Annotated in this window: 42 protein-coding genes and 1 pseudogene (2 of these 43 cut by a window edge); 14 read left to right on the forward strand and 29 right to left on the reverse strand. The window is 71.6% G+C overall.

Annotated elements, in window-relative coordinates:
* Window positions 1-374, reverse strand: the start of a protein-coding gene (locus ACP4IX_RS16995) for an alpha/beta fold hydrolase (RefSeq protein WP_426555990.1). The gene continues 442 nt to the left of window position 1, outside the view; 374 of the gene's 816 nt are visible here — the first part of the coding sequence; the start codon lies at window positions 372-374; the stop codon falls past the left edge of the window.
* Between the two features lie 57 nt (window positions 375-431).
* On the opposite strand from ACP4IX_RS16995, the gene ACP4IX_RS17000 reads away from it, so the two are divergent.
* Window positions 432-905, forward strand: coding sequence for a MarR family winged helix-turn-helix transcriptional regulator (locus tag ACP4IX_RS17000; RefSeq protein ID WP_426523308.1), 474 nt, complete (start codon window positions 432-434; stop codon window positions 903-905).
* 41 nt (window positions 906-946) lie between these two features.
* On the opposite strand, the gene ACP4IX_RS17005 is transcribed toward ACP4IX_RS17000, so the two are convergent.
* Window positions 947-2,101 carry a CapA family protein gene (locus ACP4IX_RS17005; protein ID WP_426523309.1) on the reverse strand — a complete coding sequence of 385 codons (1,155 nt, stop codon included), beginning with the start codon at window positions 2,099-2,101 and terminating at the stop codon, window positions 947-949.
* A gap of 298 nt (window positions 2,102-2,399) precedes the next feature.
* On the opposite strand from ACP4IX_RS17005, the gene ACP4IX_RS17010 reads away from it, so the two are divergent.
* The 3 genes from ACP4IX_RS17010 (at window position 2,400) to ACP4IX_RS17020 (ending at window position 4,453) form a co-directional block, all read left to right on the forward strand.
* Window positions 2,400-2,954, forward strand: a complete 555-nt coding sequence (locus ACP4IX_RS17010; RefSeq protein WP_426523310.1) for a sigma-70 family RNA polymerase sigma factor — start codon at window positions 2,400-2,402, stop codon at window positions 2,952-2,954.
* A 141-nt stretch (window positions 2,955-3,095) separates the two neighbouring features.
* Entirely contained in the window at window positions 3,096-3,611 is a 516-nt protein-coding gene (locus ACP4IX_RS17015; RefSeq protein ID WP_426523311.1) for a hypothetical protein, read from the forward strand.
* Window positions 3,612-3,802: 191 nt separating this feature from the next.
* Entirely contained in the window at window positions 3,803-4,453 is a 651-nt protein-coding gene (locus ACP4IX_RS17020; protein WP_426523312.1) for a zf-HC2 domain-containing protein, read from the forward strand.
* 25 nt (window positions 4,454-4,478) lie between these two features.
* Here the strand turns inward: ACP4IX_RS17020 and ACP4IX_RS17025 are convergent, their stop codons facing one another.
* Both ACP4IX_RS17025 and ACP4IX_RS17030 read right to left on the reverse strand, forming a co-directional pair.
* On the reverse strand, window positions 4,479-5,342 hold the full coding sequence (locus ACP4IX_RS17025; RefSeq protein WP_426523313.1) for an Fpg/Nei family DNA glycosylase: 864 nt from the start codon (window positions 5,340-5,342) through the stop codon (window positions 4,479-4,481).
* 41 nt (window positions 5,343-5,383) lie between these two features.
* A complete protein-coding gene (locus tag ACP4IX_RS17030; RefSeq protein ID WP_426523314.1) occupies window positions 5,384-7,474 on the reverse strand; it encodes a SpoIIE family protein phosphatase in 2,091 nt (696 codons plus the stop codon).
* A 123-nt stretch (window positions 7,475-7,597) separates the two neighbouring features.
* On the opposite strand from ACP4IX_RS17030, the gene ACP4IX_RS17035 reads away from it, so the two are divergent.
* Window positions 7,598-9,019 carry a lipase maturation factor family protein gene (locus ACP4IX_RS17035; protein ID WP_426523315.1) on the forward strand — a complete coding sequence of 474 codons (1,422 nt, stop codon included), beginning with the start codon at window positions 7,598-7,600 and terminating at the stop codon, window positions 9,017-9,019.
* A 48-nt stretch (window positions 9,020-9,067) separates the two neighbouring features.
* Here ACP4IX_RS17035 and ACP4IX_RS17040 read toward each other — a convergent pair whose 3' ends face one another.
* The 3 genes from ACP4IX_RS17040 to ACP4IX_RS17050 all read right to left on the reverse strand — a co-directional run bounded on the left by ACP4IX_RS17040 (window position 9,068) and on the right by ACP4IX_RS17050 (window position 13,192).
* Window positions 9,068-12,091 (reverse strand): alpha-mannosidase, encoded by a 3,024-nt coding sequence (locus ACP4IX_RS17040; RefSeq protein ID WP_426555991.1) that lies wholly within the window; start codon window positions 12,089-12,091, stop codon window positions 9,068-9,070.
* A 385-nt stretch (window positions 12,092-12,476) separates the two neighbouring features.
* A complete protein-coding gene (locus ACP4IX_RS17045) occupies window positions 12,477-12,959 on the reverse strand; it encodes an N-acetyltransferase family protein (RefSeq protein WP_426555992.1) in 483 nt (160 codons plus the stop codon).
* 56 nt (window positions 12,960-13,015) lie between these two features.
* Complete coding sequence (locus ACP4IX_RS17050) at window positions 13,016-13,192, reverse strand: hypothetical protein (RefSeq protein WP_426523318.1); 177 nt, start codon at window positions 13,190-13,192, stop codon at window positions 13,016-13,018.
* Window positions 13,193-13,666: 474 nt separating this feature from the next.
* On the opposite strand from ACP4IX_RS17050, the gene ACP4IX_RS17055 reads away from it, so the two are divergent.
* On the forward strand, window positions 13,667-14,122 hold the full coding sequence (locus ACP4IX_RS17055; RefSeq protein WP_426523319.1) for a hypothetical protein: 456 nt from the start codon (window positions 13,667-13,669) through the stop codon (window positions 14,120-14,122).
* Window positions 14,123-14,431: 309 nt separating this feature from the next.
* On the opposite strand, the gene ACP4IX_RS17060 is transcribed toward ACP4IX_RS17055, so the two are convergent.
* From ACP4IX_RS17060 to ACP4IX_RS17090, 7 genes are all read right to left on the reverse strand, one after another.
* Window positions 14,432-15,949: an SDR family NAD(P)-dependent oxidoreductase gene (locus ACP4IX_RS17060; protein ID WP_426523320.1), complete on the reverse strand. Its 1,518-nt coding sequence runs from the start codon at window positions 15,947-15,949 to the stop codon at window positions 14,432-14,434.
* A 104-nt stretch (window positions 15,950-16,053) separates the two neighbouring features.
* On the reverse strand, window positions 16,054-17,394 hold the full coding sequence (locus ACP4IX_RS17065; RefSeq protein ID WP_426555993.1) for a wax ester/triacylglycerol synthase family O-acyltransferase: 1,341 nt from the start codon (window positions 17,392-17,394) through the stop codon (window positions 16,054-16,056).
* Between the two features lie 148 nt (window positions 17,395-17,542).
* On the reverse strand, window positions 17,543-17,866 hold the full coding sequence (locus ACP4IX_RS17070) for a hypothetical protein (protein WP_426555994.1): 324 nt from the start codon (window positions 17,864-17,866) through the stop codon (window positions 17,543-17,545).
* Between the two features lie 95 nt (window positions 17,867-17,961).
* A complete protein-coding gene (locus tag ACP4IX_RS17075; protein ID WP_426523323.1) occupies window positions 17,962-20,580 on the reverse strand; it encodes a PA14 domain-containing protein in 2,619 nt (872 codons plus the stop codon).
* Window positions 20,581-20,788: 208 nt separating this feature from the next.
* Window positions 20,789-22,009 carry a glucose-1-phosphate adenylyltransferase gene (glgC, locus tag ACP4IX_RS17080; RefSeq protein ID WP_426523324.1) on the reverse strand — a complete coding sequence of 407 codons (1,221 nt, stop codon included), beginning with the start codon at window positions 22,007-22,009 and terminating at the stop codon, window positions 20,789-20,791.
* 51 nt (window positions 22,010-22,060) lie between these two features.
* Window positions 22,061-23,236, reverse strand: a complete 1,176-nt coding sequence (glgA, locus tag ACP4IX_RS17085; protein ID WP_426523325.1) for a glycogen synthase — start codon at window positions 23,234-23,236, stop codon at window positions 22,061-22,063.
* Between the two features lie 37 nt (window positions 23,237-23,273).
* Window positions 23,274-24,104 carry a (2Fe-2S)-binding protein gene (locus ACP4IX_RS17090; protein WP_426555995.1) on the reverse strand — a complete coding sequence of 277 codons (831 nt, stop codon included), beginning with the start codon at window positions 24,102-24,104 and terminating at the stop codon, window positions 23,274-23,276.
* 209 nt (window positions 24,105-24,313) lie between these two features.
* Between ACP4IX_RS17090 and ACP4IX_RS17095 the strand changes: the two genes are divergently transcribed.
* Window positions 24,314-25,477 carry a DMT family transporter gene (locus ACP4IX_RS17095; protein ID WP_426523326.1) on the forward strand — a complete coding sequence of 388 codons (1,164 nt, stop codon included), beginning with the start codon at window positions 24,314-24,316 and terminating at the stop codon, window positions 25,475-25,477.
* Here the strand turns inward: ACP4IX_RS17095 and ACP4IX_RS17100 are convergent.
* Window positions 25,467-26,780, reverse strand: a complete 1,314-nt coding sequence (locus ACP4IX_RS17100) for a transglycosylase family protein (protein ID WP_426523327.1) — start codon at window positions 26,778-26,780, stop codon at window positions 25,467-25,469. The genes ACP4IX_RS17095 and ACP4IX_RS17100 overlap by 11 nt on opposite strands.
* 490 nt (window positions 26,781-27,270) lie before the next feature.
* Between ACP4IX_RS17100 and gndA the strand changes: the two genes are divergently transcribed.
* Window positions 27,271-28,710 carry an NADP-dependent phosphogluconate dehydrogenase gene (gene gndA / locus ACP4IX_RS17105; RefSeq protein WP_426523328.1) on the forward strand — a complete coding sequence of 480 codons (1,440 nt, stop codon included), beginning with the start codon at window positions 27,271-27,273 and terminating at the stop codon, window positions 28,708-28,710.
* A 550-nt stretch (window positions 28,711-29,260) separates the two neighbouring features.
* On the opposite strand, the gene ACP4IX_RS17110 is transcribed toward gndA, so the two are convergent.
* The 12 genes and pseudogenes from ACP4IX_RS17110 to ACP4IX_RS17165 all read right to left on the reverse strand — a co-directional run bounded on the left by ACP4IX_RS17110 (window position 29,261) and on the right by ACP4IX_RS17165 (window position 48,985).
* Window positions 29,261-29,968: an aspartate/glutamate racemase family protein gene (locus ACP4IX_RS17110; protein ID WP_426522691.1), complete on the reverse strand. Its 708-nt coding sequence runs from the start codon at window positions 29,966-29,968 to the stop codon at window positions 29,261-29,263.
* A gap of 143 nt (window positions 29,969-30,111) precedes the next feature.
* A complete protein-coding gene (gene panD, locus ACP4IX_RS17115) occupies window positions 30,112-30,531 on the reverse strand; it encodes an aspartate 1-decarboxylase (protein ID WP_426522692.1) in 420 nt (139 codons plus the stop codon).
* A 430-nt stretch (window positions 30,532-30,961) separates the two neighbouring features.
* Window positions 30,962-31,171, reverse strand: a pseudogene (locus tag ACP4IX_RS17120) (hypothetical protein); the annotation flags it as partial.
* Between the two features lie 290 nt (window positions 31,172-31,461).
* Entirely contained in the window at window positions 31,462-31,791 is a 330-nt protein-coding gene (locus ACP4IX_RS17125) for an alpha-amylase (protein WP_426555996.1), read from the reverse strand.
* A 422-nt stretch (window positions 31,792-32,213) separates the two neighbouring features.
* Complete coding sequence (gene pulA / locus ACP4IX_RS17130) at window positions 32,214-37,547, reverse strand: pullulanase-type alpha-1,6-glucosidase (protein WP_426555997.1); 5,334 nt, start codon at window positions 37,545-37,547, stop codon at window positions 32,214-32,216.
* Window positions 37,548-37,618: 71 nt separating this feature from the next.
* On the reverse strand, window positions 37,619-40,759 hold the full coding sequence (locus ACP4IX_RS17135; protein ID WP_426555998.1) for an alpha-amylase family glycosyl hydrolase: 3,141 nt from the start codon (window positions 40,757-40,759) through the stop codon (window positions 37,619-37,621).
* 150 nt (window positions 40,760-40,909) lie between these two features.
* On the reverse strand, window positions 40,910-42,610 hold the full coding sequence (locus tag ACP4IX_RS17140) for a carbohydrate-binding module family 20 domain-containing protein (RefSeq protein WP_426555999.1): 1,701 nt from the start codon (window positions 42,608-42,610) through the stop codon (window positions 40,910-40,912).
* Window positions 42,611-43,021: 411 nt separating this feature from the next.
* Window positions 43,022-44,080 carry a LacI family DNA-binding transcriptional regulator gene (locus ACP4IX_RS17145; RefSeq protein ID WP_426556000.1) on the reverse strand — a complete coding sequence of 353 codons (1,059 nt, stop codon included), beginning with the start codon at window positions 44,078-44,080 and terminating at the stop codon, window positions 43,022-43,024.
* Window positions 44,068-45,753, reverse strand: a complete 1,686-nt coding sequence (locus ACP4IX_RS17150; protein WP_426556001.1) for a glycoside hydrolase family 13 protein — start codon at window positions 45,751-45,753, stop codon at window positions 44,068-44,070. Before ACP4IX_RS17150 ends, ACP4IX_RS17145 begins: the two co-directional genes overlap by 13 nt.
* 27 nt (window positions 45,754-45,780) lie before the next feature.
* On the reverse strand, window positions 45,781-46,665 hold the full coding sequence (locus ACP4IX_RS17155; protein ID WP_077796426.1) for a sugar ABC transporter permease: 885 nt from the start codon (window positions 46,663-46,665) through the stop codon (window positions 45,781-45,783).
* Window positions 46,662-47,684, reverse strand: a complete 1,023-nt coding sequence (locus ACP4IX_RS17160; protein ID WP_426522701.1) for a carbohydrate ABC transporter permease — start codon at window positions 47,682-47,684, stop codon at window positions 46,662-46,664. Before ACP4IX_RS17160 ends, ACP4IX_RS17155 begins: the two co-directional genes overlap by 4 nt.
* A 26-nt stretch (window positions 47,685-47,710) precedes the next feature.
* Complete coding sequence (locus ACP4IX_RS17165) at window positions 47,711-48,985, reverse strand: extracellular solute-binding protein (RefSeq protein WP_426522702.1); 1,275 nt, start codon at window positions 48,983-48,985, stop codon at window positions 47,711-47,713.
* 243 nt (window positions 48,986-49,228) lie between these two features.
* Between ACP4IX_RS17165 and ACP4IX_RS17170 the strand changes: the two genes are divergently transcribed.
* Entirely contained in the window at window positions 49,229-50,266 is a 1,038-nt protein-coding gene (locus ACP4IX_RS17170; RefSeq protein WP_426522703.1) for a LacI family DNA-binding transcriptional regulator, read from the forward strand.
* 70 nt (window positions 50,267-50,336) lie between these two features.
* Here the strand turns inward: ACP4IX_RS17170 and rfbB are convergent, their stop codons facing one another.
* Both rfbB and ACP4IX_RS17180 read right to left on the reverse strand, forming a co-directional pair.
* On the reverse strand, window positions 50,337-51,314 hold the full coding sequence (gene rfbB / locus ACP4IX_RS17175) for a dTDP-glucose 4,6-dehydratase (RefSeq protein WP_426556002.1): 978 nt from the start codon (window positions 51,312-51,314) through the stop codon (window positions 50,337-50,339).
* The gene (locus ACP4IX_RS17180) at window positions 51,311-52,378 is read right to left on the reverse strand and encodes a glucose-1-phosphate thymidylyltransferase (protein ID WP_426556003.1); all 1,068 of its coding nucleotides are present in this window, start codon (window positions 52,376-52,378) and stop codon (window positions 51,311-51,313) included. Before ACP4IX_RS17180 ends, rfbB begins: the two co-directional genes overlap by 4 nt.
* A gap of 259 nt (window positions 52,379-52,637) precedes the next feature.
* On the opposite strand from ACP4IX_RS17180, the gene ACP4IX_RS17185 reads away from it, so the two are divergent.
* The 5 genes in view from ACP4IX_RS17185 to ACP4IX_RS17205 are tightly spaced (at most 7 nt apart) and all read left to right on the forward strand, a layout consistent with a single transcriptional unit that may run on beyond the window.
* Window positions 52,638-53,930, forward strand: coding sequence for an aspartate aminotransferase family protein (locus tag ACP4IX_RS17185; protein ID WP_426556004.1), 1,293 nt, complete (start codon window positions 52,638-52,640; stop codon window positions 53,928-53,930).
* 2 nt (window positions 53,931-53,932) lie between these two features.
* Window positions 53,933-54,973, forward strand: coding sequence for an ABC transporter ATP-binding protein (locus ACP4IX_RS17190; RefSeq protein ID WP_426522707.1), 1,041 nt, complete (start codon window positions 53,933-53,935; stop codon window positions 54,971-54,973).
* Window positions 54,970-55,779: an ABC transporter permease gene (locus ACP4IX_RS17195; protein WP_426556005.1), complete on the forward strand. Its 810-nt coding sequence runs from the start codon at window positions 54,970-54,972 to the stop codon at window positions 55,777-55,779. Before ACP4IX_RS17190 ends, ACP4IX_RS17195 begins: the two co-directional genes overlap by 4 nt.
* Window positions 55,776-56,576: an ABC transporter permease gene (locus ACP4IX_RS17200; protein WP_426556006.1), complete on the forward strand. Its 801-nt coding sequence runs from the start codon at window positions 55,776-55,778 to the stop codon at window positions 56,574-56,576. The genes ACP4IX_RS17195 and ACP4IX_RS17200 overlap by 4 nt, the downstream gene beginning before the upstream one ends.
* Window positions 56,577-56,583: 7 nt before the next feature.
* Window positions 56,584-57,671, forward strand: the 5' portion of a protein-coding gene (locus tag ACP4IX_RS17205) for a phosphotransferase (protein WP_426556007.1). It continues 382 nt past the right edge of the window; only the first 1,088 of its 1,470 coding nucleotides appear in the window; its start codon is at window positions 56,584-56,586; the stop codon falls past the right edge of the window.

Genomic DNA, 57,671 nt, shown 5'->3' on the forward strand with positions numbered 1-57,671 from the left:
TCGCTGGTGGCCGCACCGCAGGCCACCACCGCGCGGACCAGCTCCGGATACTCCAGCACCGTGTCCGTGGCGATGGCGCCGCCCATCGACACACCGACGAGCACCGCGGGGCCGGCGTCGAGGTGGCGCAGCAGGCCAGCCAGGTCGTCGGCCCACCGGAACGGCCGGGTCGCGTTGGCCGAGGCGCCATGGCCGCGGACGTCCGGTGCGATCACCCGGTACTCGGCGGCGAGGGGCGGAATCTGGGCGTCGAAGACCCGGTGGTCCGCGAACCCGGAGTGCAGCAGGACGACCAGGTCCCCGGCACCGGTGTCGCGGTAGGCGAGGTCGCCGTCGGCGGAACGGAAGAAGCAGAGATCCGAAGCAGCAGTCATGACAACCAAGGTGTCATGACTGGGCGTATATGACAACCAGGGTGTCATGATGGCGGGATGAAGGACATCGACGCACCACTCCCCCCGGACGCGCTCGCCCGGCGCCTCACCGAGGTGTACGACCTGGTCGGCCCCCTCTACCGGCGCGCGCAGCGCAGCGTCGAGCAGGGCCTGACCACCGACGGCCTGTCCGTCGGCGTCCGGGCCGTGCTGACCCTGCTGCACCGCAACGGGCCGATGACCGTGCCGCAGATGGGCCGGGCACAGTCGATCAGCCGCCAGTTCGTGCAGCGGATGGTGAACGACGCCACCGACCGGCGCCTGGTGGAGGGCATCCCGAACCCGGCGCACCGGCGGTCGTCACTGATCCGGCTCACGGACGAGGGCCGGGCGGCGATCACCGGGATCCTCGACCGGGAGCACCTGCTGTTGCGCGAGGTCGGCGGGGACCTCACGGACACCGACGTCGCCACGTGCCTGCGGGTGCTCGGGGCCATGCTGACGGCCCTCGACCACGTGGACGACGCCTGACCCGCGCGGACACCACCCGGCCCACGCGGACGAAGCCCGGCCTACTCCCCCATCACCAGCCCGTCCTCGGCCGCGCCCCTGCTGAGTACGACGTCGCGGATGCGGTCGCGCACGGCCCGCACGTCGGCACCCTCCTTCAGCGCGCGGTTGAGGTTCACCACCCGGCCGGCGTCGACGTCGAACAGCTGCGGGACGAACTCGGCCCTGGTCACCCGCCAGCGTTCGCCGGGCCGGGCGGGCGGGGCGAAGGTGAAGCGGCCGATGGTCGACTGGTTGCCCCGCGGATCGCGGACGCCCTCGTCGTTGATCATCTCGCCCGCGATCTGATCGCCCATCCCGTAGATCACCCAGGTGCCGTTGACCTTCTCGTAGGCCTGCGGGACATGGGCGTGGGTGCCGAGGATCAGGTCGATGTCGGGGCGGTCGCCGCTGCGTGCGGCGGTCAGGCTCCGGGCCAGGTCCAACTGGTCCCGGTCGGGCTCGTCCTGCCATTCCGTACCCCAGTGCAAGGACACGACGACGATGTCCGCGCCGGACTCCCGGGCGGCCCGGGAGTCCGTGACGATCCGCTCCTCGTCGATCATGCCGACCGCCCAGGGCTGCCCCTCGGGAATCGGGTGACCGTTGGTGTGGAGGGTGTAGGCGAGGTGGGCGACCTCGGCCCGGCCCGCGCGCAGGACCGTCGCGGTGCGCGCCTCGGCCTCGGTGCGCGCCGTCCCGGCGTGCCGTACGCCGGCGCGGTCGAGGGCGTCCAGGGTGCGGCGGATGCCGTCGGCGCCGTCGTCGACGCTGTGGTTGGAGGCGGTGGAGCAGCCGTCGTAGCCGGTGGCGGCCAGCGCCTCGGCCACCTCGGGCGGGGACTTGAAGAGGGGGTAGCCGCTGTAGTCGCCGGGCGCGCCGTACACGGTCTCCATGTGGCACAGGGCGAGGTCGGCGGGCGAGACGACGGGTTCGGCACCGGCGAGCATCGGACGGAAGTCGTAGCCGGTGCCGCCCGCGTCGAAGCGCGCCCGCTCGATGATCGAGTCGTGCGGCAGTACGTCGCCCGAGGCGACCAGGGTGAAGACGCCGGTGTCCGCGGCGGACGGGGCCGGGGCCGGTCGTCTCGGTGGTTCGTGGTCGCGGGCCTGACAGGCGGCACCCGCGGTGAGGAGGGCGGTCAGGGCCAGGGCCACCAGCCGACTGCGTGTGATCATCCGTTCACTCCGCTGTGGTCACTCACACCAATGAAAAATCACATTTACACACAAATAGATAAGGAGGTTCCTCTGTCACGGGCGGCTCCGACACGCTCATTAGCCCGTCCGGCATGCGCGAAGGGGGGCGCGCCGACGGTTCGACCGGGTGCGCCGACCGTGCGCACGGGGGTGCGCCGGCGGTGCGCAAGGGACGCGCCGACCGTTCGTCGAACCGTTCGTCGACGCGATCGACCGTCCGTCGCACGCCTGTGCGTGCGCCCTGTCCCCGGGCGGCGCCCTGGGGTGCCATACGGCCATGACGGCCGGAATCACCCTCATGGACAGGACGAACGGGACGACCGCCGAGCACGAGCTCGCCGCACTGCAGCGCGAGCACGGCCGGCCGCTCTTCGCGCTGCTGCTGCGGCTCAGCGACGGTGACCGGCAACGCGCCGAGGACCTCGTACAGGAGACCCTGGTCCGCGCCTGGCAGCACCCCGAGGCCCTGCGCGCCGACGACTTCGACTCGGTGCGGCCCTGGCTGCTCACCGTGGCCCGGCGCCTCGCGATCGACGCGCGCCGGGCCCGGCAGGCACGGCCCGCCGAGGTCGGTGACGCCGTACTGGAGAACGCTCGGGTCTGCGCCGATCACGCCGAACGGGCCGCCGCGGCCCTGGACGTGCGCGAGGCTGTGAAGACTCTCACTCCGGAGCACCGTGAAGTCCTGGTGCTGGTGTACTTCCAGGGGGCGAGTGTGGCGGAAGCCGCGGCAGCCCTGGGCATCCCGCCCGGTACCGTGAAGTCCCGCGCGTACTACGCGCTGCGCGCCCTGCGCAGGGTGCTACCGGGATACGCCGCCGACCTGCGGTGAAACCGAAGGCAGAGTCAAGCCTTCGCAAAGCGCCTTGCCCTGGACCCCGGTTGGGTAATCGGCTGTCCTCATCCGTGTTTCGGACGGGGGCCCATGACCCGGATCGGGCGACGCGCACGCACCGGAGGAAGGCAGGAAGGGATGCTGCACACAGGTCCAGAGAGCACGGACGGCGCCGGAAGAGGCGAACTGGCCGTGCCCATGGCGTGGTTGTACGCCGAATACATCGCCGACGAGCTGCTGCGGACCGGTGACCTGATGCCGCCGACGTCCTTCGAGTTCCGCGCCGGACGCGACGCCCTGGCGCTGACCGTCTTCCTGTCCGACACCGACGACGAGCTCAGCGGCATCCGGGTCGTCACCCACCTGGAGACCTGGCTGTCACTGACCGCCTACGACCAGCCGTGGCACGAGTGGGTGCGGGAGCGCCTGACCGAGGCCACGGCCGACGCGGTCGCCGCCGGCCGGCACTCGCCGGACCTGGAACTGGCACGGACGGCCTGGCGCTGGCTGGAGGAGACCGAACTGCTCGCCCCGGACCTGAACGCGGTGCCCGGTGGTGCGCCGGTGACCGGGGAGGACGAGGGGCCGAAGGTGTGGACGCCGGCCTGGCAGCTGGGGCTGCCCCTCGGCCATCTCGCCATCCATCTCTTCTAGCCGCCCCGGCAGGCCTCCCCCGGAGCCCGGCCGATGTACGGACAGGTCCGAGACCGGACCGGTCCGCGGGCCCGGCGGCTCCGACCCCTCGGTCGCGATGTCGTCCGTGGCTTGAGTGATTCGGCTGTCCGGCCCGTACGGGTGGGAGCAAGGAGCAGCCCCACCCGCACACAACGGCACGAGGATGCGGCATGAGGTCCCTGGGAAGGCATCGTGACGCCGGCGCCTACGCGCTCGGCGTACTGGACGAGGCGGAAGCGTTCCGCTTCGAGGACCACCTCGTCGGGTGCCCCCGGTGCGCGGCGCGGGTGGCCGAGTTCGGCCCCGCCACCCGTCAGCTGATGTTGTACCGGCAGGCGACGCCCCGCCTCGTCCACCCCGTGACCGGGCCCGGCACCGGGCTCCTCGACCGGCTGCTGTCCGAGGTGGCGGCGCGTCACCGGGCCGGCCGCAGGCGGGTGCTGTACGCCGTGACCGCCGCGGTCGTGGGCGCCGTGGCCGGTCCCGGCGCCGTGATCTGCGCGAGCCGGGCCGACACCGCGGTGCGGGTCGACGCGACCGACGTGCGCACCGGGGTGTGGGCGCAGGTCACGGCGGAGGACGAGGCCTGGGGCACCGGCGTGGAACTCGAGGTCAGGGACGGGGCGGGCCCGCGCTCCTGCCGGCTGATCGCCGTCGGCCGCGACGGCACGGAGCAGACGGTCACCAGCTGGAGCGTCCCCGGCCACGTCACCCGGCCGAGCACCATGCACGGCGGGGCCGCCCTGCGTCCCGACCAGATCGCCCGCTACGAGGTGCGGACCACGGACGGGGAGCGCCTCGTGACCCTCCCCACCGCATGACCGCTCGACGACCGCCCGGCGCCCGCTACTTGAGCAGCCGGGACAGCCTCCGGTCCGCCAGCGGCTTGCCGCCGGTCTGGCAGGTCGGACAGTACTGGAGCGAGGAGTCGCTGAAGGACACCTCCCGCACGGTGTCGCCGCACACCGGGCAGGGCTCGCCGGTGCGGCCGTGGACGCGCAGGCCGCTCTTCTTCTCGGCCTTCAGCCGGCCGGCCGCGATGCCCCTCGAGCGCTCGACCGCCTCGGTGAGCGTCGTGCGCAGGGCCGCGTACAGCAGTGCCGTCTCCTCGTCGGTGAGCGACGCGGCCAGTTTGAACGGGGACATCTTCGCCGCGTGCAGAATCTCGTCACTGTACGCGTTCCCCACGCCCGCGATGAGGCTCTGGTCGCGCAGGGCTCCCTTGAGCTGCCGTCGCTCGCCGTCGAGGAGGGCGGCGAAGCGCTCCTCGTCGAAGTCGTCGGCGAGCGGGTCCGGCCCGAGCCGGGCCACGCCCGGCACCTCCTGCGGGTCGGCCACGACGTACACGGCGAGCCGCTTCTGGGTGCCGGCCTCCGTCAGGTCGAAGCCGGCGCCGGTCTCCAGGGCGACGCGCAGGGCCAGGGGCCCCTTGCCGGGGCGCGGAAGGCCGCCGGGGAGACCGTCCCTCCAGTGCAGCCAGCCGGCGCGGGCCAGGTGGGTCACCAGGTGCGGGCCGCCGGCGGTCTCGACGTCGAGGAACTTGCCGTGGCGGTGCACGGCGGCCACCCGGCGGCCCTCCAGGGCGGTGAGCGGAGGGTCGTACGTCTTCAGGACACTGATCGCCACGGGCAGCACACGGACGATCTCGCGGCCGGTGAGATGCTCGGCCAGGAAGTCCCTGAGCGCCTCGACCTCGGGCAGTTCGGGCATACGTCCAGGGTGCCACCGGGGCTCCGGAGCGCCAGTGGGGTTCAGCCCGCCCGATGGGACACCAGGAACTCGGACCACACGCACTTGCCGCCGCCGCGTGCCTCCACCCCCCACCCGTCGGCGAGCGCCTCGACCAGGAGCAGCCCCCGTCCGGAGACACCGGAGTCCCCGGCCTCGCGGCGGCGCGGCAGGGCGCTGGAGGTGTCCTCGACCTCGACCCGCAGCCGGCGGTCGGTGCCGGTGAGCAGCCGCAGGGTGACGATCGCGGAGCCCTCGGTGTGCATGAGGGCGTTGGTGACCAGTTCGTCGGCGACCAGTTCGATCTCGTCGCTCTGGTCCCCGGCACCCCAGGACCGGACCGCGGCGCGGATCATGTGCCGGGCTTCGGTGAGGGCCTCGGGATCGCCCGGGGAGACATGCTGCTGGAGCCGGCCGAAGGTACGGGGAGCGCCCGTCCCGTGGCGGTGCAGCAGGAGCAGCGCCACGTCGTCGTCGCCGCGGCGCTCCTCGGCCACGTCGATGAGCCGGTCGGCCAGGTCGCGTACGTCCTTCGGTCCGGAGGCGACCAGCCCCGCGAGGATCTCCATTCCCTCGTCGAGGTCGGCGCCGGGCTGCTCGACCAGGCCGTCGGTGCACAGCAGCAGGGTGTTGCCCGGATCCAGTTCGACGGTGGCGACCGGGTAGGCGAGGCGCCCGAACTCGGCGGACAGGCCGAGCGGCAGCCCGCCCTCGACGGGGACGCGGCGGCAGGAGCCCTCGCCGTACCGCAGCAGGGGGTCGATGTGGCCGGCGCGGACCACCTGGACCACGCCGGTGGCCAGGTCGGCCTCCGCGTACAGGCAGGTCGCGAAGCGGTCGGTGTCGAGTTCGTGGAGGAAGACGGAGGCCCGCGCCATCACCGTGGCCGGGGGATGGCCCTCGGCCGCGTAGGCGCGCAGCACGATGCGCAGCTGGCCCATGACGGCGGCGGCGTGCGTGTCGTGGCCCTGGACGTCGCCGATGACGGCGCCGACGCGTCCGCCGGGCAGTGGGATCACGTCGTACCAGTCGCCGCCGATGTCGCGGCCGAGGGCGCCGCCGATGGTGGCCGCGCGGTAGCGGACGGCGACGTCGCAGCCGGGCACGCTGGGAATGGTGCGCGGCAGCATGGCCTGCTGCAGGCCCTCGGCGAGGTCCATCTCCTGCTCGTAGAGCATGGCCCGCTGGAGGCTCTGCGCGATGCCGCTGCCGAGCGCGACGAGTACGTTGCGGTCCTCCGCGGAGAAGCCGTGCCGGTCGCTGTAGAGCAGCCCGATCGCGCCGATCGGGCGGGCCTGGGCGATCAGCGGCAGGTAGGCGGCCGCGGTGATGTTCAGGTGGGTGATGTCCTTCCACAGGAGGGGGTAGCGCTCCGCGAACTCCTCCGGCGACTCGATGAAGCGGGGACTGAGGGTCCGTACGGCCTCGCTCATCGGGTACGGCTCGTCGATCCGGGTGACGCGGGTGCCGGGGACGAAACTGTTGTCGGGGCCGTCGGCGACCAGCCGGATGCGGCCGGCCTCGACCAGGCCCATGACGAGGCTGGCCGCGCCGAGCCGGGTGAGGCCGTGGGTGTCCCGCAGGACGTCGATGACGTCGTCCACGGTGCGGGCGTGCGCGAGTGCGGCCGTGGCGAGCTGGACGACGTTGGTGAGCCGGCGGCGGGCCTCGTCCTGTGCGGCCTGCTCGCGGCGGGCCTCGATGTCCGCGACCTCCTGGGTGGCGTCGCGGACGATGCCGATGATGCGGCGCGGCCGGCCGGTCTCGTCGCGGCGGATGTAGCCCTGGGTGCGGGTCCAGCGCAGGGTGCCGTCGCGGCAGCGCAGGCGGAAGTAGGTGCCGTAGTTCTCGCTGCCGTCCTTCATGGCCTGGGCGACCAGGGCGTCCAGGCGGCTGCCCTCCGCCGCGGGAACGCGCGCCGACAGCGACTCGGGACGCCCGTCGTACTCCTCGGGGCGCAGGTCGAACACCTCGTAGGCCTGGGCGTCCATGTGGAAGAGTCCCGTGTCCAGGTCCCAGTCGAAGCTGCCCATGCGGTTGAGCGCCAGGACGGGGTCCGGGTGGGCGGGCCAGTCGTCCGGGAGTGACGGGGCACTCGCTCCCCGATCAGCCATGGGCCCCACCTTGCCAGGATTCGCCTGATTCTTCGACTGCTGGTCGGCCACCGGGCCCCGCCTCCGGGAAACCTCCGGCCGACCGGGGTACACCGAGCGTTATCGTACGAGAGGAGCGCGGCCGTGGAGTGGTTCACCGCACCCGACTACTGGCTGAGCCGGCTGGTCTTCCAGCGGGCCCTGGCCGTCGTGTACCTGGTCGCGTTCCTGACGGCGGCCCTCCAGTTCCGTGCGCTGATGGGCGAGCGCGGTCTGACGCCCGTGCCCCGGTTCGTCGAGCGGGTGCCGTTCGAACGGGCGCCGAGCCTGTTCCAGCTGCGCTACTCGGACCGTCTCTTCGCGGCCGTGGCGTGGGCGGGCTGCGCGGTGTCGGCGGCGCTGGTGGCGGGGCTGGACTCGCTGCTGCCGCTGTGGGGCGCCATGCTGCTGTGGCTGGTGCCGTGGGTCCTGTATCTGTCGATCGTCAACGTCGGGCAGACCTGGTACTCCTTCGGCTGGGAGTCGCTGCTGCTGGAGACCGGTTTCGTCGCGGTGTTCCTCGGCAACGACGAGGTGGCGCCGCCGATCGTCGTGCTGTTCCTGCTGCGCTGGCTGCTGTTCCGGGTCGAGTTCGGAGCGGGGCTGATCAAGATGCGGGGTGACGAGTGCTGGCGGAAGCTGACCTGCCTGGACCACCACCACGAGACCCAGCCGATGCCGGGCCCGCTGAGCTGGTTCTTCCACCACCTCCCGCGGCCTGCGCACCGGGTCGAGGTGGCCGCGAACCATGTCACCCAGCTCGTGGTGCCCTTCCTGCTGTTCACGCCGCAGCCCGTGGCGACGGCCGCCGCGGCGCTGATGATCGTGACCCAGCTGTGGCTGGTGCTGTCGGGCAACTTCTCCTGGCTGAACTGGATCACCATCGTGCTGGCTCTGTCGGCGGTGGAGTTCCCGGCCGAGCCGCCGTCCGTGCCCGCCGCGCCGCTCTGGTACGAGGTGGTGGTCCTCGCGGTGGCGGCACTGCTGGTGTTCCTGAGCCACCGGCCGGTCCGCAACATGCTCTCCCGCGGCCAGGTGATGAACCGCTCCTTCGACTCGCTCCACCTGGTCAACACCTACGGTGCCTTCGGAACCGTCAGCCGGGTCCGCTACGAGGTGGTGATCGAGGGGACCGCCGACGAGGTGGCCCGCGAGGACGGGGACTGGCGGGAGTACGAGTTCAAGGGCAAGCCCGGGGACCCGCGGCGCTGGCCGCGCCAGTTCGCGCCGTACCACCTGCGCCTCGACTGGCTGATGTGGTTCGCCGCGCTGTCGCCCTCGTACGCCGCGTCCTGGTTCGGCACCTTCGTGGAACGGTTGCTGGAGAACGACCGGGCGACGCTGAAGCTGCTGCGCCGCTCCCCGTTCCCGCCCGACGCGCCGCCGCGCTTCGTCCGCGCCCGGCTGTTCCGCTACCGGTACACGACGTGGCGGGAGCTGCGGGAGACGGGCGCGTGCTGGAAGCGGACGTACGTGCGGGAGTATCTGCCGCCGACGCGGCTGACGGGAACCGCTCGGCGACCATGACGAGGACCCGGTCCGGTCGACGGGGCGGGCCGGGTCCTCGTCGAGGCGCTACGCGCGCTTCAGCCGCAGGGTCATCAGCTGGAACGGACGCAGTCGTACGGCGATCCGGTCGCCGTCCGCTTCCGCCGCGGCCTCCTCTCCGGCGAGCGGGCGTTCCAGCAGGTCGGTGACGGCCACACCCGCGACCGGGAAGCCCGCCGTCAGGGTGGCCCTCGCCCGGCCGCCGTGTGCCTCGTGGAAGCGGACCACCACGTCGCCGCTGCCGTCGTCGGCCAGCTTGACGGCGGTGACCACGACCGCGTCCCGGTCGGCCGCGATCAGCGGCGCGACCTCGCCGGCGCCCGTCACGCGCCGCTCGGGCAGGTTGATCCGCCAGCCCTCGCGCACGGCGTCGCCGATGCCCGCGCCCGGCACCAGCGCGTGCCGGAACCGGTGCACGCCCTGGTCGGTCTCGGGGTCCGGAAAGCGCGGGGCGCGCAGCAGCGAGACCCGGACGGTGGTGGTCGTACCGGCGTCGCCGTCGGTGCGGACGGTGCGGGTCACGTCGTGGCCGTACGTCGAGTCGTTGACGACGGCGACTCCCCAGCCGGGCTCCTCGAGGTGGACGAAGCGGTGGTTGCAGGCTTCGAACTTGGCCGCCTCCCAGCTGGTGTTGGTGTGTGTGGGCCGGTGGACGTGCCCGAACTGGGTCTCCGACGCGTACCGTTCCGCGTGTACGTCGAGCGGGAAGGCGAGCTTGAGGAACTTCTCCGTCTCGTGCCAGTCGACCTCGGTGTCCACCTCCAGCCGCCGTTCCCCCGGCGCGAGCGTCAGCACCTGGGTGACGCGGGAGGAGCCGAAGGAGCGGACGGTCCGCACCGACGCGCCGTCGTCGCCGGGGACGGCCTCGTCCACGTCGGTGAGGTCGGTGGCGGTGTTGCGGTAGAACGCGTCGACGTCCCAGGCGTCCCACTTGTTCGGGACGTCGGGGTGGAGCTGGAGCAGGTTGCCCGCACCTGCGGGTGCGATCGTCTCGCGGTCGGCGCCGATGTCGTACACCGAGACGACCAGGCCCCGGTCGTCGATCCCGACGCGCAGCAGACCGTTGTCCAGGACGTACCCGCCGCCCGGGCGGGGGGTGAGGACGGTGCGGCCCCCGGTGGCGGGGGTCGCGGCGGCTCCCGCCGGCACACCGGCCCGGGTGTGCGGGGCGGCGTTGAAGACCAGCGGGGTGTCGCCCTCTCCGGCCAGGGCGCGCTGGGCGGCGTCGATGATCCGGTTCAGCTCGGCGGCGATCCGGTCGTAGGTCGCGCGGGCCTCGCGGTGCACCCAGGCGATGGAGGAGCCGGGCAGGATGTCGTGGAACTGGTGCAGCAGCACTGTCTTCCAGATCCGGTCCAGGTCCTCGTACGGGTAGGGGAACCCGGTGCGCACGGCGGCCGTGGCCGCCCACAGCTCGGCCTCGCGCAGCAGGTGTTCGCTGCGGCGGTTGCCCTGTTTGGTCTTGGCCTGGCTGGTGAGGGTGGCGCGGTGCAGTTCGAGGTACAGCTCGCCGACCCAGACCGGCGGCTCGGGGTTCTCGGCCTCGGCCTTCTCGAAGAAGGCGTGCGGGGTCTCCCATGCGACCGTCGCCGAGCCTTCGAGGTCGCGCAGCCGGGCCGCCTTGGCGATCATCTCGCGGGTGGTTCCGCCCCCTCCGTCACCCCAGCCGGTGGGGGCGAGGGAGTGCCGGGCGACGCCCTTGTCCTTGAAGTTGCGGGCGGCGTGCGCGATCTCGCCGCCCTTCATGGAGCAGTTGTAGGTGTCGACCGGTGGGAAGTGCGTGAAGACACGGGTGCCGTCGATGCCTTCCCAGCGGAAGGTGTGGTGCGGGAACGTGTTCGTCTGCGACCAGGAGATCTTCTGCGTCAGCAGGTACTTGGTGCCGGCCGCCTTGATGATCTGCGGCAGTCCGGCCGCGAAGCCGAAGGTGTCCGGGAGCCACGCCTCGTCGGTCTCGACGCCGAACTCGTCGAGGAAGAACCGCTTGCCGTGCACGAACTGCCGGGCCATCGCCTCCGAGCCGGGCATGTTGGTGTCCGACTCCACCCACATGCCGCCGGCCGGCACGAACCGGCCGTCCGCGACGGCCTTCTTCACCCCGGCCCACACCTCGGGCCGGTGGTCGCGGATCCACGCCCACTGCTGGGCCTGCGACATGGCGAAGACGAAGTCCGGCTCGTCCTCCAGGAGGGCGGTCATGTTGGAGGCGGTACGGGCCACCTTGCGCACGGTCTCGCGCAGTGGCCACAGCCACGCCGAGTCGATGTGCGCGTGGCCGACGGCGCTGAGGCGGTGCGCGGAGGGGACGGCGGGGGCGGACAGCACCTCCGTGAGGCGGGAACGGGCCTGCTCCGCCGTGCCGTTGACGTCCTGGAGGTCGATGGCGTCCAGCGCCTTGTCCACGGCCCGCAGGATCTCCCAGCGGCGCGGCGACTCCACGGGCAGTTCGGCCATCAGCTCACCGAGCACCTCCAGGTCGAGCACGAGGTGCCACACGGTCTCGTCGAGGACGGCGAGGTCCATGCGGGTGAGCGTGTACTGCGGATCGCTGCCCGCGGTGTCCTTGTCGCCGAGCGGTGTGGGCACGAAGGGGCGGTAGCCGAACACGACGGGGTTGGAGGCGGCTTCGATGTGCAGGCGCACCTCCTCGCCGCCCTCCGCGGGAGCGGCGATCCGCACCCACTGGTTGCGCGGGTTGAGGCCCTTCACCGGGGTGCCGTCGGGCCGGTAGACCAGGCCCTCGCACTGGAAGCCGGGCATGTTCTCGTCGAAGCCGAGGTCGAGGACGGCCTCCACCGTCCGGCCGGCCCATTCCTCGGGGACGGTTCCGGTGACGCGGAACCAGCTGGTGCCCCAGGGGGCGCCCCAGCGGGCTCCCACCTCGATGGGACCGGGTTCGGCCGCGAGTCCCTCGGCGACCGGCACGGGTTCGTCGGGCGCGTGCCACACCGCCACGTCCAGCGGCACGGACTCGGGGTACACGGCAGGGCGGACGCGCTCGTCGAGAACGCGCTCGAGGCGGGCTTCGACCAGGTCGCGGTCGTCATGCATGCGGGACGCTCCGTGGTTGAGGGGGCGGGTGCGGGTCACGGCGGCGGGTTCCGACGTGGTGTACAGCTCCCCCACCGCGCGCGGTTCGAACCGTGCGGCGCGCTCGCCCGGGGAAGGGCCGCCGGCGAACCACGCACGCCGGCGGTGCCGCCGGGGACGCGGCGGGTGACGGCCGGCGGGACACGGTGGAGGGTGCGGTGGCGTACGTCGGCGCGCGACGGTGGTCCCGTTCGGTCGTTCGGCACCCCGGGCCTCGGTCCCGCGCCGTCCGGTGGGCGGGGCTTCCGGGGGCGGAGGCCGCGCTGCCGGAGCGTGCGGAGCGGATCGGATCGGATCGAGGCGCCGTGCGTCCCTGGCGGCGACCGGCCCGCCGGCCCGCGGGCCCCTACAGCGCGCGGTGCATGACGTGCAGGCCGACCCGCCCGTGCCGCGGGTGGTCGAAGGCGTCCGGCACCGTGCCCAGGATGGTGAAACCGAGGGAGGTCCAGAGTTTCACGGCGGGGTTGGTCTCGACGACGGCGTTGAAGACCATGCCCCGGTACCCGTCGGCCCTGGCGGCGGCCAGGACGTGTTCGGCGAGGGCCCGGCCGGTACCCCGTCCGGCCCGGTCGGGGTCGACCATGAATCCGGCGTTCGCGATGCGGGCGGCGGGGCCGCCGTAGTTGGGCGTGACATAGGCGGAGGCGACGACGGTGCCGGTGTCGTGCTCCGTGACGTAGACGCGTTTGGCGGGGTTCATCCACAGGACCCGGGCGTCCTCCTCGGACGTGTCCGGGTCCCAGGCGTAGGTCTCGCCGGCCGCGACGATGCGGTGCCAGAACGGCCAGATGTGCGGCCAGTCGTCGGCCGTCGCTTCCCTGATCAGCATGGGCGCGAGTCTCGCACGCCCCTGCTTCCGGCACGTTCTGAGGGTGGTGCCGCGGGTCAGTCGACGCTGGGCAGGATGTGGGGCTCGGCGAGGTCCTCCTCGTAGCCCGCGAGGCGGATGGGGGCGGACCGGGCCCACACGTCGAGGCTGCCGATCTCGCCGGGCCGGCGGCCCGCGCGCTCGGTGCGTTCCTCGGGGCGTTGCTCTGGACTCGTCGTCGTGTCCGGTGTCACCGCGCACTCCTTATGTGTCGGGTCACCCTCGGGGCCTGTCGGCCAGTCTCCTGTCCGGCACCCGGCGCCCGCTCGGGTGTGGGTCGAATGCAGTTCGGACGCGGTGGCGCCGGCAACTCGTGCGAGAGCAGGCCGTTGTGAACCGGCTTGTCCCCTGCGGACCTTGGGTGGGGGTAGTGCCCTTGTACTGCCGTCCGTCCGCTCCAGATTAACCAAATGAGCGGGGATGCGCTCTATGGGGCTCAAAACATGGAAGAAGCATTGCCCTTCGTTCCGCGCACAGTTGGCCCCAGTCTGCCCCGGTTCATCCGCTTGTGCACCGCTCACAACTCACCCGTTCGGCCCACATCATCGACCTGGCCTTCGAATGTCGTCGGCGGCGGGTCGCGCAAGTTAAGTTGCCGTTGGCTGCGGCGCAAGCTCGCCATGGTCTGCTGCTGGTCGGCAACGGCTGTCTCGTGGGAGGACCGAGGCATGGAACTGCGCAGCGTCGAGGAGCTGATGGACCTGCTGTACGCCTGCCGGGGCGAACGGTCCTCGGCGGAGCACGGCGGCGAGCCCGTGGACCTGCATGGACACGCACTGCGGACCGCCGCGCTGCTGCGCCGGCGCCGCCCCGCCGACAAGGAACTCCAAGTGGCCGGCCTGGTGTCGCCCGTGGGCCGGCTGCTGTGGCCCGGCAACCCGGCCGGCCGGACGGCGGACGCGGTGCGGCCGCTGCTCGGCTCACGCGTCGCCCGCCTGGTGCGCCGGCACGACCACCCGGACGCCTGGGCCCACGACGACGACCTGGCCAGCCTGCGCCAGGCCGACGAGGAGGCCCGCACCACCGTCTTCGACGCCGGGGTGCTGGAGGACTGGCGCACGATACTCGAGCTGACGGCGGCGCGGCACTCGGGGCTCGGCGCCGTCGACTTCAGACGCCCCTGAGGGTTCGCCCCGCGAGCGCGCGAGGGGCGCCCCCGGGATCCAGGAGGCCGCGCGGTGGCCCGGACGGGCTGCGGGCACGCGGCGGGGCCTGTACGGGACGACGTCGCGCAGGACGCGTGACCGACGCACCGGGAACACCGGCGGTCGCCCCCACGGTGGCCGGGACCCGGCTGACGGGCCTCCGGATGGGACACCGCCGGCCCGTCACCACGATCACCCCATGCCGGGCGGGTGGCCCTTCGTGATCACCACGTGCCGGGTCGTGATCCCCGGCGGTCACCACGTGCCGGGTGCGTCAGTCCCTCGCGTTCACCACTTGCCGGGTGCGTAGTCCTTGAGGAAGACGCCGTACAGGTCCTCGCCCGCCTCGCCGCGCACGATCGGGTCGTAGACGCGGGCCGCGCCGTCGACCAGGTCGAGCGGGGCGTGGAAACCGGCGTCGGCCAGGCGCAGCTTGTCGTAGTGGGGGCGCTCGTCGGTGATCCAGCCGGTGTCGACCGAGGTCATCAGGATGCCGTCGGTGTCGAACATCTCCTGGGCACTGGTCCGGGTCACCATGTTCATCGCTGCCTTGGCCGCGTTGGTGTTCGGGTGGCCCGCGCCCTTGTAGCCGCGGGCGAAAACGCCCTCCATCGCGGAGACGTTGACGACGTAGGCGCGCCCCGCGGGCGCCTTGCGCGCCGCCTCGGCCATCGACGACCGCAGCGCGCTGATGAGGATGAACGGCGAGGTGTAGTTGCACAACTGCGTCTCGAGCAGTTCCACCGGGGAGATCTGCTCGATGGTCTGGACCCAGGTGTTGGTGTCGACGACGTCGGGGACCAGACCGCCCGCGTCGATGGCGGTGCCCTCGCGGTGCCGGACCACACTGGCGTTGCCGGCGACCAGGGCGAGGTCGGCCACCTGCTGGGCGTCGAGCCCCGTGACACCCGCGGGCAGCGCGGCCAGTCCGTCCACCGCCCCGGAGTTGAAGGCGCCGATGACGTGGTGGGCGGGGAGCTCACCGGCCGGCAGCGGGGCGCTCTCGCCCTCGACGAGCGCGGCGTACGCGGAGGGCAGGCGGCGCACGGTCTGGGTCGCGTTGTTGATCAGGATGTCGAGCGGTCCCTGCTCGGTGACCTGCTCGGCGAGGGCCACGGCCTGGGCCGGGTCGCGCAGGTCGATGCCGACGACCTCCAGGCGGTGCATCCAGTCCGCGGAGTCGTCCATCGCCTTGAAGCGGCGGATGGCGTCCTTGGGGAAGCGGGTCGTGATCGTGGTGTGCGCGCCGTCGCGCAGCAGTCGCAGCGCGATGTACATGCCGATCTTGGCCCGGCCGCCGGTGAGCAGCGCCCGCTTGCCGGTGAGGTCGGCGCGGGCGTCGCGGCGGGCCCGGTTCTCGGCGGCGCAGCTCTGGCAGAGCTGGTGGTAGAAGTAGTCGACCTCGGTGTACCGCTGCTTGCAGATGTAGCAGGAGCGGGGGCGCTGGAGTATCCCGGCGATGCTGCCCTCCTCGGTGCGGGAGGAGGGCAGGAGGCCTTCGGTCTCGTCGTCGATGCGTTCGGCGGAGCCGGTGGCGGTGGCCTCGGTCACCGCCTTGTCGTGGGCGGTCTTCGCGGCCCGGCGCTCCTGGCGTCGGCGCTGCTTGACCGTCCGGTAGATGTGCGAGGTGGCCCGGCGGACCCGGACGGCGTCCGGGTGGTCGACGTCGAGTCCGTCGAGTTCCTCCAGCACACTCAGGCAGACGGCGAGCCGCTCCGGGTCGATACCGGGGCCGTACCCCGCCTCGTTCCCGGGCTCGTGCGCCACCTCGTCCGTGGTCGCCGAACCGTCCTGTGTCACCGTCATCGCCGCTGCCGTTCCCTGGTCACCGTCGCGGCGCTCCGAGACGCGTCCGCTTTCGAACAGCGGATTTTATTCGGCGCCGGGGCACGGAGCCAAACCCGTCCGGCTCAGGGGGCGCAGGCGGTGAGCAATGTCTCCGCCTCCTCCGCCAGGGCAAGGGCGAACCGGTCGAGGTCCGGCACCGCCTTCGCGTCGGCGACCAGGCCGTAGTGGACCTGCCCACGGTAGGTCGAGACGGCCACCGCCATGGAGTGGCCCCGGGCCAGCGGCGCCAGCGGGTAGACCTCGGTGAGCGGGTGGCCGCCGAGCCGCAGGCCGAGGCTGGGCAGGGGGACACTGGTGACCAGGATGTCGAACCACAGCCGGGCCGCCTGCCCGACCAGCGGCCCGCCGAGCCGGTGGCCGAGCGCCGGGACGTGATCGGCGAGCAGGGCGACGGCGCCGGCCCCCCGGCCGGGTCCCGCGTCCTTGTTGCGGTCCATGGCCGCGCGGACCGTGCCGAGGCGGGACAGCGGATCGGGGTCGCCGACCGGCAGCCGTAACAGGTACCCCGAGAGCCGGTTGCCCTGTGGGTGGGCGGCACGCGGGCGGCGCTGGGACACGGGGATCAGGGCGCGGGGCGCGACGCCCTCGCTGCCGTCGCCGCGCTCGTCCAGCCAGCGGCGCAGGGCGCCGGCGACGACCGCGATCAGGACGTCGTTGACGGTGCCGCCGACGGCCTTGCGCACGCGGTGGACGTCGTCGAGGTCGATGGCGACGCCGGCGGTGCGGCGGGTGCCGGAGGGTCCGGCGGTGAGCGCGGCCGAAGAGCGCACGTCGAGGGTGGACACGGCCGCGGCGGCGCCGATGTCGAGGGCTCGGCCCGCGTCGGACAGGACGCCTCGCACCCTCCCCGGCAGTCCGCGCACGTCCGGCAGGAGACCGCGCGGGGGCTGCGCGGGGCGGGGCCTGGGCGGGGGAAGGTCCATCGGGTCGAGGATGCCAGCGGCGAGGGTCAGGGCCCGCAGGCCGTCGGCGAGGGCGTGGTGGAACTTGAACAGCACGGCGAAAGAGCCGCCGTCCGCACAGGGAAGCACGTGCGCTTCCCACGGTGGCCGGCCTCGCTCCAGCGGGCGCTCCATGAGGCGGCCCGCCCGGGCGTGGAAGTCCGTCGTCGGCGCGTGCAGCCGGACGTGGTCGAGCGGGTCGAAGCCGGGGTCGGGTTCACGGGTGGCGCCGCCGAACGCGAACGGCCGCCGCAGGGCGAGCGGCGGCTGCCAGGTGTCCCGGATCCGCATCCGCAGTCCGGACACGGAGGGTGCGCGGGCGGCGAGCAGGTCCGCCGCGTGGGCGCCCGCCGTGGACGAGTGGGCCGTGAACACGCCGAGCGCGCCGAGGTGCATGGGGTGCTCGGCGGACTCGATGTTCCAGAACGCGAGGTCGAGGGGAGCGAGCGGGTCGGGTGTCAAGGGCTTGCCTCGCAAGGACGACGCATGGACGACGGATGGACAAGCAGTCAATCGCCCTCCGCCGATTACGGTCAAGTACGATCAGGCTACGCACAGTTAACAACAGATTAAAGTCCCGCCCCTTGGCGAAGGGCGGGACTCCGGGGACTCATGGGGTGTCTGTGCTCAGTTCGGGGGGTGGCGGCGCCGCCGCCGCGGAAGTTCCCCACCCGGACGGCTGCGGGCCGACCGTGAACCGGGGCGACCGGAAGGAGCGCAGGGCGTCGGTCGTCAGGTGGGTCCGCTCGTAGGCCGCGCCGTCGGCGCGGGCCGACCCGACATGGCGGTCGGTGTCCGAGGTGCCGGGCGCGGTGACGGCCGGGGCACCCTCGTTCTCCGTCCCGCCGAACGGGTTCACCGGGTCGGTGAGGTGCTGGTGGGCCGGCTGTCCGGCCCGGGCCGCCGGGGCGGTGAACAGCGCGGACGCTGCCACCACCCCGGCCGCGCACAGGCGCGGACGCCGGGTGCCCCTCGTGTGCGGTGGCCTCCGGAAGGCCTGCGGTGTCGTGCGGGATGCCGTGCGCGGGCTCAGCCGGCCGGGCATCCCGCCGGGGTGGGCCGGGACGCGTCGTGGATCAGGGCCTCGTGGGCGGCCTTGACCCGCTCGACGTCCGGCTTGAGGACCTTGCGGTCGTAGGTCGTCAGGCCGTTGAGCTCGCCCTCGACGTCCGAGATCTGGGTGTAGACGGCGCCGTTGCTGCCCCGGCAGACCAGGGCCCGCACCTCGTCGAGCTTGGTGAGGTAGCCGTCGGTGTAGGCCTGGGGGTCGACGTCGACGTACGACTGCTGCACGGACCAGGCGTGTCCGGGCACCGCGAGACCGAGGCCGCCGTACTCGCCGCTGACCAGGGCGCGTTCGCCGTCCGGGGAGGGCGGCAGGGCGGGGCTCGGGTAGCCGTGCTCGTCCATGATGTCGCCGGCGCCTCCGTCGGCCCCGAGGTTCAGGCCCGACTGGTTGTTGACGAGGCGGGTCGGGTCCCAGGCCTTGGCCTGCTCGGCGACGCGCTTGATGTCGTACTGGCCCCAGCCCTCGTTGAAGGTGACCCACATGATGATCGACGGGTGGCTGATGTGTTCGTCGATCATCTCCTTCATCTCGCGCTCGAACTCGGCCCGGGAGGCGGCGTTCGGATTCACCCCCGGAGTCATGGAGGGCATGTCCTGCCACACCAGCAGGCCAAGCCTGTCGGCCCAGTAGAACCAGCGGTCCGGCTCCACCTTGATGTGCTTGCGCACGGAGTTGAAGCCGAGCTTCTTGTGCAGCTTCAGGTCGGACGCGAGGGCCTCGTCGGTGGGCGCGGTGTGCAGGCCGTCCGGCCAGAAGCCCTGGTCGAGGGTGGCCATCATGAAGACCGGTTCGCCGTTGAGCATCGTGCGCGGCACGCCGTTCACCTTCTCGACGGCGATGGAACGCATCCCGAAGTAGCTCTCGACGCGGTCGTGTCCGACGGTGACCTTCAGGTCGTACAGGAAGGGATCGTCGGGCGACCACAGGCGCGGGTCGTGGATCCTCAGCGTCAGCGGCTCGCCGGTGCGTCCGCTCGCCGTGGCGACCTTGCGGTGTCCGGCGTACGCCGTCGCGCGGACCCGTACGCCGTCGCGCACGCCCTTCGGCTCGACGGTCAGCGTGCCCGCCGCCCCGTCGATGTGCGGGGTCAGCTTCAGCGAGTCGACGTGGTCCCGGGCGACCGGCTCCATCCAGACCGTCTGCCAGATGCCGGAGCTGGGTGTGTACCAGATGCCGCTCGGGTCCAGGCTCTGCTTGCCGACCGGCGGGTTCTCGGCGCCCCGCGCGTCGGTCGGGTCGTAGACGCCGACGATCAGTTCCTGGGTGCGGCCGGGCTTGAGCGCGTCGGTGACGTCGGCGCTGAACTTGTCGTAACCGCCCTTGTGGTCGGCGACCTTGACGCCGTTGACGTACACCTCGGACTGCCAGTCGACGGCGCCGAAGTTGAGCTTGAGGCGCTGGCCGTGGCCGATGTGCCAGTCGCGGGGCACGGTGAAGGTGCGGCGGTACCACATGCGGTCCTCGTGCCGCTGGATGCCGGAGAGCTGGGACTCCACCGGGTACGGGACGAGGATGCGCTCCTTCAGGTTCTTGCCGACCGGGGGCTGCTCGCCGGCCTCGGCGGCGGCGAACTGCCAGCGGCCGTTGAGGTTCCGCCAGTCGTCCCGGGTCAGCTGCGGGCGCGGGTACTCCGGAAGGGCGTTGTCCGGGCCCACCTCGTCGGCCCAGTCGGTGCGCAGTTCGTGGGTGGACTTGTTGCCGCCACTGCTCCAGAAGGCGTTGACAACGTTGCCCGCGGCATCGGTGAGGCCGCCCTCACCGTCGTAGCGGACGTCGGCGGTGCCGGGCGCGTCGCCGTCCTTGTTGCCGACGACCGGCTGGTCGAGGGCGACGAGGAGGGCGGTCGGGTCGGCGGGGTCGACCTTCGCCTCGCCGAGCGGCCACTGGGCGCCGCCGATCACCGCTTCGAGGTGGTCGGTGAGACCGGCCGGGGCCGCGGCGAGCGGGCGCGGGAAGTCGAGCTTGAGGGTGCGGCCGGTGGACTGGACCGTGGTCGCCGTCGCGCCGTCGTAGTCGAAGCCGTCGGGCAGGCGGAACGCCGACTGCGGGACCGGCTCCTTGCTGCCACCGGGCTCGGTCCAGCGCAGGTGCAGGTTGGAGCCGCCGTAGTGCTCGAAGTACTCCAGCTTGATGTCGTAGGGCTGACCGGCCGTCAGCTCGATGGGCTCGGCGGTCTGCTCACGGTCCCAGTCGTCGACCCAGTGGTCGATGGCGAGTTGTCCGCCGATCCAGAGGCGGAAGCCGTTGTCGCCGATGACCGAGAAGGTGTGGGCACCGGTCTTCTCCGGCACCAGCTTGCCGGTCCAGCGGACGCTGACGTCGTCCGACTGCCCGGTGGCGAAGGCCAGCCGCGGCTCCAGGGTGTTGAAGTCGAGCTGCGGGTCGAATCCGGTGGCCTTGAGTTCGTGGAAGTCGAAGGCGCCGGGGGCCGAGTGGGTGTAGTACTCGCCCTTCAGCCCGTGGATCTCCGCGGCGGCGTCGTCCGCCGCGCTCGCGTGCGGCACGGCGGCGAGTCCGGTGACGCCGAGTGCGGCGGCGAGCAGTAGTGCCAGTCGGTCTCTGAGTCGTTTGGTGCGCACTGACCCTCTCCTCGAGAACGGGTGGTGGCTGATGGCTCAGGACATCGATGTCATACATCGATGTAACAGCGAGGTGCAGAGGCATGACAGCACGGATTGCGCGTGGCGTCCAGGGACATGACAACGGTCCCGGATGTGCCGCGCGTATCGCGCACCTCGCACGCCCCGGGTCCGCCCCCACAGCAGTCGACCGGTCGTCACCCGTTCGTCACACCACCCGCTGCCCCTTGCCCAGCGCGATCACGCCACCCTTGGAGACGGTGTACAACTCGGCGTCCCGCTCCGGGTTGACGCCGATCGTCGCCCCCGGCGGCACGTCCACGTTCTTGTCCAGCACCGCCCCGCGCACGACCGCGCCCCGGCCGATGTGCACGTTGTCGTGCAGCACCGAGCCCTGCACGACCGCTCCCGGGTCGACCACCACGCCCGGCGAGAGCACCGACCGGGTGACCTGCCCGCGGACCAGAGAGCCCGCGCTGACGATCGACTCGCCCGCGATGCCGCCGGCGTTGAAGCGCGCGGGCGACAGCTGCGCGGAGTGGGTGTAGATCGGCCAGTCCCGGTTGTAGAGGTTGAAGGCAGGCCGCTCGGCGATCAGGTCCATGTGGGCGTCGTAGTAGGCGTCGAGGGTGCCGACGTCCCGCCAGTACCCCTGGTCCCGGGTGGTCTCCCCCGGCACGTGGTTGGCGCTGAAGTCGTACAGCGCTGCCTCGCCCCGGTCGGTGAGCCGGGGCAGGATGGAACCGCCCATGTCGTGCACGGAGTTCTCGTCCTCGGCATCGCGGTGCAGGGCTTCGACGAGGGCCTTGGTGGTGAAGACGTAGTTGCCCATCGAGGCGAAGACGCGCTCGGGGTCGCCGGGCAGCCCGGGAGGGTCGGCGGGCTTCTCCAGGAAGCCGGTGACGGTCCGCCCGTCGGAGCCCGGGGTGATCACCCCGAAGGACGACGACTCGGTGCGCGGCACCCGTATCCCGGCCACGGTCACGCCCGCGCCGGACTCGATGTGCTGGGCGAGCATCTGGCGCGGGTCCATCCGGTAGACGTGGTCGGCGCCGAAGACCGCGACGTACTCGGGCTGTTCGTCGTGGACCAGGTTCAGGGACTGCAGGATCGCGTCGGCGCTGCCCAGGTACCAGCGCGGGCCCAGGCGCTGCTGGGCGGGGACGGGGGTGACGTAGTTGCCGAGCAGGCTGGACATCCGCCAGGTGGTGGTGATGTGCCGGTCCAGGGAGTGCGACTTGTACTGGGTGAGCACGCAGATCCGCAGGATGTCGCCGTTGACCAGGTTGGACAGCACGAAGTCGACCAGCCGGTACGTGCCGCCGAAGGTGACCGCGGGTTTGGCGCGGTCCGCGGTCAGGGGCATCAGGCGCTTGCCCTCCCCGCCCGCCAGCACGATCCCGAGCACCGAAGGACCTCCACGACGCATGGCCGCTCCCCTCACCCTCGTTCACCCCTGGCCGCCCCGGGCGGGGCGGCCTCAAGCCTGCTTGAGGATCTCCTCGTAGAGCCGGACGGTGCGGCGGGCGACGGCGTCCCAGCCGAACTCCTCCACCGCGCGCTGCCGGCCCGCCTCTCCCATCCCCCGGGCGGCCTCCGGGGCGCCGAGGAGGGAGTCCAGTGCCCGGGCGAGGCCCGTCTCGAAGACGTCGTCGCCGTCGCCGTGGTCGTTGTCGTCCTTGGGGACGAGGATCCCCGTTTCGCCGTCCGCCACGACCTCGGGGATGCCCCCGACCCGGGAGGCGACCACGGGTGTGCCGCAGGCCATCGCCTCCAGGTTGACGATGCCGAGGGGCTCGTACACCGAGGGGCAGACGAAGACCGCGGCGTGGGTCAGCAGCTGGATCACCTCCGGGCGGGGCAGCATGCGCGGGATCCAGTGCACGCCCTCCCGGGCGCGGCTCAGTCCGGCGAAGAGGTCGCGGAACTCCTGGTCGATCGCGGGGGTGTCCGGGGCGCCCGCGCACAGCACGATCTGCGCGGCCGGGTCGATGCCCCGTACGGCGCGCAGCAGGTGCGGCACGCCCTTCTGACGGGTGATGCGGCCGACGAACAGGACGTACGGGCGGGAGCGGTCGAGGCCGATGCGGTCCAGCGCGTCCGTGCCGGGATCGGGCCGGTAGAGAGCGGTGTCGATGCCGTTGTGCACGACGTGGACCCGGGAAGCGTCCAGCGCCGGGTAGCAGCCGAGGATGTCCTCGCGCATGGCGCCGGACACGGCTATCACCGCGTCCGCGCTCTCGACCGCGGTGCGTTCGGCCCAGCGGGAGAGGGTGTAACCGCCGCCGAGCTGCTCGGCCTTCCAGGGCCGCAGCGGCTCCAGGGAGTGCGCGGTCATCACGTGCGGGACGCCGTACAGGAGCTTGGCGAGGTGGCCGCCGAGGGCCGCGTACCAGGTGTGGGAGTGGACCAGTTCGCGGCCTTCGAGGGCGGCGGCCATGGCGAGGTCCACGGAGAACGTGCGCAGCGCGTCGTTGGCGCCGTCGAGCGCGGACCAGGAGCGGTGGCGCAGCACGCCGTCGGTGCGGCCCTCGCCCCAGCAGTGCACGTCCAGGTCGACGAGGCGGGCGAGCTCCCGGGCGAGGAACTCCACGTGGACCCCCGCCCCGCCGTACACGTCCGGCGGGTACTCCCGGGTCAGCAGTCCCACGCGCACCCGGAACCTCCCGTCTCGGCGGCTGGTCCCTTCATGGTCACTCAGACGGGCCGCCCGGGGAAGGGCGCGTCGGCTGCGGAGACCGCGGAGACGCCGGCGGCCGGGAGAAGCAGCAGTCGCCGCAGACCCCTGCGCCGGGCGCCCGGTAGTACAGGCAGCAGCTGCGGCGCCGGAACGCGGTGCCGGTGAGGACGCCGGTCCCGGCGAGCAGGGGGTGGGCGAGCAGACCGGTGGTCAGGGAACGGGCGCGGGCGGCGGTGTCCCCGCGGCCGTGGCGGCGGGCCCAGCGGTCCACTTCCCGGCCGGCGCCGGCCAGCGCGGAGGCGGCGTTGCCCCACAGCAGCCCGGCCGCGACGCGGTAGCGGGCGTGCAGGGCCGCCGTCAGCGGCACCAGATGGCCGTGGAGCACGAGCTCCGCGATCGCGGCGACGTCGCCCGGCAGGGGGCGTACCCCGGCGAGCCACAGGTCGTCGGGGGCGGTGGCGTCGGGGTCCCAGCGCAGCAGCGGCGGGGCGAGGTCGGGGACGCCGCCGTAGAGGGCGGCGCACCCCAGCGTCACCGACCACAGGCGGGCCGCGAGCCCCTGATGGGCCACGGAGGCGGCGACGCGGGTCTCGGGGACGCGGAGTGCGGCGGCGACCTTCTGGACGCGGAAGGCCAGTGGGTCCTCCCACATCTGAACCTGCGCCCGCGCGTCCGGCGTCAGGTCTCCTTGTTCCTGCGCGTGTCCCGGCGCGTAGGCGTGTGCGAGGGTGGGGAGCGGCCGCGTCGGCGACGGGTGCGGGGACGCGTGCAGGACGGAGAAGCCGCCCAGCGGGCGGAGGGCGGCGAGGTCGGGGTCGAGGTCCACGAAGAGCAGTAGTACCAAGGCCCCTAGGGACCCGGGTCAGGGGTCCCCACCTCAGGTCGCCCACCCTGGGGAGGACTGCACCGCCGTCCTACTCCATCGGCAGTATGACCCAATGAGTGCTCAGGGACGACGACGGGAAGACCCGGAGACGGCATCGTGTTGTCCATGGAAGACGACCGATCGCCGCGCCGGGCCCAGGGCCCCCGCCTCACGCAGAGGAGCAGCCGATGAGCGCCCTCGCGTTGTCCGTGCTGCTCTCGCTCGTCTCCGCCGTGGCGTACGCGGGCGGAGCGATCGTGCAGGAGCAGGTCGCGGCGTCCTCCCCGGGTGCTCAGTACGCTCCGCTGCGCCGGCCCGGCTGGTGGGCGGCGGTCGGACTCAACGGCCTGGGTGGCCTCCTGCACGTCGTGGCCCTCGCCCTCGGTCCGCTGAGCCTGGTGCAGCCGCTGGGCGCGCTCACCATCGTGTTCGCCCTGCCCATGGCAGCGCTGTTCGTGGGCCGCAAGGCCGGCGCGACGGCCTGGCGGGGCGCGCTCATGGCGACGGTCGGCCTCGCGGGTCTGCTGTCCCTGGTCGGCGCGTCCGACGCGCAGTCACTGGACACCGAGCAGCGGATCGGGGCGTCCGTCGTCACCGGTGGCGTGGTCGTGGCCCTGATGATCGCCGGTCGGGCCGTGCACCGGCACCCGGCGGTGCGCAGCATCCTGCTGGCGACCGCCTCCGGCATAGCCTTCGGCATGTCCTCCGTCTTCACCAAGACGGTCGCGGTCGACTGGACCGGTGGTGTTTCAGCCGCCGACCTGCCGTCCCTGGCCGTGATCGGCGTGCTCGCCACGGCCGGCATGCTGCTGTCGCAGGCCTCCTACCGGGGCGCCGGTCTCGCGGCCCCGCTGGCCACGCTGACGGTGGTGAACCCGGTGGTGGCCGCCGCGGTCGGCATCACGATGTTCGGTGAAACCTTCCGCTACGGCACGACCGGCACCGCGCTCGCCCTGAGCTGCGGTGTGGTGGCCGCGGGCGGGCTCATCCTGCTGACGACGGAACGGATCGCGCGGGAGGCCGCCGAGGAGACCCCGGCGCCCGTCGGCGACGAGGCCCCTGCGACACCGCCCGGACCAGAGCCGGAGCCGGGCGAGGACACGCCTGCGCGGGAAGGGGACGGGCAGCGGGTCACCCCGCTGCCCGACAAGGTCTTCGTGCCTGCGAACGTGCCCGGGCCACGGCGGCCGGTGTCGTCGCAGGCCCCGGACACCGTCCCCGCCGAGGAGACGTACGAGGCCGGGGAACCGGCGGAGAGCGACGACGCGCCGCTCTCCTACGGCCCCTTCTACGGTGGCCCGTTCGTCCCGCCGCCCGTTCTCGGCCGGCATCGGGTGCGGGTCAGATCCTGACCCCGCCGGCCCGCAGGTACGCCACTGGGTCGACGTCCGAACCGAAGCCGGGCCCCGTCCGCACCTCGAAGTGCAGATGCGGGCCCGTGCTGTTGCCGGTGGAGCCCGAGCGGCCGATGCGCTGTCCGGCGCCCACCGACTGGCCGTCCTTCACGGAGATCGCCGAGAGGTGCGCGTACTGGGAGTACCGGCCGTCGCCGTGCCGGACGATCACCTGGTATCCGTAGGAGCCGCCCCAGCCCGCGCTGACGACCTGGCCGGCCGCGACCGACTTCACCGAGGTGCCGGTGGCGACGGGGAAGTCGACGCCGGTGTGGTAGCCCTTCGACCAGGAGGAGCCCGCCTGGTGGTACGGCGTGCCGGTGGGAGCGTCGACGGGGGCGACGACGCTGTGGCGGGTGGTGGCCTTGCCCGCCTTGGACGCCTTGTCTGCCCTGTTCTCGGCCTTGCCGCTGTCCGGAGACGACTTCTTCGGCTGCTTCTGCTGCGGCTTGGCGGGCGACCGCTTGGCAGGCGACTGCCCGGTCGCCTTCGCCTTGGGCTTCGCGGCCGTCCCCGACTCGCTGCGGGGCGCCGTAGCGGTCCCCTCGCCACGCAACTTCAGGTCCTGGCCCGGAAGAATCATGTCGGGATCCGCGCCGATCGAGCCGCGGTTGGCGTCGTACAGCCGCTGCCAGCCGCCCCGGACCTGCTGTGCGTCGGCGATGCCGGACAGGGTGTCGCCGGTGACCACCGTGTACATCCTGGCCTTGCCGGCCCGGGACTGCGGGGTGGTCTGCGGCTGGACGTCCTTCATGGAGTCGGACTTCCCGGCGGACTTTCCAGTGGATTTCCCGGCGGATTTCCCCGTGGGCTTCCCGGCGGCCCGCTCCGGACTCTTCGCGGCCCTCGCGTCCCCGGCCGGCCGGATGTCCGGCGTGTCACCGCCCCGGGTCAGCCCGGCCCGCTGCGAGCACACCGGCCAGGCACCGGGTCCCTGACCGTCGAGTACCTTCTCGGCGACGGCGATCTGCTGGTCCTTCGTGGCCAGGTCCGCACGCGGGGCGTACTGGGTGCCGCCGAACGCCTCCCAGGTGGACTGGGTGAACTGCAGCCCGCCGTAGTAGCCGTTGCCGGTGTTGATGTCCCAGTCATTGGTGGACTCGCAGGCGGCGACCTTGTCCCAGGTCTCCACGTCGGCCGCCTGCGCCGTGCCGGTACCCATGAGCGGGAGCGCCAGTCCCGCACCGCCGGCGGTGACGGTCAGTGAGGCGCGGTTGATCCTGTTCGGCTGATACCGGCGGTGCCGGCCGCGTACGGCCATGGATATCCCCCTCGACATTGCGTCAGGAGGGGCAAAAGTAAGCGCTGCGAACAGGCCAGGACAAGACGGCAATCGGCCGGTTGGTCACGCCAAGTGGCCGGGATCGAGCTCTCGTTGGCCGAATGCGCCGCCCTCCGGCTGAGGCTCCGGACCCCTCCGGCGCGTACCTGAGTCCGCCGGACCAGAACGTGCGACCGGCGTACCGGCACGTCAGGATGGTCGTGCGGCGAAACCGGCGATACTGGCAGGCACGACCGGCACCGCGGACACACCGGCACCCCGGCGCACAGGCACACGAGGCACAGGCGCACAGACGCACAGGACACGAGGCACAGGCGCACAGACACACACGGCACGGGCGTACGGACGCACAGGGCACAAGGCACAGGCGCACAGGCACACACGGCTTGCGCGTACGGACGCACCAGCGCACAGAGACAGACACCGACACACGGCATCACCCCTACCGAGATCACCAGGAGCCAACCCGATGAGCACTACAGCGCAGATCGGCGTCACGGGTCTCGCGGTCATGGGCCGCAACCTCGCGCGCAACTTCGCCCGCAACGGCTACACCGTGGCGGTGCACAACCGGACCGCGTCGCGCACGCACGCGCTGGTGGAGGAGTTCGGGGGCGAGGGCGACTTCGTCGCGACCGAGACCGCCAAGGAGTTCGTGGCCGCGCTGGAGCGGCCGCGACGCCTGGTGATCATGGTGAAGGCCGGTGACCCGACAGACGCGGTGATCCAGGAGTTCGCGCCGCTGCTGGAACCCGGCGACATGATCATCGACGGGGGCAACGCCCACTTCGCGGACACCCGGCGCCGGGAACGCGAACTGCGCGAGCAGGGCATCCACTTCGTCGGCATCGGCATCTCCGGCGGCGAGGAGGGCGCGCTCCACGGCCCGAGCATCATGCCGGGCGGCTCGAGGGAGTCGTACGGCTCGCTCGGCCCGATGCTGGAGAAGATCTCCGCGAAGGCGGCCGACGGGGCGCCCTGTGTCACGCACGTCGGTCCCGACGGCGCCGGACACTTCGTGAAGATGGTGCACAACGGCATCGAGTACGCCGACATGCAGCTGATCGGCGAGGCGTACCAGTTGCTGCGCGATGTCGCCGGGTACTCCCCCGCGCAGATCGCGGACATCTTCCGCACCTGGAACACCGGCCGCCTGGACTCGTACCTGATCGAGATCACGGCGGAGGTGCTGTCGCACGTGGACGGGGCGACGGGGAAGCCGTTCGTGGACGTGGTGGCCGACCGGGCGGAGCAGAAGGGTACGGGCCGCTGGACGGTGCAGATCGCGCTGGACCTGGGCGTTCCGGTGTCCGGCATCGCGGAGGCGGTCTTCGCGCGCTCCCTGTCCGGGCACGCGGCGCTCCGGGAGGCCTCGCGCGGCCTGGCGGGTCCCCAGGCGTCACCGCTCGGCGAGTCGGAGGCGGCCGCCTTCGCCGACCGGGTGGAGCAGGCCCTGTACGCGTCGAAGATCGTGTCCTACACGCAGGGCTTCCACGAGATCGCGGCGGGCAGCGAGGAGTACGGCTGGGGCATCGACCTGGGCGCGGTCTCCGCGCTCTGGCGCGGCGGCTGCATCATCCGCGCCGCCTTCCTGGACCGCATCCGCGCCGCGTACGACGCCCGGCCGGACCTGCCGAGCCTGCTGTCCGACGGGACGTTCGCACGGGAGATCGCCGACGCCCAGGACGACTGGCGCGGGGTCATCGTCTCCGCGATCCGGCAGGGCGTACCGACACCCGGCTTCGCCGCGGCCCTCGCCTACTACGACGCCCTGCGCGCGGAGCGGCTGCCGGCCGCGCTGACGCAGGGGCAGCGGGACTTCTTCGGGGCGCACACGTACCGGCGGACCGACCGGGACGGCGCGTTCCACACGCTGTGGGGCGGAGACCGGTCGGAGGTCACCGCGTAGGCGTACTAGAGGGGTGACGGGTGGGGCGGTGGACGGGAGGCGGGTGGCGGTGGGCGGCCGTGCGGCCGCGCGGTCGCCCACCGCCAGTGCCCTCCCTTCCGTTTGTGCGGCCCTTGCCCGTGGCTCAGGTGAGTGGTGGTCCCGGTTCCGGGTCGGGCACCGGTTCCGGCCCCGGCGGGATCGGCGACGGGGACGGCTCGGGAGGACCGGGGTGCGGGGGCGGCGGAGTCGGCTGCGGGCCGGGAGGCGGGGGCGGCGGGGTCGGCTGCGGGCCGGGAGGCGGGGGCGGCGGAGTCGGCTGCGGGCCCGGCCCCGGAGGCGGGGGCGCCGGTTCCGGACCCGGGCCGGGCGGAGGCGGGGGTGTCGGGGCGGGGCCCGGCGGCGGCACCGGGTGCGGCTGTGGCTCCGGGTCCGGAACAGGGGCGGGTCCCGGGGTGGGCCCCGGTGGAACGGGATCCGGATACGGGTTCGTCATGATGCTGTCCTCCGGCCAGTCGGTCGACATCGGCTCTGGACTTGTCCCCCGCCTACCCGACGGCCGTCCCCTCACTCACTCCCCCGCAGCAACGGCCGGGTCCAGGTGGCCCGCCGTCCCGGGGGACACGGATGCGGAAGAGTGCTGCCCCAGACGTGCGGCCGCCGCCCCGGCGGCCAGGCCGGGCGCGGGGCTGGCCAGCACCGGGACCGCGGACCTGGTCGCCGCCCGGGCCGGCGCCATGGACGCCTGGGCCAGGACGATCACGTCCGCGCCGGTCACGGCGTCGGCGGCCTCCGCCACCAGCCGCAGGTAGCCCTCGGTGTCCCCGGCCTCGAACCGCGGCCAGGCGCCGTCGACCAGGAGGGGACGCACCTCGACGGAGCGGCCGGCCCTCCGGGCCTCCTCTCCGATCAGTGCCGTCGTCGGCGCGAGCGTGCTCTCCAGGGCGGCGAGGACGACGACACGCGAGCCGGCGGCCACCGCGGCGGCGGCCATCGGCCGGTCGACCCGCAGCACCGGCACCCCGGCCCGGTCGGCGGCCGCCTCGGCGACACCACCGAGGGTCGAGCACGTGCACAGAACGGCCCGTGCCCCCTCTGCGACGGCCTGCCGCAGCACGACCCGTACGGCATCCGTCACCGCCTCCGGCCCCTCGCGCCGCGCCCGCTCCAGCAGCTCGGCGTCGACGTGGTGCCGCAGTTCCAGACCCGGGTGCGCCTCGTCACGCAGGGCGTCGAAGACCGGGACGTGAACGGGCGAGGTGTGCAGCAGCGCCAGCACGCGCGGCCCCTTCGTCGTGGTTGCTCGTGATCCTCGCCATACCCGGTTCAGAACCGCTCGGGATGCGCCGCGAGCCACTCCCTCGCCCGCGCGCAGCAGCTCGGGACCGGCCACGCGTGCCTCGTCCGCGCAGGATCGGTACGTCAGGCCGACACGGCCTGCGGGCTGCGTTCCTGGTCCGAGCCCGGTACCGGCTCGGACGCGTCGGCGCCCAGGGCGACGATGCGGTTGTCGCCGTCCACGTGCACGACCCGCGGCTTCAGCGACCGCGCCTCGGCGTCGGTGACCTGGGCATAGCTGATGATGATCACCAGGTCACCGGGGTGGACGAGGTGAGCGGCGGCCCCGTTGATCCCGACCACGCCGGAACCCCGCTCGCCTTCGATGACGTAGGTCTCCAACCGGGCACCGTTCGTGATGTCCACGATGTGCACGAGCTCACCGGGCAGCAGGTCGGCGGCGTCCAGCAGGTCGGCGTCGATGGTCACCGAGCCGACGTAGTGCAGGTCGGCCTGGGTGACGGTGGCGCGGTGGATCTTGGACTTGAACATGGTGCGCAGCATGGAGACACTCCCGATCTGTCAGCTCCCTGCCCGCTTCTTGCAGGTCAAGGGCGGTCTCCGCAGAGTACAACCATTCGCATGTCCGGTCAGCTGTTGCCAGGTGTTCCAGGACTCACACTGACCCGTTGCTGACTTTCCTGATGCGTGATCAGGTCAGGACCGGGCTGCTCCACTCACTCGGTTCCGACCACAAGAAGAGGGCGTAAGGCAAGTGCCTGCCTACCATTCAGCTCGTGCTTCTGCCCGCCAGGGCATCGAGCAGTACGACGGCTTCCCCGCGGCTCAGCAACTCGTGGAAGCGTTCGTTGCGGAAGGTGCGCAGGCACCCGTGGCAGCTGCTCTCCGGCCCGCACTCGCGTCCGCCCACGCGTGCGAGTGCGGCCTCGATGACCGGCGGCCCGCGGGTTTCCCGCGGCGGCGAGCCGGGCGATCAGCGCGCATCCCAGCGAGAACTGGGGCACTCGTATCCACGCTTCACCGGGGCCGCGCAGCGAACCCGGCCGACCTTCACGCGCCCTGCCGCGCATTCGCGCCGGAGACATTCGGCCCGGACCGTCTTCCCGCCAGGATGGTGCGGCTCGCCGCCCCAGGCGTCCGCGAGCGCGGCGACGAGGAGCAGGCCCCGGCCGGACTCGTCGCGTTGTACCGGTCCCAGACGTTCACCTGGTAGTCGACGCCGATCCTGGGGTTGCCGTTCGCACGTACCGAAGACTGCCCCGGTCCGATGGTGAGTGGATGCCGACTTACCTGATGAGCCATCAGGAAAGAGGTGCGCTCCAGTAAAAGCGGCAGGTCCCCGCCCTGTCGGAAGCTCACTGCCGTCCAGCACGGCGGAGTGCGCCCAGTGATCGGGGCCGCTGCAGCGAGTGCAAAAGCGTGCGCTCCCGACAAGCCGGGAGCGCACGCCCGTCCCGCCGTGCGACCGCGCGGTCAGGCACCGTCGGCATGGTCGCACAGGACCATGCCCTTGATCGTGTTCCCCTCGGTTCCGTAGCCCGGGAAGGTGAACCAGTTCCGCGGGGCCACCTCCTGACAGGGGACGTCCATTCCGTCGCCGTACAGGACCTTCACCCTGTGGGCGGTCGAGCAGTCGTTGATCACGAACGTGTAGCGCCATCCCGGGCTGTACGTCAGGCACGCGGGTGCGGGGGGCTGGTTCCCCGCACCCTCCTGGGACTCGGCGTGGGCCCCCGTGGCGGGCGCCGCCAGGGCCAGAGCCGTCGCGCACGTCACGAAAGTCGAACGCACAAACCGCTTCATCAGAGTGCTCCCCTTCACTTGCTGAACGAACATCCTCAGAGTACGAGGGTTCGGCAGGGGCATGAAAAGCATTGCGGCAAATTCCAGCAACTTGTGGCGCCGGTTTCAATGAACCCAGGAGACGCGGATCCTCATGAACACGCAGCTCAGCAGCTAGAGCCGACATCACACCGCAGGATGACAGGACACAGCCGGACGGATGAACCCGCGAAGCCAGTAAGGTTACTGCCGGATGAAGCGGCATGTCATACTCCTGCCACCAGGCCATGTTGCCGTCGACAAACGAACACATGGCCGCGCTCGTGAGGCAGCCGCGACAAGACCGAAAGCTGTCGTCCCTTCCCCGTTCCAGGTGCCGTCCCCCACATACGGAAGTGCCCGTACCGGGCTGCCGGTACGGGCACTTCGTGGGCCATTTCCTGTCAGCGCGTGAAGACCGCCACGGTGCGGCCCGGCACGTCGAAGGTGCTGGTGCTCTTCGTGTAGGCGGCCGTCCTGACCACGCGGTCGGCACCGGCGGCCTGCACCGGATGCAGCCGGTAGGTGCCTCCACCCGGTTCCGTCAGCCGCTGGGACTGCCGGTCGGGCGTGGCGTTGAAGACGACGACCAGGTCACCCAGTCTCATGGTGATCACGCCGGGTGTCTCGTGCTTGCCCGAGAGCGGGAAGGAGAGCGCCGACTGCACCTCGGCGGCCGTGTCCAGGGAGAAGGCACTCTCCGTCGTACGGATCCTCAGCAGGTCCCGGTAGGCGGCCGAGGCGCCCTGGATCTGTGAGCAGCCGACCTTCACCGCACCGAGCAGGGGCTTGGCGTAGGGCCACTTGTCCTGGTTGTCGGCGGCCGACGGCAGCCCGCGGCCGAAGCCGTTGCCGTCCGCGCAGTTCCAGTGGATCGCGTTGAACCAGTCACCACTCTCGAAGGAGTTGCGGTCCAGGGATTTCGAACGCAACAGGTCGGTGCCCGCCTGGGAGAGCGCCGGGCCCTGCGAGAGGGTGGCCGTGGCCATCGCCAGGATCTGCATGCGGGCTCGGTCGTCGGCGGACGTGTCCGCCGGGAGCTTGTACGCGAGCGCGTCGAACAGGGTCTCGTTGTCGTGCGCGTCGGCGTAGGCGAGGGCGTCGCCCGGGGCGTCGGCGTATCCGGCGGGAGCGCCGTTGTAGTCGACCTGGGAGCCGGTGACCTCCTTGCCGCTGGTGTCGGTGAAGGTGTAGCCGGCGAGGTTGCCGCTCAGGCCCACCTTGACCAGGTCCTGGTAGTGCAGCAGGCGGGCCTTCTGCTCGGCCTCGGTGCCGTTGTCCGCCGAGGAGTTGGGGTCGGTGTAGAGGCCGGAGGCGAAGCCCTGCACGCCGGGGTCGGCGTCGAAGGGCGAGCCGCCGCGCACGGCGTCGCGGGCCCGGTCGGAGAAGGTGGCGATGCCGGTGCCGGCCATGTTCTTCTGCGTGGCCTGCTCGAAGCGGGCGTCGTCGGCCACCTCGCCGAAGTTCCAGCCCTCGCCGTACAGGATGATCTTCTTGCCGTCGACGCCGTCCTTCGTGAGGGTCAGCTCGTCGAGGGCCTTGCGCACGGCGAGGATGTTGGCCTTCGGGTGGTGGCCCATGAGGTCGAAGCGGAACCCGTCCACCTTGTACTGCTTGGCCCAGGTGACGACCGAGTCGACGACCAGCTTGCCCATCATGGTGTTCTCGGGAGCCGTGTTGGCGCAGCAGGTCGAAGCGGCCACCGAACCGTCGGCGAGCAGCCGGTGGTAATAGCCGGGCACCACCTTGTCGAGGACCGAGGCGTCGGCCTGGCCGCTCGCGACGGTGTGGTTGTAGACCACGTCCATCACGACCCGCAGGCCGTCCTCGTTGAGCGCCTTGACCATCCTGCGGAACTCGACCGTGCGCCGCGTCCCGTCCGGGTCACTGGAGTAGGAGCCCTCGGGGACGGTGAAGTGGTAGGGGTCGTAGCCCCAGTTGTAGGCGTCCTCGGCGGCGGCCTTCGCCACGCACTCCTGCTGCTCGGCGGAGTCGGCCGGGTAGGAGGCCAGGTCGCATCCGGGGACGGTCCGGTCGGCGGCCTTCTCCGGAACGGTCGAGAAGTCGGAGACCGGGAGCAGGTGCACATACGAGGTGCCGGCCTCGGCCAGAGCACGGAGATGCCTGCGGCCCGCCGAGTTCTTCTCGGTGAAGGCGGTGTACGTGCCCCGCTCGGCCGCCGGGACGGTCGAGTCCTCCACGGAGTGGTCACGTACGTGCAGTTCCTGGATCTGCGCGTCCTTGAGCGGAACGGCCGGGGGTTTGTCCAGGCCGGACCATCCCGCGGGCGCCAGGGACCTGTCCTTCAGATCGACGACGAGACTGCGTGCGGAGTCGGCCGTCAGTGCCACGGAGTACGGGTCGGTGACCTTGTTGGTGACGGTCCTGCGGACCGTCGGGGCCCACACCGTGACGGCGTACCGGTACGGCTTGCCCTTCCAGGCGCGGGATCCGGTCACCGACCAGACACCCGTGCCGCCGTCCCGGCGCATGGGTACGCGCCGGCCGTCCAGCTCGAGGGACACGCTCTTGGCGGTCGGGGCCCAGACGGACAGGGTGGGCCTGCCCCGGTGGTCGAAGACGGGCCCGAGGCGGGCCTTGCGCGCCGCGCCGTAGAGGTCGTCCAGCACGCCGGGGATCTGGACACCCGTCGCCGCGAGCAGCGCGCCGTTGGCGGCCCGCTGCGTGGCGACGAGCTGGCCGCGCAGCGCCTCCCGCACCCGGTCCCGGTCACGCGGGTCGACGGACCAGGCGGTGCCGTCCTTCAGGTGCCGGAACTTCGCCTTCTGAGCGTCACTGAGGGTTGTCGGCACCAGACGCAGCCAGTGCCCCTCGTGGGAGAGGGCGCCGTCCTTGACGGTGATGTCGCCCTTGGGGGCGTACACGAGCTGCTGGCTGGTGGCGTCGGTGGCCTGGACGTTCCACACCACCGTGTCCGCGTCGATCCACTGGGCCTTCGAGGCGCCCAGGTCGAGGTCGGGGGCCGAGCCCACGGTCGGGAGCAGGTAGTCGGTGGTTCCGCCGATCAGCCAGACGTCCTTGCCGTAGGTGGCGAAGTCCAGAGACCGGTCGCTGGCGATGTCCTTCTCGTCACCCTTGTGGATGATGTAGCTGAGGGACGTGGCGCCGTCGGCGAGGGGTATCTCGAAGGTTACACCGAAGCTGTCCCTGCCGACCGGCTGCAGCGGCTTGGACCAGTCCGTCGGGTTCGCCGCACCGGTCCAGGTGTGCAGGCCCCAGCCGTCGTAGTCGCCGTCGGCGCGGTGGTAGTGCAGGACGGCCTTCTTCTCGTCCTGCGGCGGGTACACCCCCTTGGGCGCGGTCACCGCCTGTCCGTCCTCGCCCTGCTCGATCCAGACCTCACCCGTCTTCGCCGCCTCGAGCGTGCGCCGCGGACCGTCCGCGTCGCCGTCCTTCTCGACGGTGTAGGTCACGTCGCCGGCACCGTCGTCCAGCTTCACCCAGGCGAAGGCTCCGTAGGCGTCGCGGCCGGTGAAGTCCGCGGTTCCCGCGGACGACTTGAGCTGCCAGCCGTCGTAGTCGCCGTCCGTCCGCCGGTAGTGCACCACGGCGTAGGGACGGTCCACCGCGGTCGGTTTCTCGGGGGTGGGGGGTTGTCCTGCGGTGGTGGCGGCGGTGTCGCTCGCGGTGCGTCCCGCGCCGTCGACGACGACGGCCTTGTAGCGCAGCGGCGTCCCGGCACGCACCGTGTCCGGCAGGTGCTGGGTCACCCTGTACGGGGCGTGGTCGGCGGAACCCAGCGTGCGCCAGGGGCCGTTGCCGACCTGGGAGGCGAACACCACCCGGTTCAGCCCGCCACCGTCCACCTCGGCGGAGATCTCCACGTCACCGGTCGCACCGGCCGCCGGAGCCCGCACCGACACCGACGGCCTGGTGGCCGGAGTGGCCAGCGGCCTGGCCGCCTTCAGTACCACCGCGGACAGCGGCGGCACCTCCACCCGCACCATCCGGTCCGCACCACTGCGCACCCGCACCGACGCCCCGTACACCCCACGGAAGTCCATCCCCGCCGAGTACGTCGGCACCCCGACCGTCCGGGCCTCCGCCGCGTTGTTCACCGCGACGACGTACTCCACCCGCCGCTTCGCATCCGTGCGCGAGAACGCGTACACACCCGGGCCGTCATCGGCGTACCGCTCCTCCTGCACACCGTCACGCAACGCCGGATGCCGCTTCGTCAGCTCCGACAGCTTCGCGATCGACCGGTACAGCGGATGCGCCGGGTCGTACGCGTCCGAGCCATGCGTACGCTCCGTGCCGATCTGGTCGTCGTCCAGATACTCCGGGACCTTCGACGCGAACAGCGTCTGCCGGGCACCCTTGTCCCCGCCCGGTCCGGTGAAGCCCTGCTCGTCACCCGCGTAGATCACCGGATTGCCCCGGGACAGGAACATCAACTCGTGCGCGAACCGGTCACGGCGCAGCAGCTCGGCATCGCCCGCGTCCGGGTTGTCCTGACTGATGAAACTGCCGATGCGGCCCATGTCGTGGTTGCCGAGGAAGGTGACCTGCTCGTAGGCGTTGGCCTTGTCGCTGGTGTAGCGGTGGTCCTGGGCCAGGACGCCGGAGAGGGTGCTGGCAGGCTTGCCCTGGGAGGCGTAGCCGCGGATGGCGTTCTGCAGCGGGAAGTCGAGCGTGGCGTCGAGCCGGCCCTCGGTCACGTAGGGCGCCGTGACGGCCGGGTCGGAGGAGAGGGTCTCGCCGAAGACGAAGAAGTCCTCGCGTCCCCTCTTCGCGGCGTAGGCGTCGATCGCGGTCGCCCACTGCGTCCAGAACGGCATGTCGACGTTGCGGACCGTGTCGACGCGGAAGCCGTCCACGTCGAAGTCCCTGACCCACCTCTGGTAGATCTTCTCCAGGCCCTCGACCACCTCGGGCCGTTCGGTCCACAGGTCGTCGAGACCGGTGTGGTCGCCGTAGAGGCCGCTCTCGCCGACGAACGTCGAGTCACCCCGGTTGTGGTACATCGTGGGGTCGTTCAGCCACGCCGGGACTTTGGCGTCGGCCTCGTCCTCGTTCACCACGGGCGTGTAGGGGAAACTGTCCCGGTCGACCTTGCCCATACCGGAGCTGTCGTTGAACGGACGTCCTTGGGTGTCGAGGTAGGGATAGGAACCCTTGGAGCGGTAGCCGTACTTCTTCTCGACGTTCGTGACGGTGTCGGCGGTGTGGTTGGTGATGACGTCGAAGAAGACCTTCATGCCCTTGGCGTGGGCCTTGTCGATGAGTTCAGCGAGCTCGGCGTTGGTGCCGAAGTGCGGGTCGACCTGGGTGAAGTCGGTGATCCAGTAGCCGTGGTAGCCGGCGGACTCGCCACCGCCCTGCACCGGCTTGTTCTTGAAGATCGGCGCCATCCAGATCGCGGTGGTGCCCAGGCCCTTGATGTAGTCGAGCTTCTTGATCAGGCCCCTCAGGTCACCCCCCTGGTAGAAGCCCTTGTCCGTCGGGTCGAATCCCGTCGCGGTCCGGTCGCCGCCGAGCCCTCCGCGGTCGTTGGCACGGGATCCGTTGGCGAACCGGTCGGGCAGCAGGAAGTACGCCTGCTCCCGGGTCAGGTCGTGGCGGGCCGGCTCGGCGGCGAGCCGGGCGTCGGACGGCGGACCGGGAGGCCGCGGTGCCGCGGCTGCCTGCCGGGGTGTGCCCAGCGCCGTGGCGAGCAGTGCGGCCACGACGACCGCGGCGGCCGTGGTCGTGGGGCCGGCCGAGGGTCCCGGCACGGTTCCGTGGTTCGTGCCGCCGGGGCGGCCTCTTCGTCTTCTTCGGCCTCTTCGGCCTGGGAGCGAGCCGATCACTTGCCGGTTCCTTCCGGTCGGGTGTCTTCGATGCGCACGCCGGTGGCGCCCAGCAGGGCCCCGTTGTCGGCGCGTTGGGTGGCGATCGGCCGGGCGCGGAGTGCCTGGCCGACGCGGTCGCGGTCCCGCGGGTCCACGCGGAACGCCGAGGCCTGTGCGTACTGGGGGTGGCGGGACCTCTGGGCCTCGGTCAGCTCGGTCGGTACGAGCCGCAGCCACTGTCCCTCGTCGGTCAGTGCGCCGTTCTCGATCGTGAGGTCGCCGTCGGTGGCGTATACCAGTTGCTGACTGGCCACGCCGCTGCCCTCGCCCGCCCACACGACGGTGTCGTCACCGATCCAGGTGGCCTCCGCCGCGCGCAGGTCGAGGCCGAAGGCGCCACCGGGAGAGGGCGTCAGATAGGTGGGGTCGCCCGCCACGCGCCAGACCTCGTGCCCGTAGAGGGAGAAGTCGAGGGCCTCGTCGTCGGGGATGTCCTTCTCCTGCCCCTTGTGCAGGATGTAGCTGAGGGAGGCGGCTCCGTCGTTCAGCGGCACCTCGAAGACGAGCCCGAAGGGGTCCTCGCGCACCGGCAGGATGGGGTCGTTCCACTCGGGCGGGTCGGCGGACCCCGTCCAGGTGTGCAGGCCCCATCCCTCGTAGTCGCCGTCGGGCCGGTGGTAGTGCAGCACGGCCTTGGTGCCGTCCTGGGGCGGGTAGGCGGACTGGGGTCTGGCCGTCAGGACCGTCGTGTTGTTCTGCTCGGTCCACACCTCGCCGGACACGGCGACGTCGAGGACGCGCTCGGGTCCGTCGGGGACTCCGTCCTTCTCGATGGTGAACCGGATGGCGCCGGTACCGGAGCCGGGGGTGATCCACGCGAAGGCCCCGTAGGCGTCGCGGCCGGTGAACCGGGCCGTCGTACCGTCGGCGGTCCGCAGCAGCAGGCCGTCGTAGTCGCCGTCCGCGCGCCGGTGGTGGACGACCGCGTGGTGTCGCTTCGCGCTGGGTTTCTCGGGGGCGGGGGGTTGTCCGGTGGTGGTGGCGGCGGTGTCGCTCGCGGTGCGTCCCGCGCCGTCGACGACGACGGCCTTGTAGCGCAGCGGCGTCCCGGCACGCACCGTGTCCGGCAGGTGCTGGGTCACCCTGTACGGGGCGTGGTCGGCGGAACCCAGCGTGCGCCAGGGCCCGTTGCCGACCTGGGAGGCGAACACCACCCGGTTCAGCCCGCCACCGTCCACCTCGGCGGAGATCTCCACATCACCGGTCGCACCGGTCGCCGGAGCCCGCACCGACACCGACGGCCTGGTGGCCGGGGTGGCCAGCGGCCTGGCCGCCTTCAGTACCACCGCGGACAGCGGCGGCACCTCCACCCGCACCTTCCGGTCCGCACCACTGCGCACCCGCGCCGACGACCCGTACACCCCACGGAAGTCCATGCCCGCCGTGTACGTCGGCACCCCGACCGTCCGGGCCTCCGCCGCGTTGTTCACCGCGACGACGTACTCCACCCGCCGCTTCGCATCCGTGCGCGAGAACGCGTACACACCCGGGCCGTCATCGGCGTACCGCTCCTCCTGCACACCGTCGCGCAACGCAGGATGCCGTTTCGTCAACTGGGCAAGGGAAGCGATCGCCTTGTACAGCGGATGCGCCGGGTCGTACGCGTCCGATCCATGCGTGCGCTCCGTGCCGATCTGGTCGTCGTCCAGATACTCCGGGACCTTCGACGCGAACAGCGTCTGCCGGGCGTACACGTCGTCCGCCGATCCGGTGAAGCCCTGCTCGTCACCCGCGTAGATCACCGGATTGCCCCGGGACAGGAACATCAGCTCGTGCGCGAACCGGTCACGGCGCAGCAGCTCGGCATCGCCCGCGTCCGGGTTGTCCTGACTGACGAAGCTGCCGATGCGCCCCATGTCGTGACTGCCGAGGAAGGTCACCTCGCCGTAGGCGTTGGCCTTGTCCGTGGTGTAGCGGTGGTCCTGGGCCAGGACGTGCGCGAGGTCGCGCGTGGGACCGCCGCGCGACGCGTAGTTGCGGAGCGCGGCCTGCAGCGGGAAGTCGAGCGTGGCGTCGAGCCGGCCCTCGGTCACGTAGGGCGCCATGACGGCGGGGTCGGCCGAGAAGGCCTCCGCGAAGATGAAGAAGTCCCGCTTCCCCTGCCGGGCCGCGTAGGCGTCCAGCGCCGTGGCCCACTGGGTCCAGAAGGCCATGTTGACGTTCTTCGCCGTGTCGACGCGGAAGCCGTCGATGCCGAAGTCCCGCACCCACGTCTCGTAGATCCGCCGCATGCCCTCGACGACCTCTGGCCGTTCGGTCCACAGGTCGTCGTTGCCCTTGAAGTCGCCGTACAGGGCGCTCTCGCCCGCGAAGGTGGAGTCGCCCCGGTTGTGGTACATCGTGGGGTCGTTCAGCCACGCCGGCACCTTGGTGTCGTGTTCGCCGGGGCGGGGGCGCGGCGTGTACGGGAAGCCGTCCTCGTCGACCTCGCGCATGCCGGAGCTGTCGTCGAAGGGGCGGCCCTCGGCGTCCAGGTAGGGGAACGCTCCCTTGGAGCGGTAGCCGTACGTCTTCTCCGCGTAGTCGACGGTGTCGGCGGTGTGGTTGGTGATGACGTCGAAGAAGACCTTCATGCCCTTGGCGTGGGCCTTGTCGACGAGTTCCGCCAGTTCGGCGTTGGTTCCGAAGTGGGGGTCGACCCGGGTGAAGTCGGTGATGGAGTATCCGTGGTAGCTGGCCATCTCGGTGCTGCTCATGGTCTGCACGGGCCGGTTCTTGAAGACCGGGGCCATCCAGAGGGCGGTGGTGCCCAGCCCCTTGATGTAGTCGAGCTTCTCGATCAGGCCCCTCAGGTCACCGCCCTGGTAGAAGTGCTTGTCGGTCGGGTCGTGGCCGGTCCGCGAGCGGCCGCCGGTCAGGCCGCCCTCGTCGTTGGAGGCGGTCCCGTTGGCGAAGCGGTCGGGCAGCACCAGGTAGAACTGCTCGCGCGACGGGGCGGGGCGCGACGGGGCGCGGGCGAGCGCGTGATCGGACGGCGGTCGCGGGGGCGCGGCGTCCGCGGACGGGGTGGTGGACGGAAGGGCCGGCAGTACGGACAGGATCAGTGCGACGGCCGACAATCGGACGGTTCTGCGCCGGGACGGTAAACCGGTCATGGGGCCTTTCTTCTCCTCACCGGTCGGACGGGACGGGCCGCCCGGTGCGCGGCGGCGGGAGCCGGCGCGGACAAGGCGGGCCGCCCGGTACGCCTCGAGGGAGGCGTACCGGGCGGTCCTTCGGTCGGCGAGACGGAGCGCTTGCCTGGTTCAGCTGCGCCAGGAGTCGCTCAGGAGCGTCTTGCCGCTGGACGGGACGGTGGCGGTGCGGTTGGCGCCGCTCTCCCAGGTGACCTTGCCGGAGGCGTCCTTACGGAGGTACTTGTACGCGAAGGAGGTGCCGGCCGGGAGGGCGACGTCGAGCTTCCACACGGGGTAGCTCGCCGGGTCGAGCTTGAGCGCGGCGGCGGGGTTCCAGCTGCCGAGCGCGGCGTTGTCGCCGGTGACGTAGATGTTCTCGCCCCAGGCGGTGGTGGCGTCGACGCTGAACGAGGCCCCGGCCTTGGCCTCGGGGTCGGGGTCCGGGCCGGTGTCGGAGCAGCTGGTCGCTCCCGTGTGCAGGGCGAGCGCCGTGTTGCCGCCGAGGGTCGCGGTGAACTGCCCGGAGCCGTTCACGGTGACGGGCTTGCCGCTCTGGACGTCGCAGTAGGTGCCGGCGGGCAGCGACGTCTGGAAGGTGCGGTTGAGAGAGCCGGACTCGTGGTTGATCGCGACGTAGGCCTTGTCACCGCGGCCGAAGGCGATGGCGTTGTTGCCGTTGTCCCACCAGTTGGTGACACCCGCGCTCCCGGCGGTGTTGCGGAACTCGACCATGCTCGCGATCTCGCGCCAGGCGTGCTGGCACTTCCACCCGTCGGTGTAACAGGCGTTGACCTGGCCGTTGTTGGGGCCGCCCGCATCGTTGCTGAACTCGTAGCCGGAGTGGACGTCCGGTGAGCCGTACGGCCAGGCCAGCATGAAGACGTGGGCGAGAGTGTAGTTGGCCCCGTCCTTGTAGGTCAGCGTCGTGTCGTGGCGCTCGGTGTCGTGGTTGGTCACGAAGGTGGCGGCCTTGCCGCTGGGGACGTGGCCCCAGGCCTCCCCGAAGTTCTTCAGGTACGCCAGCTTCTCGCCGGAGAAGACGCGCTTCAGGTCCTTGGCGAAGGAGAACTCCTGGACGTCACCGGTGCCGGTGTACTGGCCGGGCTGCACGGCCTCGCCGGGCGCCCCGATGGTCTCCTGCTTCCAGTAGACACCCGGGTTGCTGAGCCTGCCCTTGATGTTGGCGAGGTCACCCGGTGGGATGTGCTTGGCCGCGTCGACGCGGAAGCCGTCCACCCCGAGGGACAGCAGGTCGTTCAGGTACCCGGCGATCGTCTTGCGGACGTGCTCCTCGCCGGTGTCCAGGTCGGGCAGGCCGGACAGTTCGCAGTGGTGGACGTTCCAGCTGTCCCCGTAGTTGTCGATGTCCCTCGTGCAGTCGTCCAGGTCGGACGGCGAGTACAGGCCGGGATAGTTGTACTTGCTGTAGGAGGAACCCGCGGTTCCGGTGCCGGCGCTGTTGGCCATGTGGTTGATGACCGTGTCGACGACGACCTTGACGCCGGCGGCGTGGCAGGTGCCGATCATGTTCTTGAAGGCGGTGCGGTCGCCCAGTCTCGTGCCGATCTTGTAGCTGACGGGCTGGTACGCGGTCCACCACTGCGGCCCCTGGACCCGCTCGTTCGGCGGTGACACCTGCACGTACCCGTACCCGGCCGGCCCGAGGTCGTCGGTACAGGCCTTGGCGACGGAGTTGAAGTTCCACTCGAACATCACCGCGGTGACGTCCTTGTCGCCGGGCGGGTCCGCCTGCGCGGTCCCGGGTGCCGTGACGACCACAGCGGCTCCCGCCACGAGGGCGAGTGCAGTGGCCACGGTCTTGTTGGCCATAGTTCCTCCTGATCCACCTGATGCGGATGAGAGGCCTTCACGCAGCAACGCGCCTTGCCCGGCAGGCCTGTGGGGGGACTTGCTGAAACACGTCAGCAAGTTGTTGCGATCGAGACCGTACGAGCCCCCTCACCATCGGTCAACCCTTCACGACGGGACTCTTGGTTCCCCCTCCAGAAACCTCAACATCACTGGCACGAGGGGAAATTGATGCTCTGCAAAGACTTTCGCAAGCGTTTCAGAGGTGTTACGTTCAATCACCGCCCGGTCCGGCGGCCCGGAGGCCTCGACAGCTGTCGGAGCCCACGCGCCCGGCCCGCCGGACCGGGTCCAGCCGGGGCTCCGCAGCCTTCATGCCGCCCCGCAGCCCCGACCGGGCCGGCTGCGGAGCCTCTCCCCGGGCCGGTACGCTCACCCGCCGCGCCGCGCCGTGGAACCGCGCACGACCAGCTCCGGCTGGAAGACGAACTCGGTCCGCTGCACGGGGGTTCCGCCGACCTCCTCCAGCAGCGCCCCCACCGCCGCGGTCGCCATCGCCTGCACCGGCTGACGCACGGTGGTGAGCGGTGGGTCGGTGAACGGGATCAGCGGAGAGTCGTCGAACCCGATCACCGAGACGTCGTGCGGAACCGACAGGCCTCGTTCGCGCACCGCGCGGATCGCCCCCAGGGCCATCAGATCACTGCCGCAGACCAGGCCGGTGCACCCCCTGTCCAGCAGCGCCACCGCGGCCGCATGGCCTCCCTCCACCGTGAACAGGGTTCGCTCGATGTGCGCTTCGGCCTCTTCCGCCCGCATCCCGCAGAAGGAGCGCACGGCCGCGAGGAAGCCCTCGGCCTTGCGCCGCGACGGCACGAAACGGGTGGGGCCGACGGCCAGTCCGATCCGCGTGTGCCCCAGGTCGGCCAGGTGCCGCACCGCCATCCGTACCGCGGACCGGTCGTCGGACGACACGAAGGACGCCGTGATGCGCTCGTTGTAGCCGTTCACCAGAACGAACGGCAGTCCTCGGGAGGCGAGTTTGTGGTACCGGACCGGGTCGGCCGTCGTGTCCGCGTGCAGCCCGGACAGGAAGACGATGCCCGTGACGCCCCGGTCCTCCATCTGCTCCACCAGTTCGTCCTCGGTGGACCCGCCGGGCATCTGCGTGCACAGCACGGGCGTGTATCCGTGCCCGGCCAGCACCTGCTCGATGACCTGGGCGAAAGCCGGGAAGATCGGGTTCGTGAGCTCCGGGATCACCAGCCCGATCAGGCCGGCGCTGCGCTGGCGCAGCCGTAGGGGCCGCTCGTAGCCGAGTACGTCGAGTGCGGCCACCACCCGCCGCCGGGTGGCGGGGGCGACTCCGGGTTTCCCGTTGAGCACGCGGCTCGCCGTGGCCTCACTCACCCCGGCCTGCGCGGCGATGTCGGTGAGCCGCGGGGTGCCGTGCTCGGCACCCCGCGTCAGGGAGAGGGTCACACCGCCCACCAGACGGTGCTGTCCGCGGGGAGCACGGCCGCGTCGCCCTCGGTCACCGGCTCGCAGCTGCTGAGCAGCGGCCGCCCCTGCGGGGTCCACCGCACCGGTGCACCGGTCAGGTTGACGGTGCAGATCAGGTCGCCGTCCCAGGCCCGGTCGCCCGGGCCCCGCGCGGTGCGGCGGAAGGCGAGGACGCCCTCGGGGGCCTCCAGCCACTCGACGCCGTCGCCGGCGCCCAGGGCGGGGTGCTCCCGGCGCAGTGCCAGGGCACTGCGGTAGAGCTCCAGCGTCGAGCCGGGGTCACCGGACTGCGCCTCGACCGACAAGTGCCTCCAGCTCTCCGGCTGCGGCAGCCAGCTCGGTCCGCCCTCGACGGGTCCGAAGCCGTACGGCGCCTCGGTCCCCGACCACGGGATCGGCACCCGGCAGCCGTCCCGCAGCCCGTCCTGCCCGTTGTCCCGGAAGAACGAGGGGTCCTGCCGCACCTCGTCCGGCAGGTCGGTCACCTCCGGCAGGCCGAGTTCCTCACCCTGGTAGAGGTAGGCGGACCCCGGCAGGGCCAGCATCAGCAGCGTCGCCGCGCGGGCCCGGCGCACCCCCTGCTCGGGACCGTCCACGGCGAGGCGGGTGGTGTGCCGGACGACGTCGTGGTTGGACAGCACCCAGGTGCTGGGCGCGCCCACCGGGCGCATGGCGTCGAGGCATTCGTCGATGGCCCGGCGCAGGGCGCCGGCGTCCCAGCCGGCTCCCAGGTAGTGGAAGTTGAACGCCTGGTGCAGCTCGTCCGCCCGCAGGTAGTTGGCCGTGCGCTCGGCGCTCGGTGTCCACGCCTCGGCTACGCCGACGCGCTCTCCCGGGTACTCGTCCAGGATCCTGCGCCAGGAGCGGTAGATCTCGTGCACGCCGTCCTGGTCGAAGAAGGGCAGGGGCTGGGTGCCCAGCAGGTGCAGCTGCCCGGTGCGCCCCATGTCGGGCAGCCCCGCGGCCTTGACCAGGCCGTGGGCGACGTCGACGCGGAAGCCGTCGACGCCCATGTCGAGCCAGTAGCGCAGGACGGAGCGGAACTCGTCCCGCACGGCCGGGTTGTCCCAGTTGAAGTCGGGCTGCTCGGGAGCGAAGAGGTGGAGGTACCACTCCCCCGGTGTGCCGTCCGGGTTCTTCGTGCGCGTCCAGGCGGGGCCGCCGAAGATGGACTCCCAGTCGTTGGGGGGAGCCTCGCCGGCGGTCCCGCGTCCGGGCCGGAAGTGGAAGCGGTCGCGCAGCGGGGAGCCGGGGCCCTCACGCAAGGCGCGCCGGAACCAGTCGTGCTGGTCCGAACAGTGGTTGGGGACCACGTCGACGATCACGCGCAGTCCCACGGCGTGCGCGTCGCGGATCAGTTCGTCCGCGTCGAGCAGCGTGCCGAACACGGGGTCGACGGCCCGGTAGTCGGCGACGTCGTAACCGCCGTCGGCCTGGGGCGAGACGTAGAAGGGGCTGAGCCAGACGGCGTCGACGCCGAGGTCCCTCAGGTACGGCAGCCGGGAGCGGATGCCCTGGAGGTCGCCCACCCCGTCGCCGTCGCTGTCGGCGAAGCTGCGGGGATAGACCTGGTAGATCACGGCCTCCCGCCACCAGCCTGGACGCTCGCCGGGACCGGAGGGTCGGGTACGGGTGCCGGGTTCGGCAAGGTACTGGGTCATGGTTCTCCTGCCTGCGTTGGGGGGCGGTCAGGACTTGGTGGCGCCTGCGGTCAGGCCGGAGACGAGATGCCGCTGGACGAGTCCGAAGACGATCGCGGCGGGGACCGCGATGATCACGGCGGCCGCGGTCAGCGCGCCCCAGTCGCTCGTGTACTGGTTGACGAACGTCTGGAGGCCTCCGGCGAGCGTGAGGTTCTCCTCGCCGGTCATGAAGGCGGACGCGTAGGCCACTTCGCCCCAGCCGGTGATGAAGGTGTAGAAGGCGGTGACCGCGAGCCCCGGCTTGGCCAGGGGCAGCACCAGCCGCCAGAACGTGCCGAACGGGGTGAGCCCGTCGACCCGGCCGGCTTCGTCGATCTCGACCGGGATGCCGTCGAAGTAGCCCTTCATCATCCAGGCGCAGAACGGCACGGCCACGGTGAGATAGGTGACGACCAGTCCGATCGGCTGGTTGAGCAGCCCGAGGCCGGCGAGCAGGTTGTACAGCGGCACGATGAGGACCGCGACCGGGAACATCTGGGTGAGCAGGAGCATCCACATCAGGGGGCGCATGCCGGGGAAGCGGAAACGGCTCACCGCGTAGCCGGTGGTGGCGGAGATGAAGACGCCGATCAGCGTGGTCAGTCCCACGACGACCAGCGAGTTCTGCAGCCAGGACAGGAAGTCGGTGTCACGTACGACGTGGCTGTAGTTGCCGAACGTGAAGTCCTTGACGAGCGAGGTGTCGAACGCGTCGGTCTTCGGTTTGAAGGAGGTGGCCAGCAGCCACAGCGGGGGGAAGACCGCGACGACGGAGGCGGTCAGCAGCGTCAGGTGCAGTCCGAGCGAGGCCAGCGGGCCGCGCTCGCCGCGCTTGCGCGCGGAGGCCGGCGGCTCGGTGCGTACGGGGGTGCGCGTGATCGTGTCGGTCACCAGGTGTCTCCCTGCGTGCGCAGTGCGCGGCGGTAGGCCGCGGTGACGAGGGCCAGGAGGAGCAGGATCAGCACGCCCCAGGCGGCGGACGTGGAGTAGTCCCGCGGGCTGATGACGAAGGACAGGCGGTAGGCGTACGTCACCAGGATCTCGGTGGCGTCGCCCGGGCCGCCCCGGGTCAGCAGGAAGATCACCGGGAACATGTTGAAGGTCCAGATGGTGCTGAGCAGGACGACCGTGCTCGAGACGGACCGCAGTCCGGGCAGGGTGATGTGGCGGAAGCGCTGCCAGGGGCTCGCCCCGTCCATCTCCGCGGCCTCGTAGAGGTCTCCGGGGATGGACTGCAGGCCGCCGAGGAGGGCGATGAGCATGAACGGCACGCCCACCCAGACGTTCACCGCGATGACGGAGATCTTCGCCCAGGTGGGGTCGTTCAGCCAGGAGATCCCGTCGAACCCGGCGCCGGTGAGCAGTTCGTTGAACAGGCCGCTGCGTTCGTTGAACAGCAGGCGCCAGGTGAACACGGAGACGAACGCCGGTACCGCCCAGGGCAGGACCAGGGCCGTGCGGTACAGGGTGCGGCCCTTGAAGGTGCGGTTGAGCATGACGGCCAGGGCCAGCCCGAGGGCGAAGGAGAGCGCCACGCAGCTGACCGTCCACACCACGGTCCAGCCGAGCCGGTCCCAGAAGACCCCGTCACTGAGGATCGCCCGGTAGTTGGCGAGTCCGACGTGCTCGTACGTCGCGGGGATGTGGTTGACGCCGATGGTGCGCTCGACGTTGGCCTCGTTGGCGTCGGTGAAGGACAGCCAGACGCCGCGCGCGAGGGGGTATCCGATGATCACGCCGATCACGGCCACCACGGGGGCGACCATGCTCCAGGCGTACCAGTGGGTGGCCAGGGCCCTGCGCAGACGTCCCGGGGTCCTGGGGTTCTTGTGGCCGGTGCGGTGGGCCCGGCCGGGGGCACCCTGTGTGCCCGCGGCCTTCGTCACCGACTGGCCGGTCTCGACAGCCATGGGTCGTCGGTCCGCCTTCCCGTGGCCTACTTGTAGTCCTTGAGCAGCTTGCGGTAGGCGTCGCCGGTGCTCGACGCCGCCTCGTCCGGGCTGGTCTTGCCGGCCAGCACGTTGGCCATCTGCAGCCGGACGGGCTCGAAGAGGGCGTTGCCCTGGGCGATCCACGGCCGCTCCACGGCCTTGTCGACCGCCGGCTTGAAGAACCTCACCATTTCGTTGTCCGCGACGGCCGGCACCTCGTACACGGAGGTGCGGGTGGGGAGCAGGCTCAGCTTCTCGGTGGTCTCCTGCTGCACCTCGGCGGAGCTCATGTACTTCACGAAGGCGTAGGAGGCGTCGAGGTTCTTCGAGCCGGCGTACACCGACAGGTTCCACCCGCCCTGAGGTGATCCCTGGGCGGCGCTGCCGGCCGGGACGGGGGCCACTCCGAGGTTGGCGGGATCCTTGAACCGCGCTCCCGCCTTGACGTCCTCGATGGCCCACGGACCGTTGAGCATCATGGCGACCTTGCCCGACTTGAAGGCGTTCTGCATGTTGTTCCAGCCGTCGGACGCGTCCGTGATGGCCGCTTCGCTGTCCACCAGGTCCTTGAGGATCCGGTACGCCTTCACACCGGGCTCGTCGTCGATGGTGACGGTCTTGTTCTTCTCGTCGACCAGGTCGCCGCCCTCGCCGTAGAGGTAGGGCAGGAACCAGTACGGGTCGTCGCCCCGCAGGTAGAGGCCGGTCGCGCCGGTCTTCTCCTTGATCCTGGTGGCGGCCGTCTTCAGCTCGGCGACGGAGGCGGGTGCCGGGACGCCGGCCTTCTTCAGCAACTCCTTGTTGTAGAAGAGCGCCAGGGTGTCGATCACCTGCGGGACCGCGTAGGTCTTCCCCTCGTACTTGGTGCTGGCCGCGGCCTGCGGGAGGTAGTCCGACGCGTCGTCGAGGGCGGCCGTGCCGTCGAGCGGGGCGAGGTAGCCGATGCTGGCGAAGTCCGCGACCCAGGCCACCTCCGTGCGCATCACGTCCGGGGCACCGGAGTTGCCGCCCGCCGCGTTCTTGAACTTGGCGTTCGCCTCGCCGAACGGCACGTTGACGTACTTGACGTCGACCTTCGGGTGCTCCTCCTCGAAACGTTCCGCGAGGGCCTGGTACGTCGCCTTCTCCGCCTCGTTGGAGGTGTCCCAGAAGGTGACGGTTCCCGACAGCTCCCCGCTGCCCCCGCCGGCACCGTTCCGGCCGTCGTCGTCCCCGCCACATGCCGAAGCCGTCATGCCCAGAGCCGCGACCAGCGCGGTGGCCGCAATGCCACGCCGCATTGTGAACTCCCCTGTTTTTTCCCGGAATTGGGCGGAGGCGTCGAGGCCTCACGCCAACCGCTCCTGCGCGGCGCCGGGGTTGCCAGGAACGTAACAGGGACGAAAGGACACCGAAAGGCGTTGCAGCATTTTGCTGCAAGTCATTTCAGCCATTGTGCGGACGATGGGCAGGCGTACTGCGCAGCCCCGTCGTTTTCCCCACGCAGTGGGCACAGCGGTGGCCAGCGGGTAAAGTGCCCTGCCATGACCATGCGGCTCGCCGACATCGCAGCCCAGGCGGGCGTCAGCAAGGCCACGGTCAGCCGCGTGCTCAACGGCGCGCGCGGTGTGGCCACGGACACCCGCGACTCCGTGCTCGCCGCACTCGACACGCTGGGGTACGAGTACCCGTCACGGCAGCGGCGTGCGGAGCTGGTCGGCCTGATCACACCGGAGCTGGACAACCCCGTTTTCCCCGCGCTGGCCGAAGTGATGGGGCAGGCGCTCACGCGCCGGGGGTACACGCCCGTCCTGGCCACGCAGACGCCGGGGGGTTCGACCGAGGACGAACTCACCGAGATGCTCGTGGGCCGCGGGGTGGCCGGCATCGTCTTCGTTTCCGGGCTGCACGCCGACACCACCGCGGACACCGGACGCTACGACCGGCTGCACCGGCAGCGGGTGCCCTTCGTGCTCGTCAACGGGTTCTCCCCCCGGATCGAGGCGCCCTTCGTCTCCCCGGACGACCGGGCCGCCATGCGTCTGGCCGTGGCGCATCTGGCCGAGCTGGGACACGAGCGCATCGGGCTCGCGCTCGGACCGGAGCGCTTCGTGCCGGTTCAGCGCAAGATCGAGGGCTTCCGCGTCGGTATGCACGAGCACCTGGGGCTGTCCGCGCAGGAGGCCGGGGAACTGATCCAGCACTCGCTGTTCTCTCTGGAGGGGGGCCAGGCAGCGGCGTCCGCACTGATCGACAGGGGGTGCACGGCTGTCGTGTGCGCCAGCGACATGATGGCCCTCGGCGCCGTCCGGGCCGCGCGCCAGAGGGGCCTCGGGGTTCCCGGCGACCTCTCGGTCGTCGGCTTCGACGACTCGCCGCTCATCGCCTTCACCGACCCTCCGCTGACCACGGTCAGACAGCCCGTCAAGGCGATGGGGCAGATCGCCGTGGACGCGCTGCTGGAGGAGATGTCCGGAACGCCGCCGCCGCGCACCGAGTTCGTCCTCATGCCGGAACTGGTGGTCCGGGGGTCCACCGCCGCCACTCCGCGGGACGGCCGGCGCCCGCCGGACCGGCACTGACCCGCCGGCCACCACCCGGACACGACACGCCGGAGCGGCCGAGGTCCCGTGGTCCCGGTCCGGCCCGGCGTCACGCGGGCGCCAGCAGCGGACGCCACCAGTCCGCGTGGCGCTCGTACCACTGGGCGGTCTCGGCCAGGGCCGCCGCGAAGTCGGTGCGGGGCCGGTATCCGAGTTCGGCGATGATCTTGCTGTGGTCGACCGCGTAGCGCCGGTCGTGCCCCTTGCGGTCCTCGACGTGTTCGATCCGCTCCGGGCCCGCTCCGCACAGGGCGAGCAGCCGGTGCGTGAGCTCCAGGTTGGACAGCGAGGTGCCGCCCCCGATGTTGTAGACCTCCCCCGGCCGGCCCGACACGCGGACGAGTTCGACGGCCCGGACGTGGTCGTCGACGTACAGCCAGTCGCGCTCGTACCGTCCGTCGCCGTAGAGCGGGACGGTGCCGCCGGACAGCAGGCGGGCCAGGAAGCGCGGGATGAGCTTCTCCGGGTGCTGATGGGGCCCGAAGTTGTTCGAGCAGCGGGTCACCCGGACATCCAGTCCGTGCGTGCGGTGATGGGCCAGGGCGATCAGGTCCGAGGCCGCCTTCGACGCCGCGTACGGCGAGGTGGGCCGCAGGGGATCGCTCTCCTTGGCGGCCCCCTGGGGGAGGGAGCCGTACACCTCGTCGGTGGAGACGTGCACGAAGGTGCGCACGCCGTGGCGGAGCGCGGCGTCGAGCAGCACCTGGGTGCCCAGCACATTGGTGCGGGTGAAGGCGCCGCCGTCGGCGATGGAACGGTCGACGTGCGACTCGGCGGCGAAGTGCACGATCTGGTCGTGGCGTCGGGCCAGCGCGTCCACCAGGGACGCGTCGCACACGTCGCCCTGGACGAAGGTGAGGTCGGGGTGGTCGCGCACCGCGTGGAGGTGTGCGAGGCTGCCGGCGTAGGTGAGTTTGTCGAGGACGGTCACCGCCGTGCCCCCGGGTCCTCGGGGCGACAGGAGGTGGCGGACGTAGGCGGAGCCGATGAAACCTGCCCCGCCGGTGACGAGGATCGCTGCGTTCATGGGGTGAGGTACACCTTGCTGTGGTCGCCGATCACCAGACGGTGAGCTTGCGGAAGACGGGGGGCCGGGCCCACGACGGCGCCGCGGCCGATGAGGGACGCCTCGATGCGGGACGCCCCCTCGACCTGCGCGCCGCGCAGCAGGACGGAGTACTCGACGGCACTGTCCTCGACCCGGCAGTCCTCCCCTATGGAGGTGTACGGGCCGACGCTGGAGTTGCTGACGACGGCGCCCGCGCCGATGACCACCGGGCCGACGACGCGTGACCCGCGCACCACCGCGCCCTCGGCCACCCGGACTCGGCCGATCAGCGTGCTGTGCGCGTCGACCTTGCCCTCGATCCGGCCCTCCAGCCCGTCGAGGACGTGGCGGTTGACCTCCAGCATGTCCTCCGCGCTGCCGGTGTCGCGCCAGGGCCGGGTGGTGGTCTCGGCGCGCACACGCAGCCCTTGGTCGACCATCCACTGCACGGCGTGGGTGATCTCCAGCTCGCCGCGTGCCGAGGGGGCGATGGCGCGCACCGCCTCGTGCACGGCCGGGCTGAAGGCGTACACGCCGATGAGGGCGAGCGCGCTGCGCGGTGTGTCGGGCTTCTCCTCCAGGCGCAGCACGTTCCCTTCGGCGTCGACCTCCGCGACTCCGAACGCGGAGGGGTCCGCTACGGGGGTCAGCAGCAGCCGGGCCGCCGCGGCATCGGCGGCGGCAAGACGCACGAAGTCGGTGACCCCCTGCGGGAGGTAGTTGTCGCCCAGGTACAGCAGGAAGTCGTCGTCACCGAGGAAGTCGCGGGCGATGCGCACCGCGTGCGCGAGGCCGAGCGGGCGGGACTGTTGCAGGTAGGTGATGCGTAACCCGAACTCCGTACCGTCACCGGTCAGTTCGCGGATCTCGCGGCCGTGCGACCCCACGACGACGCCGACTTCCCGGATGCCCGCCGCGGCGAGGGAGTCCAGCGCGTAGAACAGCACGGGTCTGTTGGCGATGGGGAGCAGCTGCTTGGCGCCGGTGTGCGTGAACGGCCTCAGTCTGCTGCCGGTTCCGCCTGCCAGGACCAGGGCCTTCACCTCGGCCTCCGCGGGGGCGGGCCGGTCGGGGGGCGTTTTCTCACAGGTCTCTCCTCGCATGAGAGGCGTGGCGTCGCCGTGGGCACATCGACTCAAGCAGACTGCCGCACCCTCTCGCAACAAGTTTCTGAAACGATCCGCAAGCTCTTGCAGTCATCTGTGTTCAAGTGTTTGACTCAAGTCGAACGGCCAACCGTGGTGTGTCACACCGCAGTTCGCCGGTGATCGCGTACAGCCGGTCCGACGAGCAGGGACAGCGATGACAGGTTTACGGCAGACCCAGCACCTGGCACGGGAGGCCCGGCATCTGGCGCCGGGCGCTTCCGAGGAAGCCGTTCACGGACGCCGGGTGTTCGCCGAGGGGCACGGTCCCGTGCTGACCGACCTCGACGGCAACCAGTACCTCGACTTCGCCGCCGGCACCCTCACCCAGTCCCTGGGCCACGGGCACCCGGAGGTGGTCGAGGCGCTCACCGCCCAGGCCCGCCGTCTGTGGAACGTCCACGACAGCGCCACTCCGGACCGCGCCGGCCTGCTGGACCTGCTCGCCAGGCTGCTGCCCGAGCGGCTCGACACCTACGCGTTCTTCTCCACCGGCGCGGAGGTGGTCGAGGCCGCACTGCGGGTCGTCCAGGCGACCGCGCCGCCGGGACGCAACCGGATCGGCGCCCTGCGGCACGGCTTCCACGGCAAGACCATGGGGGCCAGGATGCTCGTGCACTGGGACATCGGCCACCAGGCGTTCAGCGGCAACAGCGTGCTGGGCTACAGCCCTTACTGCTACCGCTGCCCCCTGGGGCTGGAGTACCCGTCGTGCGACGTGCGCTGCGCGACGCTGGTGCGCCGGCACATCGCCGAGAAGCCCAACGTCTCCGCGCTGGTCTTCGAACCCGTCCTCGGCGCGGCGGGGGTCATCGTGCCGCCGCCGGGTTACTGGGAACGCATCGCGGACGCCTGCCGGGAGGGCGGCGTCCTGCTCGTCGCGGACGAGGTGCTCACCGGCGGCGGACGCACGGGGGCCTTCCTCGCCAGTGACCTCTTCGGCGTCGAACCGGACCTTGCGATGCTGTCCAAGGGCACCGCGAGCGGGTTCCCCTTCGCCGTTCTCGCCGGCCGTGCGGAGCTGCTGCGCAGGCCGGAAGCGGCCACCTCGGGGGCGTACGCCTCGACGTACGCGAGCAACCCGCTGGGCATCGCCGCCGCCCGCGCCACGCTCGAGGTCGTCGAGCGCGACCGGCTGATCGACCGCGTACGCGTCCTCGGCGAGATCATGGAGGACCGGCTGCGCGTCCTGGAGTCCCGCTTCGACCGGCTGGGCCAGGTGCGCGGCCTCGGACTGCTGTGGGGCCTGGAGTTCGTCACCGACCCCGCCGCCCGCACACCCGCGCCGGAGACGGCCCGGGCCGTCTACACCACGGCCCTGGACCTGGGACTGCGCACCTCCCTCGGAGGCCACGTCCTGCGCCTGGCCCCGCCGTTCACACTCGACGAGGCCCTGCTCGAGGAGGGCCTGCGGCTGTTGGAGAAGGCCCTCGAACGGGTGATCGCGTGATCGTGGCGGAGCACCTCGTCAAGGAGTTCCGGCTGGCCGAACGCAAACCCGGCCTGCTCGGCAGCCTCTCCACCCTCCTCACCCGCCGCCACCGCGTGGTGCGCGCGGTCGACGACGTCTCCTTCGAGATACCGGCCGGCACCAAGACGGCCTACATCGGCGCCAACGGGGCCGGCAAGTCGACCACGATCAAGATGCTGACCGGCATCATGACCCCCACCTCCGGCCGCTGCACGGTCGCCGGCCTGGAGCCGTACCGCCACCGGCAGCGCAACGCCCGCACCATCGGCGTCGTCTTCGGCCAGCGCAGCCAGCTGTGGTGGGACCTGTCGGTGCCCGACTCCTTCCGCATCCTGCGCCGCGTCTACGACATCCCCGAGCCGGTCTACCGGCGCAACCTCGGCCTGTTCCGCGAGCTCCTCGACATCGACGCGCTGGGTTCGACCCCCGTACGGCAGCTGAGCCTCGGCCAGCGCATGCGCGCCGAGATCGCGGCGAGCCTGCTGCACGACCCCGCCGTCCTGTTCTGGGACGAGCCCACCATCGGCCTCGACATGGTGCTCAAGGACGCGGTGCGCCACCTGGTCAACCGCGCCCACCGGGAGCTGGGCACCACCGTGGTGCTCACCAGCCACGACATCGCCGACATCGGCGCGATCTGCGACAGCGCCCTGGTCGTCGACCACGGCCGGGTCGTCCACCAGGGGACCCTGAAGGACCTGCTGCGCACCGCCGACCACCGCTCGGTCGTCTTCGACCACCGGGACGGCACCGCGGCCGGTACCGTCCGCGCCCGCATCGAGGCCGGTCTGCCGGGCGTGCGCGCCACACCGGACGACGGCGGCCGCATCCGCGTCGACTACCCGGCCGGCCGCTACACCTCCCGACAGGTCCTCACCTTCCTCCTGGACCACTTCGACCTCGCCGACTGGTACGCCCCCGAACCCGGCCTGGAGGACGTGCTCCGCAAGATCTACGGCCGCGCACGCGTTCCCGGCGACACACCCGACGGGGCCGGCCGTACACCTGACGGTGCCGCATGACCGCCCGCCTGCGCCGCTACACGCCGTTCGCCACCAGCGGCCTGCAGTCCCTGCTGCAGTACCGCTCGATGTTCGCGATGACCGCGATGACCGCGGCCGCCGGCGCGGCGGTGACCGTCTTCCTGTGGCGCGCCGTGTACGCGGGCACACCCGGCCGCGGACCCGGCGGCTTCACCGTGGAGGACATCACCACCTACCTGCTGGTGGCCCAGATCCTGCAGGTGCTGCACACCAACCGGGTGGACGACGAGGTCGCGGCCGAGGTGTACCGGGGTGACGTCGCGGTCATGCTGGTGCGCCCCGTCAGCTACCCGGTGATGCGGTTCTTCGCCTGCCTGCCCGTGGTGGGGGCCAACGCCGTCCTGGTCGGCCTGCCGGTCCTCGGCCTGTTCACGCTGCTCGTCCCGCTCACCGCGCCCCGGCCGGCGGACCTGCTGCTGTTCGCCTTCTCCACCGTCCTGTCGGTGCTGCTGGCGTTCTGCGTGAACCTGCTGACCGGCATGACCGGTTTCCTCACCACCAACACCTGGGGCGTGCGGATGGTCAAACAGAGCGTCGTCGCCTTCTTCGCCGGACAGCTCGTGCCGCTCGCGCTGATGCCGGGCCCGCTGGCCGCGCTCGCGAAGGCCCTGCCCTTCCGCGGCATGGTCGACGGTCCGCTGACCCTGCTGCTCGGCCGCTACGACGGCTGGACGGACGCCGCCGGGGTGCTCGTCCAGCAGGCGGCCTGGGCGGCCGGGCTGTCGCTGCTGTGCGCCGCGCTGTGGCGCACCGCCCTGGGACGGCTGGAGGTGCTCGGCGGATGACGCGCACGCTGACACGGTACCTGCGGCTGGCCTGGTTCCTGGGTGGGGTGGGCCTGCACCGGCTGGCCGCGTACCGCATGGACTTCGTGCTCGGCGCGGGCGCCTTCCTGGTGCGGGTCGGCATCCAGACGGCGGTCGTCGGCCTCGTCTTCCGGCAGGTCCCCGCCGTGGGCGGCTGGTCGTACCACGAGGTGCTGTTCCTGCTGGGGTTCTCCCTGCTGCCGCGCGGGCTCGACCACCTCTTCACCGACCAGTTGTGGGAACTGGGCCGCAAACTGGTCCAGCGCGGAGAGTTCTACCGCTACCTCGTCCGGCCGGTCGACCCGCTGTTCTCCTTGCTGTCGGAGCGCTTCTTCCACCCCGACGGGCTCGGCGAACTCGTCGTCGGCGCCGTCCTGGTGGGGTACGCGGGGAGCGAGCTCGGCCTGTCGCTCAACCCCGTGCAGTGGCTGCTGGCGCCCGTGCTGGTGCTGTGCGGGGCGCTGCTGCACACCTCGGTGAAGCTGCTCTTCGCCTCCCTGTCCTTCTGGACGGTGACGAGCATGCCCGCGATGTACGCGGCCAACCAGGTGTCGGAGTTCTCCGCCTACCCCCTGGACATCTACCACCCCTCGCTGAAGGCCCTGCTCACCTGGGTCCTGCCCTTCGCCTTCACCGCCTACGTGCCCTGCGTCTACCTGCTGAGCGGCGGGACCGGCCTGCTCGGCTGGCTGCCCGTGGTGACCGCCGGCGCCCTGGCCCTCGCGCTGACCGTCTGGCGCCGCGGCGTCAACCGTTACGAAATGACCGGAAGTTGAGCCTGGCATGATGAGAAACGACGATCTGGGCCCCTTACTGCGCACCGCCCCGTGGATGCCCGAGGACGGCCGGCGGGCCGAGCGCTTCGAGTGCGTCGACCACGCGGACCTCGGCGCCACCGCCCGCCTGCTGGTCGTGGCCGCCGTCGGCGGGCCGGCGTCGGGACGGCGCTACTTCGTGCCGGTACGGTCCGCACCCACCGGGCACGGCGCCGAAGAGGCGCACGGAAGCGTCGAGTTCGACTCCGCCGTGCTGGACGCGGTCTGCGCCGGACGCCGGCTGCCCACCGCCCGCGGCGGCCGGGTGCTCTTCCGCGGTGCGGGACTCACCGCGCGCTCGGTGCGCCGGCTGCCGTTCGAGCAGGGCTGGTCCTCCAACGTGCTGTCCCTGGTGGAGAACGACGGGACGGCCTACGTCCACAAGACCTACCGGCGGCTGGACGAGACCGTCCGGGAGCCGGAACTCCTGCGGCTGATGAACGGGACCGGCCGCACCCCCGACTGGGCGGGCGACTACGCCTACGCCGACCCGGCGGACGGCACCCACCGCCCGCTGGGCGTGTTCTACCGGTACGCCCCCGGAGACGGGATCGACCTGCCGCTGAGACACAGCATGCGGTCCCTGTGGCCGAAGGTGACCGGCGGACGGGCCCCCGGCCCACTCGACGACGTCGTGCGGGCACACCTGCGCCCGCTCGCGGACAACCTGCGCGCCGCCGGACGCTTCCTGGCCGGCTTCCACCGCGACCTGGCCGGCCGGCTCGGCCGGGGTCCCGTGCCGCCGTACCCGGTACGGGAGATGCTGGCCCGGGCCACCGCCCGCACGGACGCACTGGCCTCGGCGGACATCGACCTGCCCGAGGCCCCGCGCACCGCCGCCTTCACGGCCCTGCGGCAGGAGACCGCCGCGCTGCGGAGCGCCTTCGACGCCGCCCCGGCGGGGTTCCCCTCGGGGCCGTGCCACGGCGACCTGCACCTGTCCCACCTGCTGTGCCGGCCGCGCGACGACGGAGGCTGGTCGATGAACGTCATCGACATGTCCACCCCCGCCCTCGGCCCCGGCGAGGCGGGCTGGGCCGCGCAGTCGCCGGTCCA

Origin of the sequence: Streptomyces sp. WG5 (assembly GCF_049974565.1) — a bacterium.
Classification (GTDB): Bacteria; Actinomycetota; Actinomycetes; order Streptomycetales; family Streptomycetaceae; genus Streptomyces.

Coding starts and splice junctions, on each gene's coding strand:
- ACP4IX_RS17000 (WP_426523308.1), top strand. CDS start 432: ATGAAGGACATCGACGCACCACTCCCCCCGGACGCGCTCGCCCGGCGC.
- ACP4IX_RS17005 (WP_426523309.1), bottom strand. CDS start 2,101: ATGATCACACGCAGTCGGCTGGTGGCCCTGGCCCTGACCGCCCTCCTC.
- ACP4IX_RS17010 (WP_426523310.1), top strand. CDS start 2,400: ATGACGGCCGGAATCACCCTCATGGACAGGACGAACGGGACGACCGCC.
- ACP4IX_RS17015 (WP_426523311.1), top strand. CDS start 3,096: ATGCTGCACACAGGTCCAGAGAGCACGGACGGCGCCGGAAGAGGCGAA.
- ACP4IX_RS17020 (WP_426523312.1), top strand. CDS start 3,803: ATGAGGTCCCTGGGAAGGCATCGTGACGCCGGCGCCTACGCGCTCGGC.
- ACP4IX_RS17025 (WP_426523313.1), bottom strand. CDS start 5,342: ATGCCCGAACTGCCCGAGGTCGAGGCGCTCAGGGACTTCCTGGCCGAG.
- ACP4IX_RS17030 (WP_426523314.1), bottom strand. CDS start 7,474: ATGGCTGATCGGGGAGCGAGTGCCCCGTCACTCCCGGACGACTGGCCC.
- ACP4IX_RS17040 (WP_426555991.1), bottom strand. CDS start 12,091: ATGCATGACGACCGCGACCTGGTCGAAGCCCGCCTCGAGCGCGTTCTC.
- ACP4IX_RS17045 (WP_426555992.1), bottom strand. CDS start 12,959: ATGCTGATCAGGGAAGCGACGGCCGACGACTGGCCGCACATCTGGCCG.
- ACP4IX_RS17055 (WP_426523319.1), top strand. CDS start 13,667: ATGGAACTGCGCAGCGTCGAGGAGCTGATGGACCTGCTGTACGCCTGC.
- ACP4IX_RS17060 (WP_426523320.1), bottom strand. CDS start 15,949: ATGACGGTGACACAGGACGGTTCGGCGACCACGGACGAGGTGGCGCAC.
- glgC (WP_426523324.1), bottom strand. CDS start 22,009: ATGCGTCGTGGAGGTCCTTCGGTGCTCGGGATCGTGCTGGCGGGCGGG.
- ACP4IX_RS17095 (WP_426523326.1), top strand. CDS start 24,314: ATGAGCGCCCTCGCGTTGTCCGTGCTGCTCTCGCTCGTCTCCGCCGTG.
- ACP4IX_RS17100 (WP_426523327.1), bottom strand. CDS start 26,780: ATGGCCGTACGCGGCCGGCACCGCCGGTATCAGCCGAACAGGATCAAC.
- gndA (WP_426523328.1), top strand. CDS start 27,271: ATGAGCACTACAGCGCAGATCGGCGTCACGGGTCTCGCGGTCATGGGC.
- panD (WP_426522692.1), bottom strand. CDS start 30,531: ATGCTGCGCACCATGTTCAAGTCCAAGATCCACCGCGCCACCGTCACC.
- ACP4IX_RS17125 (WP_426555996.1), bottom strand. CDS start 31,791: ATGAAGCGGTTTGTGCGTTCGACTTTCGTGACGTGCGCGACGGCTCTG.
- ACP4IX_RS17135 (WP_426555998.1), bottom strand. CDS start 40,759: ATGACCGGTTTACCGTCCCGGCGCAGAACCGTCCGATTGTCGGCCGTC.
- ACP4IX_RS17140 (WP_426555999.1), bottom strand. CDS start 42,610: ATGGCCAACAAGACCGTGGCCACTGCACTCGCCCTCGTGGCGGGAGCC.
- ACP4IX_RS17150 (WP_426556001.1), bottom strand. CDS start 45,753: ATGACCCAGTACCTTGCCGAACCCGGCACCCGTACCCGACCCTCCGGT.
- ACP4IX_RS17160 (WP_426522701.1), bottom strand. CDS start 47,684: ATGGCTGTCGAGACCGGCCAGTCGGTGACGAAGGCCGCGGGCACACAG.
- ACP4IX_RS17165 (WP_426522702.1), bottom strand. CDS start 48,985: ATGCGGCGTGGCATTGCGGCCACCGCGCTGGTCGCGGCTCTGGGCATG.
- ACP4IX_RS17170 (WP_426522703.1), top strand. CDS start 49,229: ATGACCATGCGGCTCGCCGACATCGCAGCCCAGGCGGGCGTCAGCAAG.
- rfbB (WP_426556002.1), bottom strand. CDS start 51,314: ATGAACGCAGCGATCCTCGTCACCGGCGGGGCAGGTTTCATCGGCTCC.
- ACP4IX_RS17185 (WP_426556004.1), top strand. CDS start 52,638: ATGACAGGTTTACGGCAGACCCAGCACCTGGCACGGGAGGCCCGGCAT.
- ACP4IX_RS17195 (WP_426556005.1), top strand. CDS start 54,970: ATGACCGCCCGCCTGCGCCGCTACACGCCGTTCGCCACCAGCGGCCTG.
- ACP4IX_RS17200 (WP_426556006.1), top strand. CDS start 55,776: ATGACGCGCACGCTGACACGGTACCTGCGGCTGGCCTGGTTCCTGGGT.